At 66.6% G+C, this 56,442-nt stretch carries 54 protein-coding genes (1 of these 54 only partly in view); 17 read left to right on the top strand and 37 right to left on the bottom strand.

The window, feature by feature from the left end:
* The 19 genes from BST28156_RS22575 to BST28156_RS22485 all read right to left on the bottom strand — a co-directional run.
* Window positions 1-553 carry the beginning of an AMP-binding protein gene (locus BST28156_RS22575; RefSeq protein ID WP_174903403.1) on the bottom strand. 1,175 nt of this gene lie to the left of the window's left edge, so 553 of the gene's 1,728 nt are visible here — the first part of the coding sequence; the start codon lies at window positions 551-553; its stop codon lies beyond the left edge, outside the window.
* 225 nt (window positions 554-778) lie between these two features.
* A complete protein-coding gene (locus BST28156_RS22570; RefSeq protein ID WP_040128667.1) occupies window positions 779-1,204 on the bottom strand; it encodes a F0F1 ATP synthase subunit epsilon in 426 nt (141 codons plus the stop codon).
* A 156-nt stretch (window positions 1,205-1,360) separates the two neighbouring features.
* Window positions 1,361-2,755 (bottom strand): F0F1 ATP synthase subunit beta, encoded by a 1,395-nt coding sequence (gene atpD / locus BST28156_RS22565; RefSeq protein ID WP_006762966.1) that lies wholly within the window; start codon window positions 2,753-2,755, stop codon window positions 1,361-1,363.
* A 66-nt stretch (window positions 2,756-2,821) separates the two neighbouring features.
* Window positions 2,822-3,697: a F0F1 ATP synthase subunit gamma gene (gene atpG / locus BST28156_RS22560; protein ID WP_060240267.1), complete on the bottom strand. Its 876-nt coding sequence runs from the start codon at window positions 3,695-3,697 to the stop codon at window positions 2,822-2,824.
* Between the two features lie 116 nt (window positions 3,698-3,813).
* Complete coding sequence (gene atpA, locus BST28156_RS22555; protein ID WP_060240264.1) at window positions 3,814-5,355, bottom strand: F0F1 ATP synthase subunit alpha; 1,542 nt, start codon at window positions 5,353-5,355, stop codon at window positions 3,814-3,816.
* 44 nt (window positions 5,356-5,399) lie between these two features.
* A complete protein-coding gene (locus BST28156_RS22550) occupies window positions 5,400-5,939 on the bottom strand; it encodes a F0F1 ATP synthase subunit delta (RefSeq protein ID WP_009690281.1) in 540 nt (179 codons plus the stop codon).
* A 2-nt stretch (window positions 5,940-5,941) separates the two neighbouring features.
* Window positions 5,942-6,412, bottom strand: coding sequence for a F0F1 ATP synthase subunit B (locus tag BST28156_RS22545; protein ID WP_060240262.1), 471 nt, complete (start codon window positions 6,410-6,412; stop codon window positions 5,942-5,944).
* Between the two features lie 130 nt (window positions 6,413-6,542).
* A complete protein-coding gene (atpE, locus tag BST28156_RS22540) occupies window positions 6,543-6,812 on the bottom strand; it encodes a F0F1 ATP synthase subunit C (protein ID WP_006482730.1) in 270 nt (89 codons plus the stop codon).
* A 75-nt stretch (window positions 6,813-6,887) separates the two neighbouring features.
* Window positions 6,888-7,739 carry a F0F1 ATP synthase subunit A gene (gene atpB, locus BST28156_RS22535; protein ID WP_060240259.1) on the bottom strand — a complete coding sequence of 284 codons (852 nt, stop codon included), beginning with the start codon at window positions 7,737-7,739 and terminating at the stop codon, window positions 6,888-6,890.
* Between the two features lie 108 nt (window positions 7,740-7,847).
* On the bottom strand, window positions 7,848-8,375 hold the full coding sequence (locus BST28156_RS22530) for an ATP synthase subunit I (protein WP_060240257.1): 528 nt from the start codon (window positions 8,373-8,375) through the stop codon (window positions 7,848-7,850).
* A 555-nt stretch (window positions 8,376-8,930) separates the two neighbouring features.
* Window positions 8,931-10,058: an SLC13 family permease gene (locus BST28156_RS22525; protein WP_174903402.1), complete on the bottom strand. Its 1,128-nt coding sequence runs from the start codon at window positions 10,056-10,058 to the stop codon at window positions 8,931-8,933.
* A 13-nt stretch (window positions 10,059-10,071) separates the two neighbouring features.
* On the bottom strand, window positions 10,072-10,965 hold the full coding sequence (locus BST28156_RS22520; protein WP_009690285.1) for a ParB/RepB/Spo0J family partition protein: 894 nt from the start codon (window positions 10,963-10,965) through the stop codon (window positions 10,072-10,074).
* Between the two features lie 31 nt (window positions 10,966-10,996).
* Window positions 10,997-11,776: a ParA family protein gene (locus tag BST28156_RS22515; protein WP_060240254.1), complete on the bottom strand. Its 780-nt coding sequence runs from the start codon at window positions 11,774-11,776 to the stop codon at window positions 10,997-10,999.
* 51 nt (window positions 11,777-11,827) lie between these two features.
* Window positions 11,828-12,514, bottom strand: a complete 687-nt coding sequence (gene rsmG / locus BST28156_RS22510; protein WP_174903401.1) for a 16S rRNA (guanine(527)-N(7))-methyltransferase RsmG — start codon at window positions 12,512-12,514, stop codon at window positions 11,828-11,830.
* The gene (gene mnmG, locus BST28156_RS22505) at window positions 12,511-14,481 is read right to left on the bottom strand and encodes a tRNA uridine-5-carboxymethylaminomethyl(34) synthesis enzyme MnmG (protein ID WP_174903400.1); all 1,971 of its coding nucleotides are present in this window, start codon (window positions 14,479-14,481) and stop codon (window positions 12,511-12,513) included. The genes rsmG and mnmG overlap by 4 nt, the downstream gene beginning before the upstream one ends.
* 545 nt (window positions 14,482-15,026) lie before the next feature.
* The gene (locus BST28156_RS22500) at window positions 15,027-15,782 is read right to left on the bottom strand and encodes an ABC transporter ATP-binding protein (RefSeq protein ID WP_174903399.1); all 756 of its coding nucleotides are present in this window, start codon (window positions 15,780-15,782) and stop codon (window positions 15,027-15,029) included.
* Complete coding sequence (locus BST28156_RS22495) at window positions 15,782-17,569, bottom strand: branched-chain amino acid ABC transporter ATP-binding protein/permease (RefSeq protein ID WP_174903398.1); 1,788 nt, start codon at window positions 17,567-17,569, stop codon at window positions 15,782-15,784. Before BST28156_RS22495 ends, BST28156_RS22500 begins: the two co-directional genes overlap by 1 nt.
* 4 nt (window positions 17,570-17,573) lie before the next feature.
* Window positions 17,574-18,629, bottom strand: a complete 1,056-nt coding sequence (locus BST28156_RS22490; protein ID WP_040128657.1) for a branched-chain amino acid ABC transporter permease — start codon at window positions 18,627-18,629, stop codon at window positions 17,574-17,576.
* 179 nt (window positions 18,630-18,808) lie between these two features.
* A complete protein-coding gene (locus tag BST28156_RS22485) occupies window positions 18,809-19,966 on the bottom strand; it encodes an ABC transporter substrate-binding protein (RefSeq protein ID WP_060240241.1) in 1,158 nt (385 codons plus the stop codon).
* 115 nt (window positions 19,967-20,081) lie between these two features.
* On the opposite strand from BST28156_RS22485, the gene BST28156_RS22480 reads away from it, so the two are divergent.
* Window positions 20,082-20,321, top strand: a complete 240-nt coding sequence (locus BST28156_RS22480; RefSeq protein WP_174903397.1) for a hypothetical protein — start codon at window positions 20,082-20,084, stop codon at window positions 20,319-20,321.
* A gap of 781 nt (window positions 20,322-21,102) precedes the next feature.
* Here the strand turns inward: BST28156_RS22480 and BST28156_RS22475 are convergent.
* The 6 genes from BST28156_RS22475 to BST28156_RS22450 all read right to left on the bottom strand — a co-directional run bounded on the left by BST28156_RS22475 (window position 21,103) and on the right by BST28156_RS22450 (window position 28,009).
* Window positions 21,103-22,077: a branched-chain amino acid ABC transporter permease gene (locus BST28156_RS22475; RefSeq protein ID WP_040129056.1), complete on the bottom strand. Its 975-nt coding sequence runs from the start codon at window positions 22,075-22,077 to the stop codon at window positions 21,103-21,105.
* Window positions 22,077-22,961: a branched-chain amino acid ABC transporter permease gene (locus BST28156_RS22470; protein ID WP_059516065.1), complete on the bottom strand. Its 885-nt coding sequence runs from the start codon at window positions 22,959-22,961 to the stop codon at window positions 22,077-22,079. Before BST28156_RS22470 ends, BST28156_RS22475 begins: the two co-directional genes overlap by 1 nt.
* 130 nt (window positions 22,962-23,091) lie before the next feature.
* Window positions 23,092-24,291: an ABC transporter substrate-binding protein gene (locus BST28156_RS22465; RefSeq protein ID WP_059605079.1), complete on the bottom strand. Its 1,200-nt coding sequence runs from the start codon at window positions 24,289-24,291 to the stop codon at window positions 23,092-23,094.
* A gap of 77 nt (window positions 24,292-24,368) precedes the next feature.
* Window positions 24,369-25,124, bottom strand: a complete 756-nt coding sequence (locus tag BST28156_RS22460; RefSeq protein WP_060240239.1) for an ABC transporter ATP-binding protein — start codon at window positions 25,122-25,124, stop codon at window positions 24,369-24,371.
* Window positions 25,121-25,900 carry an ABC transporter ATP-binding protein gene (locus BST28156_RS22455; protein ID WP_060240237.1) on the bottom strand — a complete coding sequence of 260 codons (780 nt, stop codon included), beginning with the start codon at window positions 25,898-25,900 and terminating at the stop codon, window positions 25,121-25,123. Before BST28156_RS22455 ends, BST28156_RS22460 begins: the two co-directional genes overlap by 4 nt.
* A gap of 423 nt (window positions 25,901-26,323) precedes the next feature.
* A complete protein-coding gene (locus BST28156_RS22450; RefSeq protein ID WP_174903396.1) occupies window positions 26,324-28,009 on the bottom strand; it encodes a GMC family oxidoreductase in 1,686 nt (561 codons plus the stop codon).
* Between the two features lie 238 nt (window positions 28,010-28,247).
* Here BST28156_RS22450 and BST28156_RS22445 point away from each other — a divergent pair, with 238 nt between their 5' ends.
* Window positions 28,248-29,147 (top strand): LysR family transcriptional regulator, encoded by a 900-nt coding sequence (locus BST28156_RS22445; RefSeq protein WP_060240233.1) that lies wholly within the window; start codon window positions 28,248-28,250, stop codon window positions 29,145-29,147.
* 181 nt (window positions 29,148-29,328) lie between these two features.
* Window positions 29,329-29,862 (top strand): class IV adenylate cyclase, encoded by a 534-nt coding sequence (locus BST28156_RS22440; RefSeq protein WP_174903395.1) that lies wholly within the window; start codon window positions 29,329-29,331, stop codon window positions 29,860-29,862.
* 40 nt (window positions 29,863-29,902) lie between these two features.
* On the opposite strand, the gene BST28156_RS22435 is transcribed toward BST28156_RS22440, so the two are convergent.
* Entirely contained in the window at window positions 29,903-30,388 is a 486-nt protein-coding gene (locus tag BST28156_RS22435) for an Lrp/AsnC family transcriptional regulator (RefSeq protein WP_006408082.1), read from the bottom strand.
* A gap of 140 nt (window positions 30,389-30,528) precedes the next feature.
* Between BST28156_RS22435 and phhA the strand changes: the two genes are divergently transcribed.
* On the top strand, window positions 30,529-31,422 hold the full coding sequence (phhA, locus tag BST28156_RS22430; RefSeq protein ID WP_217451818.1) for a phenylalanine 4-monooxygenase: 894 nt from the start codon (window positions 30,529-30,531) through the stop codon (window positions 31,420-31,422).
* 107 nt (window positions 31,423-31,529) lie between these two features.
* Window positions 31,530-31,838: a 4a-hydroxytetrahydrobiopterin dehydratase gene (locus BST28156_RS22425; RefSeq protein WP_060240229.1), complete on the top strand. Its 309-nt coding sequence runs from the start codon at window positions 31,530-31,532 to the stop codon at window positions 31,836-31,838.
* Between the two features lie 148 nt (window positions 31,839-31,986).
* Here BST28156_RS22425 and BST28156_RS22420 read toward each other — a convergent pair whose 3' ends face one another.
* A complete protein-coding gene (locus BST28156_RS22420) occupies window positions 31,987-32,217 on the bottom strand; it encodes a DUF3717 domain-containing protein (RefSeq protein WP_009691787.1) in 231 nt (76 codons plus the stop codon).
* A 122-nt stretch (window positions 32,218-32,339) separates the two neighbouring features.
* Between BST28156_RS22420 and BST28156_RS22415 the strand changes: the two genes are divergently transcribed.
* Complete coding sequence (locus tag BST28156_RS22415) at window positions 32,340-33,032, top strand: response regulator (RefSeq protein ID WP_006401494.1); 693 nt, start codon at window positions 32,340-32,342, stop codon at window positions 33,030-33,032.
* A 108-nt stretch (window positions 33,033-33,140) separates the two neighbouring features.
* Entirely contained in the window at window positions 33,141-34,622 is a 1,482-nt protein-coding gene (locus BST28156_RS22410) for a sensor histidine kinase (RefSeq protein ID WP_060240227.1), read from the top strand.
* Between the two features lie 35 nt (window positions 34,623-34,657).
* Here BST28156_RS22410 and BST28156_RS22405 read toward each other — a convergent pair whose 3' ends face one another.
* From BST28156_RS22405 to mnmC, 7 genes are all read right to left on the bottom strand, one after another.
* Window positions 34,658-35,170: an SET domain-containing protein gene (locus tag BST28156_RS22405; protein WP_060240225.1), complete on the bottom strand. Its 513-nt coding sequence runs from the start codon at window positions 35,168-35,170 to the stop codon at window positions 34,658-34,660.
* A 232-nt stretch (window positions 35,171-35,402) separates the two neighbouring features.
* Window positions 35,403-36,515: an NADH:flavin oxidoreductase/NADH oxidase gene (locus BST28156_RS22400; protein WP_060240223.1), complete on the bottom strand. Its 1,113-nt coding sequence runs from the start codon at window positions 36,513-36,515 to the stop codon at window positions 35,403-35,405.
* A 241-nt stretch (window positions 36,516-36,756) separates the two neighbouring features.
* Complete coding sequence (locus BST28156_RS22395) at window positions 36,757-37,467, bottom strand: glutamine amidotransferase (RefSeq protein WP_060240221.1); 711 nt, start codon at window positions 37,465-37,467, stop codon at window positions 36,757-36,759.
* Between the two features lie 28 nt (window positions 37,468-37,495).
* Entirely contained in the window at window positions 37,496-38,134 is a 639-nt protein-coding gene (locus BST28156_RS22390) for a MarR family winged helix-turn-helix transcriptional regulator (protein ID WP_060240219.1), read from the bottom strand.
* A gap of 504 nt (window positions 38,135-38,638) precedes the next feature.
* Window positions 38,639-39,754, bottom strand: coding sequence for a YbdK family carboxylate-amine ligase (locus BST28156_RS22385; RefSeq protein WP_009691778.1), 1,116 nt, complete (start codon window positions 39,752-39,754; stop codon window positions 38,639-38,641).
* Between the two features lie 14 nt (window positions 39,755-39,768).
* Window positions 39,769-40,983 carry a cation:proton antiporter gene (locus tag BST28156_RS22380; protein WP_174903393.1) on the bottom strand — a complete coding sequence of 405 codons (1,215 nt, stop codon included), beginning with the start codon at window positions 40,981-40,983 and terminating at the stop codon, window positions 39,769-39,771.
* 678 nt (window positions 40,984-41,661) lie between these two features.
* Window positions 41,662-43,632: a bifunctional tRNA (5-methylaminomethyl-2-thiouridine)(34)-methyltransferase MnmC2/FAD-dependent 5-carboxymethylaminomethyl-2-thiouridine(34) oxidoreductase MnmC1 gene (mnmC, locus tag BST28156_RS22375; RefSeq protein ID WP_174903392.1), complete on the bottom strand. Its 1,971-nt coding sequence runs from the start codon at window positions 43,630-43,632 to the stop codon at window positions 41,662-41,664.
* Between the two features lie 390 nt (window positions 43,633-44,022).
* Here mnmC and BST28156_RS22370 point away from each other — a divergent pair, with 390 nt between their 5' ends.
* Window positions 44,023-44,301 carry an HU family DNA-binding protein gene (locus BST28156_RS22370; protein WP_006401505.1) on the top strand — a complete coding sequence of 93 codons (279 nt, stop codon included), beginning with the start codon at window positions 44,023-44,025 and terminating at the stop codon, window positions 44,299-44,301.
* Window positions 44,302-44,417: 116 nt separating this feature from the next.
* Here BST28156_RS22370 and BST28156_RS22365 read toward each other — a convergent pair whose 3' ends face one another.
* Entirely contained in the window at window positions 44,418-45,725 is a 1,308-nt protein-coding gene (locus BST28156_RS22365) for a GTP-binding protein (protein ID WP_174903391.1), read from the bottom strand.
* Between the two features lie 148 nt (window positions 45,726-45,873).
* Window positions 45,874-46,320, bottom strand: coding sequence for a lytic transglycosylase domain-containing protein (locus BST28156_RS22360; RefSeq protein ID WP_060240214.1), 447 nt, complete (start codon window positions 46,318-46,320; stop codon window positions 45,874-45,876).
* Window positions 46,321-46,694: 374 nt separating this feature from the next.
* Between BST28156_RS22360 and gspD the strand changes: the two genes are divergently transcribed.
* The 3 genes from gspD to gspF are packed head-to-tail and all read left to right on the top strand — an operon-like array spanning window position 46,695 to window position 51,722.
* Window positions 46,695-49,007 (top strand): type II secretion system secretin GspD, encoded by a 2,313-nt coding sequence (gene gspD, locus BST28156_RS22355; RefSeq protein WP_174903390.1) that lies wholly within the window; start codon window positions 46,695-46,697, stop codon window positions 49,005-49,007.
* Window positions 49,004-50,500, top strand: coding sequence for a type II secretion system ATPase GspE (gspE, locus tag BST28156_RS22350; RefSeq protein WP_254596414.1), 1,497 nt, complete (start codon window positions 49,004-49,006; stop codon window positions 50,498-50,500). The genes gspD and gspE overlap by 4 nt, the downstream gene beginning before the upstream one ends.
* Before the next feature lie 4 nt (window positions 50,501-50,504).
* The gene (gene gspF, locus BST28156_RS22345) at window positions 50,505-51,722 is read left to right on the top strand and encodes a type II secretion system inner membrane protein GspF (protein WP_174903389.1); all 1,218 of its coding nucleotides are present in this window, start codon (window positions 50,505-50,507) and stop codon (window positions 51,720-51,722) included.
* A gap of 28 nt (window positions 51,723-51,750) precedes the next feature.
* On the opposite strand, the gene BST28156_RS22340 is transcribed toward gspF, so the two are convergent.
* On the bottom strand, window positions 51,751-52,161 hold the full coding sequence (locus BST28156_RS22340; protein WP_009693223.1) for a type II secretion system protein N: 411 nt from the start codon (window positions 52,159-52,161) through the stop codon (window positions 51,751-51,753).
* Between the two features lie 177 nt (window positions 52,162-52,338).
* On the opposite strand from BST28156_RS22340, the gene gspG reads away from it, so the two are divergent.
* The 6 genes from gspG to gspL form a co-directional block, all read left to right on the top strand.
* The gene (gene gspG, locus BST28156_RS22335) at window positions 52,339-52,791 is read left to right on the top strand and encodes a type II secretion system major pseudopilin GspG (protein ID WP_009693222.1); all 453 of its coding nucleotides are present in this window, start codon (window positions 52,339-52,341) and stop codon (window positions 52,789-52,791) included.
* A 39-nt stretch (window positions 52,792-52,830) separates the two neighbouring features.
* Window positions 52,831-53,463, top strand: coding sequence for a GspH/FimT family pseudopilin (locus BST28156_RS22330; protein ID WP_174903388.1), 633 nt, complete (start codon window positions 52,831-52,833; stop codon window positions 53,461-53,463).
* Between the two features lie 2 nt (window positions 53,464-53,465).
* Entirely contained in the window at window positions 53,466-53,888 is a 423-nt protein-coding gene (gene gspI / locus BST28156_RS22325) for a type II secretion system minor pseudopilin GspI (RefSeq protein WP_174903410.1), read from the top strand.
* Window positions 53,866-54,573, top strand: a complete 708-nt coding sequence (locus tag BST28156_RS22320) for a PulJ/GspJ family protein (protein ID WP_081077067.1) — start codon at window positions 53,866-53,868, stop codon at window positions 54,571-54,573. Before gspI ends, BST28156_RS22320 begins: the two co-directional genes overlap by 23 nt.
* 2 nt (window positions 54,574-54,575) lie before the next feature.
* Complete coding sequence (gene gspK / locus BST28156_RS22315) at window positions 54,576-55,736, top strand: type II secretion system minor pseudopilin GspK (protein WP_174903387.1); 1,161 nt, start codon at window positions 54,576-54,578, stop codon at window positions 55,734-55,736.
* A gap of 24 nt (window positions 55,737-55,760) precedes the next feature.
* Window positions 55,761-56,442 (top strand): type II secretion system protein GspL (gspL, locus tag BST28156_RS22310; protein ID WP_254596413.1); only part of this gene is annotated, 682 nt, incomplete at its 3' end.

The raw sequence follows: 56,442 nt of genomic DNA, 5'->3' as shown, positions 1-56,442 counted from the left end.
CGGCTGGCGCGACGTCGCCCATCGACACGACCATGCGCAGGCTCGGCACGCGCGCCGCGTGCAGGTCGCCCGGCGTCGCGGTCGCGAGTTCCGGCGCGAGGGTCTGCAGCATCTCGACATACGCGGACGTCTTGAAGCGCTCGGCGGCGATCATCGCCTTGCAGCCGACCTTGTTCAGCGCGTATTCGAGTTCCGCGAGCCGGTAGGCGGGATTGATGTTGACGAGGATCGCGCCGATCCGCGCGGTCGCGAACTGCGTGAGCAGCCATTCGCTGCGGTTCGGCGACCAGATGCCGACGCGGTCGCCCTTCGCGATGCCGAGCGCGGCGAGCCCCGCTGCAAGCACGTCGACCTCGTGCGCGAACTCGCGCCAGGTCCAGCGCACCTGCTGCTCGCGAAACACGACGGCCGGCCGGTCGGGAAAGCGCGCCGCCGTATCGAGCAGGAATCGGCCGATCGTCGCCTCCGACAGCGGCACGTCGGTCGCGCCGCGCACGTACGACAGTCCGTTCTCGGGCGCGATCAGCGCCCCCACGCCAAGGTCTGCTGCCATGAGTGTCTCCGTCCGTTTTGTCTGATCAGGCCTCGCCTGCGCCGTCGCGCGGCGCGGCCTCATCGCGGATGATGCCGCGCTCCGCTGACGATACTCTGACAGCAAATCGCGGCGCGCGGATGAAATAGCACGACCGGACGGAACGATGCGTCGCGCGGCGGCAAACCGCAGACGAAAAAAAAGCAGCCCGAGGGCTGCTTTCTTTCGCGGGATGCGCGACGCGGCTCAGTGCCGGCTGCGAATCTTCGCCAGACGCTGGATCGCCTCGAGCTGCGCCATCGCGGTCGCGAGCTCGGATTGCGCCTTCGCGAGGTCGATGTCCGACTTCGCGTTCTGCAGCGTCTCCTCGGCGCGCTTGCGCGCTTCCTCGGCCTTCGCCGAGTCGAGGTCCTTGCCGCGGATCGCGGTGTCGGCGAGCACCGTCACGGCGCCCGGCTGCACTTCGAGAATGCCGCCCGCGACGAACACGAATTCGTCGTTGCCGCCCTCGACTTCGATGCGCACCGCACCCGGACGAATCCGCGTGATCAGCGGCGTGTGACCCGGCAGAATACCCAGCTCACCCGTTTCGCCCGGCAGCGCGACGAATTTCGCCTCGCCCGAGAAGATCTGCTCTTCCGCGCTGACGACGTCTACTTTGATGGTTGCCATATCGACTCCTGTCGATCGGAGTATGCGCTTTGGCGCGTACTCCGATCCCATGCACGGCGGGTTGAGCGTGTTGCTGCGGCGCGAGCGGCCGGGGGATAAGTCACTGGTGACTTATTCCCCAGCCGGCACGCGCCGGCGTGCTACTCACTCGAACCCTTACTGGATCTTCTTGGCCTTCTCGAAGGCTTCGTCGATCGTGCCGACCATGTAGAACGCCTGTTCCGGCAGGTGGTCGCACTCGCCGTCGACGATCATCTTGAAGCCGCGGATCGTTTCCTTCAGCGGCACGTACTTGCCCGGCGAGCCCGTGAACACTTCAGCGACGTGGAACGGCTGCGACAGGAAACGCTGGATCTTACGCGCACGGGCGACCGACAGCTTGTCTTCCGGCGACAGTTCGTCCATGCCCAGAATCGCGATGATGTCGCGCAGTTCCTTGTAGCGCTGCAGCGTCTGCTGAACGCGGCGGGTGATCGAGTAGTGCTCTTCACCGATCACGTTCGGGTCGATCTGGCGCGACGTCGAGTCGAGCGGGTCGACCGCCGGGTAGATACCCAGCGAAGCGATGTCACGCGACAGCACGACGGTTGCGTCGAGGTGGCCGAAGGTGGTTGCCGGCGACGGGTCGGTCAAGTCATCCGCAGGGACGTACACGGCCTGAACCGACGTAATCGAGCCCTTCTTGGTCGACGTGATGCGTTCCTGCAGCTTGCCCATTTCTTCAGCCAGCGTCGGCTGATAGCCCACGGCCGACGGCATACGGCCGAGCAGTGCCGACACTTCGGTACCGGCCAGCGTGAAACGGTAGATGTTGTCGACGAAGAACAGCACGTCGAGGCCTTCGTCGCGGAAGAACTCGGCCATCGTCAGGCCGGTCAGCGCGACGCGCAGACGGTTGCCCGGCGGCTCGTTCATCTGGCCGTACACCAGCGCGACCTTGTCGAGAACGTTCGAGTCCTTCATTTCGTGGTAGAAGTCGTTCCCTTCACGGGTACGCTCGCCCACGCCCGCGAACACGGAGTAACCGCCGTGCTCCTTCGCGATGTTGTTGATGAGCTCCATCATGTTGACGGTCTTGCCCACGCCTGCACCGCCGAACAGACCGACCTTGCCGCCCTTTGCGAACGGGCAGATCAGGTCGATGACCTTGATGCCCGTTTCGAGCAGCTCGGTCGACGGCGACAGTTCGTCGAACGCCGGCGCCTTCTGGTGGATCGAACGCTTCGTTTCGCTTTCGATCGGGCCCGCTTCGTCGATCGGACGGCCGAGCACGTCCATGATCCGGCCGAGGGTCGGCTTGCCGACCGGCACCGAGATCGGGTTGCCCGTGTTCTTCACGGTCAGGCCGCGGCGCAGGCCGTCGGATGCACCCAGACAGATGGTACGGACCACGCCGTCGCCCAGCTGCTGCTGGACTTCGAGCGTCAGTTCCGAGCCATCGAGAATGAGCGCGTCGTAGATCTTCGGCATGCTTTCGCGCGGGAATTCCACGTCGATAACGGCGCCGATGCACTGTACGATCTTGCCTTCTACCAAAGCAGCAGTACTCATCGCTTTTCCTTTAAATACCTGATTCTTTACTCGCGCAAAGGCGCAGTTGTCGTCCCGGACGCGCGCTTAAACAGCGGCTGCGCCGCCGACGATCTCCGACAGTTCCTTCGTGATCGCGGCCTGACGGCTCTTGTTGTACACGAGCTGCAGTTCGCTGATCACCGTCTTCGCGTTGTCGGACGCGGCCTTCATCGCGACCATGCGCGCCGATTGCTCGGACGCCATGTTCTCCGCGACGGCCTGGTACACCAGCGCCTCGACGTAACGCACGAGCAGTTCGTCGACGACTGCCTGCGCGTCCGGCTCGTAGATGTAGTCCCACGACGTGGCCGGCGTACCGTCGTCGGCCTCGAAGTGCTCCGACGACAGCGGCAGCAGCTGCTCGATCACCGCTTCCTGCTTCATCGTGTTGATGAAGCGCGTGTACGCGAGATAGACCGCCGACAGCTTGCCTTCCGAGTACAGATCGAGCTGCGTCTTCACGGCGCCGATCAGCTTGTCGAGATGCGGGGTGTCGCCGAGGTGCACGACCTGCGACATCACCTTCGCGCCGAAACGGTTCAGGAACCCGAGGCCCTTGCCGCCGATCGCGGTGGCTTCGACCTTCTGGCCCTTCTCTTCCAGCTCCTTGAACTTCTGCACCGTCGCACGCAGCACGTTGGTGTTCAGACCGCCGCACAGACCCTTGTCCGTCGTGACGAGGATGATGCCGGCCGTCTTCGCGCCGTCGTTTGCCACCATGAACGGGTGGCGGTACTCCGGGTTCGCGCGGCTCATGTGCGCGGCGATGGCACGGACCTTGTCCGCGTACGGACGAGCGGCGCGCATGCGTTCCTGCGCGCGGCGCATCTTCGATGCGGCCACCATCTCCATCGCCTTCGTGATCTTGCGCGTGTTCTGCACGCTCTTGATCTTGCCGCGAATTTCCTTCATTCCAGCCATAGCTTGCTCCTTTGCGCCCCGAGTTAGCGCTTCAGCGCTTTACTCGGGGCTCATGCACCGCTCACCGAAGCGGCGCGGGCGCATCACCCGCGCGGCCTCAGTGTGTCACTCGCGGATCAATAGGCACCCGACTTCTTGAAGGATTCGATCGCCGCGCGCAGCGCGCCTTCGTCGTCCTTCGAGAGATCCTTGGTGTCTTCGATGCGCTTGATGAGGTCAGCGTGGCTGGTCTTCAGGTTTTCGCGCAGGCCCTTCTCGAACGACAGCACCTGCTTCACGTCGAGATCGTCGAGGTAGCCGTTGTTCGCGGCGTACAGCGACACGGCCAGCTCCCACACCTGCAGCGGCTGGTACTGCGGCTGCTTCAGCAGTTCCGTCACGCGGCGGCCGCGCTCGAGCTGCTTGCGGGTCGCTTCGTCGAGGTCCGATGCGAACTGCGCGAATGCGGCGAGTTCACGGTACTGTGCGAGGTCGGTACGGATACCGCCCGACAGCTTCTTCACGACCTTCGTCTGCGCGGCGCCACCGACGCGCGACACCGACACGCCGGCGTTGATTGCCGGGCGGATGCCTGCGTTGAACAGGTCGGTTTCCAGGAAGATCTGGCCGTCGGTAATCGAGATCACGTTCGTCGGAACGAACGCGGTCACGTCGCCAGCCTGCGTTTCGATGACCGGCAGGGCCGTCAGCGAGCCGCTCTTGCCCTTCACTTCGCCGTTCGTGAACTTCTCGACATACTCTTCCGACACGCGAGCCGCGCGCTCGAGCAGACGCGAGTGCAGATAGAACACGTCGCCCGGGTACGCTTCACGGCCCGGCGGGCGGCGCAGCAGCAGCGAGATCTGACGGTATGCCCATGCCTGCTTGGTCAAGTCGTCATAGATGATCAGCGCGTCCTGGCCGCGATCGCGGAAGTACTCGCCCATCGTGCAGCCCGCGTACGGCGCGAGGTACTGCATCGCGGCGGAATCCGATGCCGAAGCGGCGACGACGATGGTGTACTCCATCGCGCCCGTTTCTTCGAGCTTGCGCACCACGTTCATGATCGACGAAGCCTTCTGGCCGATCGCGACGTAGATACAGATCAGGTCCTTGCCCTTCTGGTTGATGATCGCGTCGAGCGCCACCGCGGTCTTGCCGCACTGACGGTCGCCGATGATCAGCTCACGCTGGCCGCGGCCGATCGGCACCATCGCGTCGATCGACTTGATGCCCGTCTGCACCGGCTGCGACACCGACTTGCGCCAGATCACGCCCGGGGCGATCTTTTCGATCGCGTCGGTCAGCTTCGCGTTGACCGGGCCCTTGCCGTCGATCGGGTTGCCGAGCGCGTCGACCACGCGGCCGACGAGTTCCGGACCGACCGGGACTTCCAGAATGCGGCCCGTCGTCTTGACGATGTCGCCTTCCGAGATGTGTTCGTATTCGCCGAGAATCACCGCGCCGACCGAGTCGCGCTCGAGGTTCAGCGCGAGGCCGAACGTGTTGCCCGGAAACTCGAGCATTTCGCCCTGCATCACGTCGGACAGGCCGTGGATGCGCACGATACCGTCGGTCACGGAGATCACGGTGCCCTGGTTGCGAACGTCTGCGCTCGCTTCAAGGCCCTGGATCCGGCTCTTGATCAGCTCGCTGATCTCAGAGGGATTGAGTTGCATTATTCGCTCCTGATAGTCAATTCTGTTGCGTGCCGGCGTGGCGCTCAGGCGGTCAACGCAGCCTGCATCGATGCGAGGCGCGCACGAACCGAGGTGTCGAGCACTTCGTCGCCGACCGTCACGCGCACGCCGCCGATCAGCGACGAATCGACTTCGACCGTCGGTTTCAGCTTGCGCTTGAACTTGCGTTCGAGGCTCGCGACAAGCGTGTCGAGATCCGCGCCGTTCAGCGGGAACGCGCTCACGATCTCGGCGTCGGCTGCACCTTCGCGTTCGTTCTTGAGCGCCTCGAACTGCTCGGCGATTTCCGGCAGCAGCGCGATGCGATGATTGTCGACCAGCATCTGCACGAAGTTCTTCGCTTCCGCACCGGTCGCGAGCGGCGACTTCACCGCGGCAAGCAGCAGCTCGGCCACTTGCGCGCGCGTCACCTTCGGATTCGACGCGATGGACAGCACTTCCGGCAGACGCGCAACCTGGGCCAGCTCTTGCACGAGCGTGGACCAGGCGGCGATGTCACCTCCCTCGGCCACGCGGAACAGCGCTTCTGCGTAAGGGCGGGCGATGGTTGCAAGTTCGGCCATGATCAGAGCTCGGCTTTCAGTTGATTCAGCAGTTGGGCGTGGGCCGTTTGATCGACTTCGCGCTTCAGGATCTGCTCGGCGCCCTTCACGGCCAGCGCGGCGACTTCACCACGCAGCGCTTCGCGCGCCTTCACGATTTGCTGTTCTGCTTCCGCCTTCGCCTGGGCGACGATGCGGGCGGCTTCAGCCTGGGCGTTGGCCTTGATTTCCTCGGCGACCGCCTGGGCACGCTTTTCAGCGTCGGCGATGCGCTGCTGGCCGTCGTTGCGGGCCTGCGCGAGTTCCTGGTCCACGCGCTTGTGCGCTGCTTCGAGTTCCAACTTGCCCTTTTCGGCGGCGGCCAGGCCGTCGGCGATCTTCTTCGAACGTTCGTCGAGGGCGTTGATCAACGGCGGCCACACGAACTTCATCGTGAACCACGCGAGGACCAGGAACACGACCATTTGCGCAAACAGAGTTGCGTTGAGATTCACGGTGTTTCCTTATCTGCTATTCCGGAAAAATGAAACGGTAAGGCGCTCATCGAGTTGCATTCGATCAGCGCCCCAAGTCTCCGTTCCGCCCTGCGCCGGCGTTACACCGGGCGCATATTTCCGAGGAACCTTAGCCTGCGAGCTTCGACAGGAGCGGGTTCGCGAACGCGAACAGCATTGCAACACCCACGCCGATCAGGAATGCCGCGTCGATCAGGCCAGCCAGCAGGAACATCTTCGTTTGCAGCGGGTTGATGAGTTCCGGCTGACGTGCGCAGGCTTCGATGTACTTACCACCCATCAGCGCGATACCGATACAGGCGCCGATTGCACCCAGGCCGATGATGATGCCGATACCGATGGCGGTCAGACCCTGGATGTTGGCGATGTAAGCTTGCATGATCACTCCTTTGAGAAAAGACTTGGAACTGAGATTTAAAAAACTAAAACGAAGACTCTTGTTTGCACGCCGTGCTTAATGCTTGTCGTGCGCCTGGCCGAGATACACCAGCGTCAGCATCATGAAAATGAATGCCTGCAACAGAACAATCAGGATGTGGAAGATTGCCCAGACGCTGCCTGCGATCACATGACCAACGAAGCCGAGGAACGTTGCATCGCCACCGAAGCTCCACATGCTGCCGAGCAGGGCGATCAACAGGAACAACAGCTCACCCGCGTACATGTTGCCGAACAGCCGCATGCCGAGCGAGACGGTTTTCGCGACGTATTCGACGATGTTCAGCGCGAGGTTCGGGATCCAGAGCAGCGGGTGGCCGCCGAACGGCGCCGACAGCAGCTCATGCACAAACCCGCCCGCGCCCTTGATCTTGATGCTGTAGTAGATCATCAGGACGAACACGCCAAGCGCGATGCCGAGCGTGCCGTTCAGGTCGGCCGTCGGAACGATGCGATGGTGGGAGATCACGTCCGACAGACCGAGCCAGCCGATGATGCGGCCCGGCAGGTCGACGGGAAGGAAGTCGAGGGAGTTCATCAGCGCGACCCACACGAACACCGTGAGGGCGAGCGGGGCGATGAAGGTGCGATTGCCGTGGACGATGGCCTTCGACTGGTCTTCGACCATTTCGACGAGCATCTCGATCGCGCACTGGAAGCGGCCCGGCACGCCCGGCGTCGCCTTGCGGGCAGCCAGGCGCAGCACGACGATCGTCACGATGCCGCAGACGATCGACCAGAACAGCGTGTCGAGATTCCAGACGTGGATGTCGAAAATCGACGTCTGATGCGAGGTGGAGAAATTCTGCAAGTGGTGCGCAATGTACTCGGACGGATCCGGACCGCGCGTGCCTTCGCTAGCTGCCATATCGTTAATGCCACCCAAATTGTCGAAAATCGTTTTGCCTGTTCCGCAACACGCTATTGCGGGAACGGGCCGGTGCGATTCGTTGTCGAAACCGCACGCTGCTGTTTTTTACCGCCAGGCCAGCGCGATCCAGTACGTCTTCAGCACGACGAGGTACGTGACGAGGAGCGGCACCCAGTGCACGCCGGCCCAGCCGAACGCCACTGCTGCAAACATCCCGATCGTCAGGCCGAGCTTCAGGGCTTCGCCCATCACCCAGCTCATCACGGTGGCCGAGCCACCGGCCTTCAGTCGTGCCACGAACAACGCGCTGGGCACCCAGCCGATCGCTCCGCCCAGAAACGCGGATTGCGCAGCGGCGCCCGGCGACTTCGAAAACAGCCACCACGCCAGCGTTGCAACCAGGGACAGGGCCACCTGCACGATCACCACCTTCGAGGGGGTCACGCGCGACGGCTTGCTCACGTTCGGGCCGAACAGCCTCTCGGCCTCCTCCCGCGTGAGCGGAACGATGTTGTTATCCTGCTGCTCGGCATCCCAGTCGTCGGCATCGGATTCGCGCCGCTCGCCGGCCGCTGAAGCGGTGCGTTGCGCGCGGTGATCATCGTGCCCGTTGTTCGGCGCCTGACCCGCCATCGCAGTATTCCGCAAAATCCTGAAACCAGCCCCAAGCTTTCCGAAAGCTTTCAGGGGTGCCTAGCTAACAAATCCGGGCGATTGTAAGCGATAGTTGCAACTGATTCAAGGCTTTAGACGCGACAAAAACCAGCGTAAAACGACCACTCATCATGTGAAAAACGCGCGAATCGACGACGTACGATGACAGTTGTAAGGTCAACTTTCCGCACCGGTATTTGTTGCAGGGAAAAGTCGGCCGGCATCGGATAGCGGCGGAAACGACGCCCGATTGGAGCAGCCTCGGCGCAACGGGATCGGGACAGGAAAGTCGCCGTGAAGCAGCGACTTGAAACGGCGCGCAGGCGGACACCGGAAGCAAGCGAAACGCTGTGCGCCGCCGCACGCGATCGACGCGCACCGCACAACGACCGTGAATCGAATAATCCGCGCGATAGTTGCAATGCCGCCACAGGCGATCGACTGTGGATTACGCCACCCCCACGCCACACCCGATCACAGCGAATGCTGTGCGACCACCCTCGCCGCACCGCCTCTTGAAACTGTGCGCGCCGCTCAACCGTGCAGCAGCCACGCTCCCAGCGCCGCACTGGCCAGCGCGAACGGGATCGATAGGAGATGAAACGGCAGCCACATGCGCGGCTCCTTCGCGAGGCGCACCGCGATCAGGTTCGCGAGCGAGCCGATCGCGAAGCCGAAGCCGCCGACCGACACACCGAACGCCAGTGCGCGCCAGTCATGCGTGAACTCCGACAACAGGATCGCGGCCGGCACGTTGCTGATTCCCTGCGACAGCACGGCGCCCGCCGCGAAGACGCGCAGCGGCGAATCGAGCTGCGCCCGCGCGATCGCGTCGTGCACGACCGGCAGCGCCGCCGCGCTGCGCAGCACGACGAACATCAGCACGAAAATCAGCAGCAGCAGCCAGTCGATCTTCAGGACTGCCTGACGCTGGACGACGAGCAGCACGATCGCGACGGCGATCAGGCCCGGCAGCGGATGGTGCGCGTCGGCAAGCAGCACGAATGCGGCGAACATCACCGCAGCGATCAGCGCGTGCATGCGCTGCACCGGCCGCGCCGCGACGTCGCCCGACAGGTCGAGCGGCTTCGCGCGAAACATGCACGCGGTCAGCACCAGCAGCAGCGCCATCAGCGCGGCGGCCAGCGGCCCGAGCGTCACGACGAAGCGGCCGAACGACACGCCGCTCAATTGCCACAGGAAAAGATTCTGCGGATTGCCGAGCGGCGTCGCGACCGACCCCGCATTGACGGCCAGCGCGACGACGATCACAAGCCGGCGAAACGGCAGCGGCGTCAGCGCGCGCAGCGACACCATCAGCGGCACGACGACGAACAGCGCGACGTCGTTGGTCAGCCACATCGACAGCGCGGCTGCGAATACGACCAGCAGCATCGCAAGGCCGCGCTCGGAATGCACGTGATGAACGATGCGGTGTGCGAGCCACATCAGGCAGCCGGACAGCTCGAGCGCCTTGGTCAGCATCAGCAGCCCCGCGAGCGTCGCGACCGTCTGCCAGTCGACGCGACCGGCCAGTACACCGAATGGTTGCGGACGCATCCATTGCAGCGCGATCAGACCCAGCACCAGCACCGACAGCACGGGCTCCTGCGCGAGCCATCCGAGCCACCGGCGCGGCGCCGGTGCGCCCGTGTCATCCATCGATGCCGCCTCGTTATTCTTCGGTTGCGACGTTGCCGCGCAGGCGCGCGAGAATGCCTTCGAGCGCATCGAGGTTGCCGAAGTCGATCATCACCTGCCCTCGCCCGCGCCGGCCGAGCTTGATCTTCACCGTCGACGCCAGCAGGTCGGACAACTCCTCCTCGAGACGACGCGTGTCGCGCCCGCCGTCGTCCTTCGCGCGCGCCTTCACGGCCGGCGCTTCCTTCGTCGTCTGCGCGACGAGTTTCTCGGTCTCGCGCACCGACATGCGCTTGTTGACGACCTGGTGCGCGAGCGTGATCTGCGTCGCCGCATCGACCGCGAGCAGCGCGCGCGCATGCCCCATGTCGAGATCGCCCGCGAGCAGCATCGTCTGTACCGGCGAGGCGAGGTTCAGCAGGCGCAGCAGGTTCGACACCGCGCTGCGCGAACGGCCAACCGACTCGGCCGCCTGTTCGTGCGTGAAACCGAACTCGTCGAGCAGGCGCTGGATGCCGTGCGCCTCTTCCAGCGGATTCAAATCCTCGCGCTGGATGTTCTCGATCAGCGCCATCGCGGCAGCGGCCTGATCGGATACATCCTTCACCAGTACCGGCACCTCGTCGAGCCCGGCGAGACGCGCCGCGCGGAAACGCCGCTCGCCCGCGATGATCTCGTATTTGTCTGATGAAATGGGCCGCACCAGGATCGGCTGCATCACGCCCTGTGCGCGAATGCTGGCCGCCAGCTCCTGCAGGCTACCTTCGTCCATCCGCGTGCGCGGCTGGTACTTGCCGGCCTGCAGCTTGCCGAGCGCGAGCGTGTTCGGCGCCCCTTCGATCTTCACCGCTTCGGTGATGTCGGCGCTGCCGCCGAGCAGCGCTTCGAGGCCACGTCCCAAGCCCTTCTTCTTTGGTACGGCGTTCATGTCTTTCTTCCTCGCTTCGCTCATGTCCGGCTCACGATGCCTCGAACGCGCGGACGCGCTCGATCATCTCTGCACCGAACTGGAGATAGGCCTGCGCACCGCGCGAGCTGCGATCGAACACGACGCCCGGCAGCCCGTAGCTCGGCGCTTCCGCCAGCCGCACGTTCCGCGGAATCACCGCGTCGAACACCTTGTCGCCGAAGTGCGCTTTCAGTTGATCGGAGACCTGCTGCTGCAGCGTGATGCGCGGATCGAACATCACGCGCAGCAAGCCGATGATCTTCAGGTCGCGGTTCATGTTCGCGTGAACCTGCTTGATCGTGTTGACCAGATCGGACAGCCCTTCCAGCGCGAAATACTCGCACTGCATCGGAATCACGACGCCATGCGCCGCGCACAGTCCGTTCAGCGTCAGCAACGACAGCGTCGGCGGGCAGTCGATCAGCACGAAATCGTAGTCGTCGGCGACGCGGTCGAGCGCGGCCTTCAACTGACGCTCGCGGTTGTCGATGCCGATCAGCTCGATCTCCGCACCGGACAGCTCGCGGTTCGCGGGCAGCACGTCGTACTTGACCGCCTCCGGCCGGATACGCGCATCGGCAACCGACACGCCGTCGACCAGCACTTCGTACACGGTCGATTCGCATGCGGCCTTGTCGATCCCGCTGCCCATCGTCGCGTTGCCCTGCGGGTCGAGATCGATCAGCAGGACTCGTTGCTCCTGCGCTGCAAGGCTTGCGGCGAGATTGACCGATGTCGTCGTCTTGCCGACGCCCCCCTTCTGGTTCGCAACGCAGAAGATCTTTGCCATCGTTGGTGTGTTCCTCTTACCTTCAAACAATCGGCGCGCCAGCGCGCGCCGTCAAATCGCTTCGTCGACGGTCACTTCGATCAGATGCCGTTCGGCATCGAGCATCGGAACCGTCAGCCGCATCGTTTGCTTCACGTGGCTGCCTTCCGGCAGTCGTGCAATCTCGTCGTCCGGATGCACGCCCTTCATTGCCCAGATCGATCCGCCCGGCGCGACCAGATGTCGAGCAAGTTTAACGAAGTCGGACAGGTCAGCGAAAGCGCGCGATACGATCATGTCGAATTTTTCCGGCACTTCGACACCCGGCTGCAGCGATTCGACACGTCCGGTGACCACCGACAGATTGGCGAGCTTCAACTCCGCACGCGTCTGCGTCTGGAACGCGGACTTCTTTTGCACGATGTCGTTCAACGTAATCTGCCAGTCGGGTTCGACGATCGCCAGCACGATGCCCGGCAATCCGCCGCCCGAGCCGACGTCGAGCACGCGGGCCGACGCGCGGCCGCGCAGGTGCGGAACGATGGAGAGCGAATCGAGGATGTGCTGGATCAGCATCTGCTTCGGGTCGCGGATCGCGGTCAGGTTGTAGACCGCGTTCCACTTGCCGAGCAAAGCCACATAGTCGAGCAGCTGGTCGCGTTGCGCATCCGTCAGTGCAAGGTCGAGCGCGGCCGCGCCTTCGACGAGCATCTGTTCAAGTACGTCCCGATTAACCGCCGGCGCGCGACGCGCCGTCATTGGCGCGTCGGGACGACATCGTCCCCCTGCTCTGTTGCCGATGCGGCGGCGCCGTTGCGGCGGCCGAGGCCGCGCCGCTTCAGGTGCACCATCAGCAGCGAAATCGCCGCCGGCGTGACGCCCGAAATGCGCGACGCCTGCCCGATCGTTTCCGGCCGGAACTGATTGAGCTTCTGGCTCACCTCGAACGACAGGCCGCGCACTTCGCGGTAGTCGATGCCGTCCGGCAGACGCGTATTCTCGTTCGCATCGTTGCGCTCGATCTCGGTTGCCTGACGCTCGATGTAGCCCTGATATTTGATGCCGATCTCGACCTGCTCCTTGATCTGCGCAAGCAGCACCGGATCGTCGGCCAGCGGTTCAGCCGGGCCGCATTCGCCGCCCTTCAGCCCGCACACGCCGTCGTAGGTAATGCCCGGACGGCGAAGCAGCTCGGCGAGGCTGTATTCGTGATCGATCGCCTTGCCGAGCAAGGCGGTCGCTTCTTCCGCCGGCAGCGTCTTCGGCGTCACCCAGGTCGTCTTCAGGCGTTCTGTTTCACGTGAAACAGCATCGCGCTTGCGGCAGAACGCATCCCAGCGCACGTCATCGACGAGCCCCAGTTCACGGCCGATCTCGGTCAGACGCATGTCCGCATTGTCTTCGCGCAGGCTCAGCCGGTACTCGGCCCGGCTCGTGAACATCCGGTACGGCTCTGCGACACCACGCGTCACGAGATCGTCGACCAGCACGCCGAGATAGGCCTGATCACGGCGCGGGCACCATGCATCCTTTTCCTGCACATAGCGGCCGGCGTTCAGCCCAGCCAGCAGGCCCTGTGCCGCTGCTTCTTCGTAACCGGTCGTGCCGTTGATCTGGCCCGCAAAGAACAGCCCGTTGATCGCCTTCGTCTCGAGCGACGCCTTCAACGCGCGCGGATCGAAATAGTCGTACTCGATCGCATAGCCGGGGCGCAGGATATGGGCGTTCTCGAGGCCGCGCATCGAATGCACGAGCTCGAGCTGCACGTCGAACGGCAGGCTCGTCGAGATGCCGTTCGGGTAGAACTCGTTGGTCGTCAGCCCTTCCGGCTCGAGGAATATCTGGTGCGATTCCTTCGACGCGAACCGGTGAATCTTGTCCTCGATCGACGGGCAGTAGCGCGGGCCGACGCCCTCGATCACGCCTGTATACATAGGCGAACGGTCGAGGCCGCCGCGAATGATGTCGTGCGTGCGCTCGTTCGTATGCGTGACCCAGCACGGCAGCTGCTGCGGATGCTGTTCGGCACGGCCCAGGAACGAGAACACCGGGATCGGATCGAGATCGCCGGGCTGCTCTTCCAGCTTCGAGAAATCGATCGTGCGGCCGTCGATACGCGGCGGTGTCCCGGTCTTCAGGCGGCCCTGCGGCAGCTTCAGTTCCTTCAGGCGCGCCGACAGCGACACGGCCGCCGGATCGCCCGCACGACCGCCCGTATAGTTGTTCAGGCCGACATGAATCTTGCCGTCGAGGAACGTGCCGGCCGTCAGCACTACCGCACGCGCGCGGAAGCGAATGCCGATCTGCGTGACGGCACCGACCACGCGGTCGCCTTCGACCATCAGGTCGTCGACGGCCTGCTGGAACAGCCACAAATTCGGCTGATTCTCGAGCCGGCGGCGGATCGCGGCCTTGTACAGGATGCGGTCGGCCTGCGCGCGTGTGGCACGCACGGCCGGCCCCTTCGACGAATTGAGGATCCGGAACTGAATACCGCCCTCGTCCGTCGCAGCGGCCATCGCACCGCCCAGCGCGTCGACTTCCTTGACCAGATGGCCTTTGCCGATACCGCCGATCGACGGATTGCAGCTCATCTGCCCAAGCGTTTCGATGTTATGGGTCAGCAGCAGCGTCTTCGCGCCCATTCGGGCGGACGCCAACGCGGCTTCCGTGCCGGCATGACCGCCGCCGACGACGATGACGTCAAATTCTGTGGGATAAAGCATGGTGGATTCCGTACGCAGGTCTGCGCACGAACCTATCTGAGAAATGTATGGGGCGAATTATAGCGGGTTCGCTTTTCGCCCGAAGGCCGTCCGAATGGTAGGGTCCGTTCATTTCGACGATTCCCTCGACCGACCGGCGAATCTGTGTGAATTCGCGCCATCCCGGCCGAGAAACTGTGGGACCGGCGCCGACAGATCGTCGGCCCGCTGTGCTCGGCGCAGCGGGCCGGACAAGCAAGCCTGTGGACCGGGTGGGCAAAGATGTTGGGAGCATGCATCCGATCCCCTTCTCACAGAACTTTCGATTGATCGCCGGAGACTTATCCACCGGCACAATCCATGTTCCGCCAACATCAAGGCCGGGCGGTGACAGCGCACGCTCCCGGTCGGCGCTTTTTCACAGCAATTCCGACTATTCCTTCCGCACTTATCCACTCGTCTCGACCACCGGAATAACCGCGCATCCCTGTTCCACGCATTTACGCCAAACAAAAACGGCGTGTTTCACGTGAAACACGCCGTCCGTTTCCCGCCGAATCGTTCGCTCAAGCCGGCTTCTTCGCCAACCCGAGGTAGGTTTCGATCACGCGAGGATTCTGTGCAAGTTCGGCAGCCGGGCCCTCCAGCGCAAACTCGCCGGTCTCCAGCACATAACCGTAATCCGAGATCTGCAACGCAGCGCGGGCATTCTGTTCGATCAACAGCGTCGCGACACCCGTGCCGCGCAGCGCGCTGATGATATGAAAGATCTCCTTCACGATCAGCGGCGCGAGCCCGAGGCTGGGTTCGTCGAGCATCAGCAGGTCGGGCTTGCCCATCAGCGCGCGCCCGACCGCCAGCATCTGCCGCTCGCCGCCCGACAACGTACCGGCCGCCTGCTTGCGTCGCTCCATCAAGCGCGGAAACAGCGCGAACACGTGATCGAGCTGATCGAGGAAGTTCGCCTCCCCGGCCTGCTTGCGGCGATACGCGCCCAGCACGAGGTTATCCTCGACCGTCATCGTGCTGAACAGCTCGCGCTTCTCCGGCACCAGGCACATCCCGCGCGCGACGCGCTGCTCGATCGGCAAAGCGCCGACGTCGTCGCCGCGGTACACGACCGCGCCGGACGCATGCCCGGTGACCGGCAGCGCGCCCATGATCGCGTTCAGCAATGTCGACTTGCCGGCGCCGTTCGGGCCGATCACGCTGACGATCTGGCCCGCGCCAACCTTGATTGCCGCGCCGTGCAGCGCCTCGACCTTCCCGTAGCGAACCGCCAGCCCGCGCACTTCGAGAATCGGCATCGTCGTGTCCGCCATCACTCCACCCCGCCCAGATACGCTTCAAGCACCGCCGGATCCTGCTGCACGTCCTGCGGCAGCCCTTCGGCGATCCGCGTGCCGAATTCCATCACCACCAGCCGGTCGGTGAGGTTCATCACGAAATCCATGTCGTGTTCCACGAGCAACACGCTCATCCCTTCCGATTTCAGCCGTCGCAGCAGGTCCGCAAGCTGCTGTTTTTCCTTGTAGCGCAGCCCTGCCGCCGGCTCGTCGAGCAGCAGCAGCGTCGGGTCGCAGCACAGCGCGCGGGCGATTTCGAGGATCCGCTGCTGGCCGAGCGCAAGGCTGCCCGCTTCGTCGTACATATGCTGCTCGAGGCCGACACGGCGGATCTGGCGCGCGGCTTCCGCCAGCAACTGCGCCTCCTCATGCGCGTTGAGCCGCGCGACGCTGCGCCACACGCCGGTATGGCCGCGCAGGTGCGCGCCAATCGCGACGTTCTCGAGCACCGTCATCCCCGGCAGCAGCTTCACGTGCTGGAACGTGCGGCCGATCCCGCGCCGCACGATCTGGCGCGACGTCAGCCCGTCGATCCGCTCGCCACGGAACGTAATCGCGCCGGCCGTCGGCTGCAGCACGCCCGTCACGAGGTTGAAGGTGGTCGACTTGCCCGCGCCGTTCGGGCCGATCAGCCCGATGATCTGCCCCGCTTTCACATCGAAGCTGACGTCGTTGACGGCCACCAGGCCGCCGAACTGCTTGCGAGCCTTGTCGACGACCAGCAGCGGCTCGCCGGCCGCGGGCCGCTCGCGCTGCGGCAGCGGATCCGCGTGCTCGGGCACATGCGCGCCGGGCCCGCGCGGAAACAGCTTCGCGACGAACGGCCAGACGCCCTGCCGCGCGTACTGCAGCAGCAGTACCATCAGCACGCCGAACACGATGATCTCGAAGTTGCCTTCGGAGCCGAGCAGCTTCGGCAGCAGCGTCTGCAGATAGTCCTGCAGCACGGTCAGGATCGCTGCGCCGAGCACCGCGCCCCACACATGCGACACGCCGCCCACCACCGCCATGAACAGGAATTCGATCCCGTGGTTCAGGCCGAACGGGGTCGGGTTCACCGCGCGCTGCAGGTGCGCGTACAGGAAGCCCGACACCGCCGCCAGCACGGCCGCATAGACGAAGATCACGACGCGCATCCACGCGGTGTTCACGCCCATCGCCTCGGCCATCACGCCGCCGCCGCGCAGCGCGCGGATCGCGCGGCCGGGCCGGCTGTTCAGCAGGTTCTGCACCGACACGATCGCGGCCAGCACGACGGCCCAGATCAGGAAATACAGGCTGCGGCCGGTGTCGAGCGCGACGCCGAACAGGCTCAGCGCCGGAATCCCGTTGATCCCGTCGTACTTGCCGAGCATCTCGAGGTTGCCGAACAGATAGAACAGCGCGAGGCCCCACGCGATCGTGCCGAGCGGCAGGAAGTGCCCGGACAGCCGCATCGTGACCGCACCGAGCACCAGCGCGACGAGCGCCGTCAGCACGACGCCGACGATCAGCGCGAGCCATGGCGACACGCCGTATTGGGTCGTCAGGAACGCCGTCGCATACGCGCCGATGCCGACGAACGCCGCCTGCCCGAAGCTCGTCATCCCGCCGACGCCGGTCAGCAGCACGAGCCCGATTGCGACGATCGCGTACAGGCCGATGTAGTTCAGCAGCGTGATCCAGTACTCGGGCACCTGCAGCGCGCCGGGCAGCACCGGCAGCGCGAACAGCACCACGAGAAACAGCCAGAAGGTCTTGTTGCGCACCATCGTCGTCTTCATCGCGTCACTCCTCGTCCTCTTCCGCGTGCGGCGTCGCGAAGCTGCGCCACAGCAGCACCGGAATGATCAGCGTGAACACGATCACCTCCTTGTACGAACTCGCCCAGAACGACGAATACGATTCGAGCACGCCGACCAGCAGCGAACCGGCCGCCGCGAGCGGATAGCTGACGAGCCCGCCGATGATCGCGCCGACGAAGCCCTTCAGCCCGATCAGGAAACCGGAGTCGTAGTAGATCGTCGTCAACGGGCCGACCAGGATCCCGGACAGCACGCCGAGCGCCGCCGCCAGCGTGAACGCGAGCCGCCCTGCTTCCGTCGTGCCGATGCCGACGAGCCGCGCGCCGAGCCGGTTCACCGACGTCGCGCGCAGCGCCTTGCCGGCGATCGTGCGGCCGAAGTACACATAGAGCGCAGCGATCAGCACCAGCGCCGTGACGACCACCACGATGCTCTGCGCGGACACCGCGAGGCTGCCGATCGACAGCGATGCATCCGAGAACGCGTTGGTGCGCGACCCTTCGGCGCCGAACATCACGAGCCCGAGGCCGACCATCGCGAAGTGCACGGCGACCGAGACGATCAGCAGCAGCAGCGTCGTGCCCTCGGCGATCGGCTGGTACACGAGCCGGTAGACGAACGGCCCCATCGGCACGACGATCGCGAGCGTCAGCGCGATCTGCGCCAGCATCGGCAGCGGCTGCGCGGCGAAGCTGCGGGTCAGCGCGAACACCGCGAGCGGCAGCAGCACGTAGCGGCTGCCGAGCGTCGCCAGCGTGCGGCCGAGCTGGCGGCGGCGCTCGCGATGCCGGATCAGGCCGCCGACTTCGAGCAGGAAGCACGCGATGCCCATCACGAACAGCAGCCAGCAGGTGGCGGGGAATTTTTGCGCCTGCAACGCGGCCAGCGTCAGCGCGCCGTAGGCGACGAACTCGCCCTGGGGAATGAAGATCACCCGCGTGACGGAAAACACCAGCACGAGCGCCAGCGACAGCAATGCGTAAATGGCGCCGGTCGTGATGCCGTCTTGAGCGAGGATCGCCGCAATCGAGAGATCCATACGTTTCGTGTATCGAGAAGGCTGCGGAAAACTGCGAACCGGAACCGCGCGGGCGCGCGCAACGCAGGCGCATGCGGCGGCCGGGGTTCCACTCGGCGCGGCCGCGGCGCTCGGGCGCGCGTCCGGCCGACGGCGTGCGCGGCAGCATCCGCACCGCGCACGCCGGTTTCACGTGACACTCATTCGGCCTGCAACTTCCACTTGCCGTCGACGATCTGCACCATCACACGCGCACGCGTGTCAAAGCCGTTGTGATCGGTCGGCGTCATGTTGATCACGCCGTGCGACACAGGCAGATCCTTCACGTTCTCGATTGCCGCACGCAGCGCCTCGCGGAACGCCTCGGTGCCCGGCTGGCCCTTCTTCAGCGCTTCCGGAATCGCACGCTGCAGCAGCAGCCCCGCGTCCCACGCATGGCCGCCGAAGGTCGCGAGCGAGCCGGCGCCATAGGCCTTCTCGTACGCGGCCTTGTACGCGAGCGCGGGCTTCTTCACCGGATTCGAATCGGGCAGCTGGTCTGTGACGAGCACCGGGCCGGCCGGCAGGATCTCGCCTTCGCAATCCTTGCCGCACACGCGCAGGAAGTCGTTGTTCGCGACGCCGTGCGTCTGGTAGACCTTGCCTTTGTAGCCGCGCTCCTTCAGCGTCTTCGCCGGCAGCGCCGCCGGCGTGCCGGAACCGGCGATCAGCACCGCATCGGGGTTCGAGCCGATCAGCTTCAGTACCTGCCCCATCACCGACGCATCGGTGCGCGCGTAGCGCTCGTTCGAGACGATCTTGATGCCGTTCTTCGCGGCGGCCGCGCTGAACGTGTTGTACCAGCTGTCGCCGTACGCGTCGGCGAAGCCGATGAAGCCGACCGTCTTCACGCCGTGCTTGGCCATATAGCCGGCGATCGCATCCGCCATCAGCTGGTCGTTCTGCGGCACCTTGAAGCTCCAGGCGCGCTTCGCGTCCATCGGCGCGATGATCTGCGCGCTCGCCGCGAGCGAGATCGTCGGCGTCTTGCCCTGCGATACCGGATCGAGCATCGCGAGCGAGTTCGGCGTGACGGACGAACCGATGATCGCGTCGACGTGATCCTCGTCGATCAGCTTGCGCACGTTCTGCACCGCGCGGCTCGTGTCGGACGCGTCGTCGAGCACGATGTACTGCACGCTCTTGCCGGCGATTTCCTTCGGCAGCAGCGCGATCGTGTTCTTTTCCGGAATGCCGAGCGAGGCGGCCGGCCCGGTGGCCGACAGCGTCACGCCGATCTTCACCTGCGCCGCCGCGGTTGTCGCCGCGCACGCGAAGCCCACCGCCAGCACGGCCTCCATCCATCGATTCATCTTCATTTAGCTTGTCTCCAAACGCTGCTCGAAAAATCCGCGGGTCGCTCGGCGGCGCCCGGTCCTCAAACAAGTTAATAATTTAACTATCTCGCATTGTCCCGCCTACGCTCGTTTTCCCGTGAAACGCCGCGACCGCTGCACGGGCCAGGACGACGGCAACGCACGCGCAGCGCGCGAACGTTCTCCCGTCACGATGCGCAGCGGCAGTGTCGTCAGGATGAAGCGACGTGAAATTCTGGAAACGATCGTTGCGAGCGCAACGATCGTCGACATGCGCGCCGATGCGGCGCGGCATGGCCCTCGGCGGGACGGCGGGAAAACGGGAAAGCGGCAGCTCATGCGGCTCGAAAACCCGTGAAACCGGCGCGATGCACCAGCCGCGTGCAGATGGATGCAGGAGCAACGACCCGCAACGGCGGCGTCACGCAGGCGACGCGCAGACAGGCCGCAGGACGGCCCGCAAATGCCGCGACGCCCCTACCCGTGCGCGACGCCGCGCGAGCGGCGCCAGCCGCCCTTTCTGCCCCGATCCATCGTCCTGCGCTTGTCATTCAACCGCACTCCCTGTTCTGCATTCTGCTTGTAGGGGGAACTGCCGACCGAGTTTCCCGACCGCCCGGTCGGCGAAAGGCGAGTGTAACGGACGCATTTTGCGCACGCCAACCGGGTAAGCCCGAACGGCCGGCATATGGCGGCTGCACGGCGCGACGACCGATTGGCGAAAAGGAAAAACGCGGGGACGGGAGAGGACGCGCGACGATGCGTGCGCACGAAACGATACACGGCGCAAACGCGCATCGCGCCGATCGATGCATGCACGTGCAACGGAAATCCGGCGCACAAATGAAAAAGCGCTGTTGGATTCCGTCCAACAGCGCTTTGGGGTCCGGGCACTTTGTGCCTCGATTGTCTCCTCGTTCTCCACCTGCAAAATTCGTTTCGCGGTGCATCAGAACTGAAACGAATATTAAAGATGCTGACCGGGCACGGCAACTTAGCATTTACCCCTATGGTGCATCGCCGCACGAAATTGGGGCACCAGCTTGCCGCGCGGCACCGGCCCGGGCCTGCCGCCGGGGCCGCGCCGACGATGCCGGATGGTGCTTCGCATCAACGCCGGCCACCGCGCTGCCGCGCCGCTACGATGCCCGGAGCGGCTTGACCCGCGCGATCATCTCGCCGACGATCCCGCGCCGGAACGCGAGCACGCACGCAATGAAGATCAGCCCGGTGACGATCGTCGCCGATTCGCCGAGCGAATGAAACCAGCCGATGCCGGTGGTCGACGCGAGCCATTCGCCGATATCGCCGAGACGATCCTCGAGCGCGACGATCAGCGCCGCGCCGAGCAGCGGCCCGAACAGCGTGCCCATCCCGCCGACGAGCGTCATCAGCACGACGAGGCCCGACATCGTCCAGTACGCGTCGGACAGCGTCTCGAAGCCGAGCACCAGCACCTTCAGCGAGCCGGCCAGCCCCGCAAGCCCCGCCGACAACACGAAGGCGAGCAGCTTGAAGCGGTCGGTGTCGTAGCCGAGCGAGATCGCGCGCGCCTCATTCTCCTTGATCGCGATCAGCACCTGGCCGAACGGCGAATGGACGACGCGCACGATGAACGCGCACGCGGCGACGATCACGGCCAGCACCACGTAGTACAGCGCGACGTCGTTCGACAGGTCGAGCAGCCCGAACAGCCGGCCGCGCGGCACGCCCTGCAGCCCGTCCTCGCCGTGCGTGAACGGCGCCTGCAGGTAGATGAAGTAGACCATCTGCGCGAACGCGAGCGTGATCATCGCGAAGTAGATCCCCTGCCGGCGGATCGCGAACAGGCCCACCGCGAGCCCGAGCAGCGTCGCGGCCACGGTGCCCGCGAGCACGCCGAGCTCGGGCGTGAAACCGAGCGTCTGCATCGAATAGCCGGTCGCATAGCCGGCCGTCGCGAGGAACATCGCATGGCCGAACGACAGCAGCCCCGTATAGCCGATCAGCAGGTTGAACGCGGCCGCGAACAGGGCGAACGCGAGCACCTTCATCACGAACACCGGATACGCGCCGATGAACGGCGCGACGAGCAGTGCGGCGAGCAGCACACCGTAGAGCACTTTTCTCTGCATCATTTTTCCTTGCCGAACAGGCCCGCCGGGCGAATCAGCAGCACGATCGCCATGATCACGAACACGACCGTCGCCGACGCTTCGGGGTAGAACACGCGCGTGAAGCCCTCGATCACGCCGAGCAGCAGGCCCGTGACGATCGAGCCGAGGATCGATCCCATCCCGCCGATCACGACCACCGCGAACACGGTGATGATCATCGGCTGGCCCATCAGCGGCGACACCTGGATCACCGGCGCGGCCAGCACGCCGGCGAACGCGGCGAGCGCGACGCCGAACCCGTAGGTGAGCGTGATCATCATCGGTACGTTCACGCCGAACGCCTCGACCAGCTTCGGGTTCTCGGTGCCCGCGCGCAGGTAGGCGCCCAGGCGCGTCTTCTCGATCACGAACCAGGTCGCGAGGCACACCGCGAGCGACGCGACGACGACCCACGCGCGGTAGTTCGGCAGGAACATGAAGCCGAGGTTGGTCGCGCCGGACAGCTGCGACGGCACGTCGTACGGCTGCCCCGACGAGCCGTAGATCGAGCGGAACACGCCTTCGACGACCAGCGTCAGGCCGAACGTCAGCAGCAGCCCGTACAGGTGATCGAGCTTGTACAGCCAGCGCAGCATCGAGCGCTCGATCAGGATCCCGAACGCACCGACGATCAGCGGCGCGAGCACCAGCATCGCCCAGTACGGCAGCCCGAAATACGACAGCCCCATCCACGCGAGCATCGCGCCCAGCATGAACAGCGCGCCGTGCGCGAAGTTGATCACGTTGAGCAGCCCGAAAATTACCGCGAGCCCGAGGCTCAGGATCGCGTAGAACGAGCCGTTGACGAGCCCGAGCAGCAACTGGCTCAGCATCGCCGGCAACGGAATGCCAAAGATTTCCATCGACTTTGCCGTCAGAATGAGTTTCGTTGCGCGCGCAACCTGTCACGCATCGCGCGTGCGGGCGGCGCCGCGGGCACGTCGCGGCGGCCGCAGGCCCGCGGCACGCGCGATGCGCGCCGCGGCGTCATGCCTACTTCCACAGCGCGCAGCGCGATTCCTGCTTGGTCGCGAATGCCTGTTCGCCCGGAATCGTCGCGAGCACCTTGTAGTAGTCCCACGGCTCCTTCGACTCGGACGGCTTCTTCACCTCCATCAGATACATGTCGTGGATCATGCTGCCGTCCTGGCGGATGTAGCCCTTCGCGTAGAAGTCGTTGATCTTCATCTTCTTCAGCTCGGCCATCACCTTGTCGGAGTCGGTCGTGCCGGCCGCCTGCACCGCCTTCAGGTAGGTCGTCACCGACGAATAGTCGGCCGCCTGCAGGCTCGACGGCATCTTCTTCATCTTGCCGAAGTAGCGCTGCGCCCACTGGCGCGATGCCGCGTCGCGGTTCCAGTACCAGCTGTCGGTCAGCACGAGGCCCTGCGTCGTCTCGAGGCCGAGGCTGTGCACGTCGTCGATGAACATCAGCAGCGCGGCGATCTTCATCGTCTTGGTGATGCCGAACTCCTTCGCGGCCTTGATCGAATTGATCGTGTCGCCGCCGGCGTTCGCGAGGCCGAGGATCTGCGCCTTCGACGACTGCGCCTGCAGCAGAAACGACGAGAAGTCCGACGCGGACAGCGGATGGCGCACCGAGCCGAGCACCTGCCCGCCATTCGCCTTCACGACGTCCGACGTGTTCTTCTCGAGCGCCTTGCCGAACGCGTAGTCGGCGGTCAGGAAGAACCACGTCTTGCCGCCCTGCTTCACCACCGCCGAGCCGGTGCCCTTCGCGAGCGCCATCGTGTCGTACGCGTAGTGGACCGTATACGGCGTGCACTGCTCGTTGGTCAGCGTGTCGGCGCCCGCGCCGATGTTGATGTAGACCTTCTTCTTCTCGGCCGCGACCTGGTTCATCGACAGCGCGGTGGCCGAATTCGTGCCGCCGACCAGCAGGTCGAGCCCGCCGCGGTCCATCCATTCGCGCGCCTTCGACGCGGCGATGTCGGCCTTGTTCTGGTGATCGGCGTAGACGACCTCGATCGGCTTGCCGAGCACCTTGCCGCCGAAATCGGCGACCGCCATCCGGATCGCCTCGAGGCCGCCCTGCCCGTCGATGTCCGCGTAAAGCCCCGACATGTCGGTGATGAAACCGATCTTCACGCTATCCGCGGCATGCGCGGCGCCGGCGGTGAATGCGGCGCTCGCGAGCGCAAGGCACGCGTGTGCGAGGGTCTTCATTTTCATTGACGTCTCCTGTTGTTCTGATGCGTTGTGGTTATTCGACGGCCGCCACGGCTAGCGGCAACGGAAACGGGGCGGCGTCACACCCCGAGCAGGTCGTGAAGGATCGGCATCTTGCCTTCCAGTTCGGTGGCGCGGAAATGCTCGACGATGCGGCCGTGCTCCATCACGTAGAAGCGATCGGCGAGCGGCGCGGCGAAGCGGAAATTCTGCTCGACCATCACGATCGTGTAGCCGCGCGACTTCAGCGCGACGATCATGCGCGCGAGCGCCTGCACGATCACCGGCGCGAGGCCCTCGGAAATCTCGTCGAGCAGCAGCAGGTTCGCGCCCGTGCGCAGGATCCGCGCGACCGCGAGCATCTGCTGCTCGCCGCCGGACAGCCGCGTGCCCTGGCTCTGCCGGCGCGACGCGAGGTTCGGGAACATCGCGTAGATCTCGTCGAGCGGCATTGCGTGCTCGCGCGGCCCGATCGGCGGCGGCAGCAGCAGGTTCTCCTCGCACGACAGGCTCGAGAAGATCCCGCGCTCCTCAGGGCAGTAGCCGACGCCGAAATGCGCGATGCGATGCGTGGCGAGGCCGATCGTCTCGTTGCCCGCGACCTTGATCGAGCCGCTGCGGCGGCCGGTGAGGCCCATGATCGCGCGCAGCGTCGTCGTGCGGCCCGCGCCGTTGCGGCCGAGCAGCGTGACGACCTCGCCGCGGTGCACGCTCAGGTCGACACCGTGCAATATGTGGGATTCCCCGTACCAGGCTTCGAGCCCCGTGATCTCCAGCGCGGGCGTACCGCTTTCGACGCCGCTCAATTCGCGTTCCTCCCGTTCGCTGTGCTTCATGCGTGGGCTCCCGCGAGCGCCGCATCGGCGCTGCCCATGTAGGCCTCGATCACGAGCGGATTCTTCGACACCTCCGCGTACGAGCCTTCGGCGAGCACCTCGCCGCGCTGCAGGACGGTAATCGTGTCGGAGATGCCGGCGATCACGTTCATGTTGTGCTCGACCATCAGGATCGTGCGGCCGCTCGCGACCTTCTTGATCAGCGCGGTCACGCGGTCGACGTCCTCGTGGCCCATCCCTTGCGTGGGCTCGTCGAGCAGCATCAGTTCGGGCTCCATCGCGAGCGTCGTCGCGATCTCGAGCGCGCGCTTGCGACCATATGCGAGCTCGACGGTCCGCACGTTCGCGAAATCGGTCAGGCCGACCTGCGTGAGCAGGTCCATCGCGCGATCGTCGAGGCGCCGGAGCGTGCGTTCGCTGCGCCAGAAGTGGAATTCGGTGCCGAGCGCGCGCTGCAGGCCGATGCGCACGTTCTGCAATGCGGTGAGATGCGGGAATACGGCCGAGATCTGGAACGAGCGGATGATGCCGCGCCGCGCGACCTGCGCGGGCCGCTCGTCGGTGATGTCGATCCCGTTGAAGACGATCTGGCCGGCCGTCGGCGTCAGGAACTTGGTCAGCAGGTTGAAGCAGGTGGTCTTGCCCGCGCCGTTCGGACCGATCAGCGCATGGATCGCGCCGCGGCGCACACGCAGGTTGACGCCGTTCACGGCGGTGAAGCCCCTGAATTCCTTCGTCAGTCCGCGTGTTTCCAGAATCGTGTCGCCGAGAATCATGTTCCCTTCCGTACGAAGTCAGGCGAAGCACCGGGAAGATTCGCGCAAGCGGCCGCGAACAGGTCAGCGGATCGGCGGGCTGCCCCCGGACGCCGTTTACGCCTCGAGGGTGGTCTCCCGCGCCGACGCGTATGCACACTGCGCGTCATTGTCGCGCCGTTGGTGCAGTGCAATCATCGGGATTTGCACTTATAGGGCTGGCCGCGATGCCGGGTGCGCCGGCGCACGGTTTTCGGCGTGTTTTTTCGTGGCTGCGCGCGCACTCGATACGTGCACGAACGGCATCGCATCGACAAAAAAACCGCGCAAGCGCGCGGCGTGCACGAATCGTGCAGGGCCGATCGCCGTCGCCGCGCGCGATTCTTCGCTATGCGAATCAGCGGACCATCCCGATCACGGGATGGCCGCCCGCGGGGTGTTTCGTCACGCAACCGTCACGGCCGCATCGGTTTGCACCGGCGTCGCGTCGCGCGCCGCGCGGCGATCGGCGCGGATCATGTCGCTCGCGCGTTCCGCGATCATCAGCGTCGGCGAATTGGTGTTGCCGGACGTGATGAACGGCATCACCGACGCATCGACGATCCGCAGCCCCGCGATGCCGCGCACGCGCAGCCGGCTGTCGACGACCGCGCGTTCGTCGTCCGCGCGGCCCATCCGGCAGGTGCCGACCGGGTGGAAGATCGTCGTGCCGACCGCCCCTGCCGCCTCCTGCAATTCCGCTTCGGTCCGGTAGCGCGGACCGGGCAGGATTTCCTCGGGACGATAGCGCGCGAGCGCCGGCGCGGACGCGATGCGGCGCGTCAGCCGCAGCGCGTTCGCGGCGACGCGGCGATCGTGGTCGGTCGTCAGGTAGTTCGGCGCGATCACGGGCGCCGCGTGCGGATCGGTGCTCGCGATGTGCACGCTGCCACGCGAGGTCGGCCGCAGATGGCACACCGACGCGGTAAATGCATTGAAGCGGTGCAGCGGCTCGCCGAAGCGCTCGAGCGACAGCGGCTGCACGTGGTACTCGAGATCGGGGCTCGTCAGCGCCGGATCGTCCGGATCGGATTTCGCGAACGCGCCGAGCTGCGACGGCGCCATCGACATCGGCCCGCGCTGCAGCAGCGCATATTGGGCGCCGATCATCAGCTTGCCCCACCAGTTCGCGGCGAGCGTGTTCAGCGTGCGCACGCCTTCGACGCGAAACGCCATGCGCAGCTGCAGGTGATCCTGCAGGTTCTCGCCGACGCCCGGCAGGTCCTGCACGACGTCGATGCCGAGCGCCTGCAGCCGGCGGCCGTCGCCGATGCCCGACAGTTCGAGCAGCTGCGGCGAATTCACCGCGCCCGACGTGAGCAGCACTTCGACGCGTGCGCGCGCGACGTAGTCGGTGCCGCCGCCGCGGTATTCGACGCCGACCGCGCGCCGCCCGTCGAAGATCACGCGCTGCGCATGCGCGCCGGTGATCACGGTCAGGTTCGGGCGCGCCATCGCGGGCCGCAGGAACGCCTTCGACGTATTCCAGCGCACGCCGCGCTTCTGGTTGACCTCGAAATAGCCGACCCCCGAATTGTCGCCGCGGTTGAAATCGTCGGTGGCGGGTATGCCCGTCTGTTGCGCGGCCTGCGCGAACGATTCGAGGATCTCCCAGCGCAGCCGCTGCTTTTCGACGCGCCAGTAGCCGCCCGCGCCGTGCGCGTCGCTCGCGCCCGCATGGTGATCCTCGCTGCGCTTGAAGACCGGCAGCACGCTGTCCCACGACCAGCCCGCATCGCCGGTCTCGCGCGCCCAGCGGTCGTAATCGTCGCGCTGGCCGCGCATGTAGATCATTCCGTTGATCGACGAGCAGCCGCCGAGCACGCGCCCGCGCGGATACGACAGCGCGCGGCCGTTGAGCCCCGCTTCGGGCTGCGTCTTGTACAGCCAGTCGGTGCGCGGATTGCCGATGCAGTACAGATAGCCGACCGGGATATGGATCCAGTGATAGTCGTCCTTGCCGCCCGCTTCGAGCAGCAGCACGCGGATATCCGGATCCTCGGTCAGGCGGTTCGCGAGCACGCAGCCCGCGGTGCCCGCGCCGACGATCACGTAATCGAATTCGCCCTCGAGCGTGCGTTGAGCATTCACGGCGTGTCCCCTTCCTTGTTGTGCGCCGCGCGGCGCGATGCCGCCCGGCATTTCCAGCATAGTGCGCCATGCGTCGCATGCGCGGCGTTCGTCATGTCGCGGCCGGCGCGCCTCTCCTGCAGATCGCCGAACCGCCGGATCACCGGCCGATCCGGTCGATGAAGCGTACTCCCGCTGCCGGCCGCCGATCCAATGAGTTATGCTGAACCGCGTTATAAGCCGCGCTCATATCACGACGATGGATCTCACCCTGCTCCGCGCGTTCGCGACGGTCGCCCGCGAAGGCAACCTGACGCGCGCCGCCGCGCAACTGCACCTGACGCAGCCGGCCGTCAGCCTGCGGATCAAGCATCTGCAGGAAACGCTGGGCGTCGCGCTGTTTACGCGCACGTCGCACGGGCTGCTGCTCACGCGCGACGGCCAGACGCTGCTGCCGCATGCGGAGCGCGCGCTCGCCGCGGCCGCCGACGTCGAACGCGCGGCTGCCGCGCTGCGTCACGAGGTGCGCGGCCGGCTGCGGATCGGCACGATCCTCGATCCCGGCTTCCTGCGCCTCGGCGGCTTCCTGCGCGCGCTCGTCGAGACCCATCCGCAGATCGAGACCGCGCTGCGCCACGGCATGTCGGGCTGGGTGCTCGAACAGGTGCGCACGCAGGCGCTCGACGCCGGCTACTACATCGGCCGGCCCGGCGACGACGATCCGCGCGACGGCGCGCTGTTCCACACGGTCACGCTCACGCGTTTCCAGTACCGCGTGCTCGCACCGGCCGGCTGGAAGGAGCGCGTGCAGCGCGCGCACGACTGGCGCGCGCTCGCCGCGCTGCCGTGGATCTGGACGCCGCCCGCGTCCGCGCACAACCGGCTGCTGTCGCGGCGCTTCGCGCAAGCCGGTGCGCAGCCGGTGAAGGTCGCCGAAGTCGACCAGGAACAGTCGATGCTCGACCTCGTGAAATCAGGGATCGGTCTGACGCTCGCGCGCGATTCGACCGCGCTGGCCGAGGCGCACGCCCACGCGCTGACGATCGTCGAGCGCGTGACGGTGCCGACCGAGCTGAGCTTCGTGACGCTCGCCGCGCGGCGCGACGAGCCCGCGATCGCGGCCGCGCTTACGCTGATCGAGACGCAGTGGGCGATATGAGCGGCGCTGATGAAACGGCGTGGCGTGCTGCACGGAGCGCAGCGCTGCCGCTGCGGCAGGCCGCGCGTCGCTTCGCCGCGAGGCGCCCACGCCATGTCGCCGTCACGCCGCCGTCGCGGCCTTTTTGCTAGATTGTGCATTCGCACACTCGCGAGACCCTTGTCGATTGAAGGAGACCCGCATGGCCCGCAACATCGAGATCAAAGCCCGCGCCCGTGAGTTCGAGCGGCTGCGCGAACAGGCGGCTACGCTTGCGACCGAAGCGCCGCTGTTCTATCGCCAGCAGGATTTCTTCTACGACGTGCCGCGCGGCCGGCTGAAGCTGCGCCGCTTCGAGGACGGCACGCCGGCCGAGCTGATCTTCTACCAGCGCGACGATCGCGACGGCCCGAAGGCGTCGTACTACACGCGCAGCCCGGTGACGAACCCCGACGCGATGCACGCGCTGCTCGCCACCGCGCTGACCACACGCGGCATCGTCACGAAGGAGCGCCACGTCTATCTCGCGGGACGCACGCGCATCCACCTCGACCGCGTCGACGGCCTCGGCGACTTCATCGAACTGGAAGTCGTGCTCGGCCCCGACGACGACGAAGCGGGCGGCGAAGCCGAGGCGCACGACGTGTTTACGAAGCTCGGCGTGTCGCCGGACGATCTGGTCGCGGTCGCCTACGTCGACCTGCTGAACGCCGACGCGCAGGAAAAGGCAGCCTGATCCGGCCCCGCAGGCGACGGTGCGCCGCGCCGCCGCGGCCTCAGGCGGCGCCGGGCGCCAGATGCGCGAGCGGCAGCGCGCCGTTGCGCTTGAAGGTCGTCAGCACGATGTTCGAGCGCACGCTGTCGACGCCCGGCACGCGCATCAGCTTCTTCATCACGAACTGCGACAGCGCGTTCAGGTCGGGCGCGACGATCCGCAGCAGATAGTCGGCGTCGCCGACCACCGCATGACACTCGAGCACTTCGGGCAGCACATCGATCTGCTGCTGGAACTGCTCGATGATCGAATCGCCGTGGTGCTTCAGCTTCAGGCTCGTGAACGCGGTCACGCCGAGCCCGAGCTTTTCGGGCCGCAGCATCACGCGATAGCCTTCGATCACGCCCGCGGCCTCGAGCCGCTGCAGCCGCCGGCCGATCTGCGACGGCGACAGCGGCACCTCCTCGCCGAGCTGCTGGTGCGTCGCGCGGCCGAAGCGCTGCAGCACGTCCAGCAGCGCGAGATCGAAGTGATCGAGTTCCAGCATGTTTATTCTCCGCATGATTCGATGATTTGATGCGCGATTATCGCATCATCATGCAAATCAGCGCCAATTTTGCGCCCAATCCGCGCGTACCCCGCTCTACACTTGCATGTCTCTCAACTCCAGCCGTGCAGAGCCTGATCATGTCCACCGTCGTCACCGCGAAACTGCAGGAGCAGTTCGATGCGGGCCTCGAAACCCGCGCCGATTTCACCATCGACCAGCCGCTCGCGCGTTACGGCCGGGTCGACCACGCGGTGTGGCAGCAGCTCTATGCACGCCAGTCGGCGCTGCTGCGCGGACGCGCGTGCGACGCGTTCGTCGCGGGGCTCGGCAAGATCGCGCTGCCCGCCGATCGCGTGCCGTCGTTTGCCGACGTGAACCGCCAGCTGAAGCCCGCGACGGGCTGGGAAATCGTCGCGGTGCCGGGCCTCGTGCCCGACCGCGTGTTCTTCGAGCATCTCGCGAACCGGCGCTTTCCGGTCACCTGGTGGATGCGCCGCCCGGACCAGCTCGACTACCTGCAGGAACCCGACTGCTTCCACGACCTGTTCGGCCATGTCCCGCTGCTGATCGAGCCGGTGTTCGCCGACTACATGCAGGCATACGGCCGCGCCGCGCTCGCGGTCGCCGACGACGCGGCGGCGCTCGCGCGGCTCGCGCGCCTGTACTGGTACACGGTGGAATTCGGGCTGATCCGCGATCCGCGCGGCACCAACGGATTGTCGATCTACGGCGCCGGCATCGTGTCGAGCAAGGGCGAGAGCCTGTACAGCGTCGAGAGCGCGGCGCCGAACCGGCTCGGCTTCGACCTCGAGCGCGTGATGCGCACGCAGTACCGGATCGACACGTTCCAGAAGACCTACTTCGTGATCGACGACTTCGCGCAGCTGTTCGCGCTCGCCGACATCGACGGGCGCGCGCTCGCGGCACGGCTCGCGGCGTTGCCGGAAATCGCGGCCGGCGCGGTGCTCGACACCGATCGCGTGCTGCAGCGCGGCAGCGGCGAAGGCTGGCCGGACAATGCCGACGCGTGAGCACGGGCCGGCCGACGCGCGTCTGCCAACTATGAAAGAATGACCGGTGCCGGCTTCGCCGCGCGGTGCGTGCCGCGCGCGAGCGCCGTTACCGAACGAGGTGCAACATGATCCACAAGCTCACATCAGAAGAACGCAAGACCCAGCTCGAACGCGTGCCGCAGTGGTCGGCCGTGCCGGGCCGCGATGCGATCCAGCGCAGCCTGCGCTTCGCCGATTTCAACGAGGCGTTCGGCTTCATGACGCGCGTCGCGATCAAGGCGCAGGAAATGAACCATCATCCGGAATGGTTCAACGTGTACAACCGGGTCGACGTGACGCTGTCGACGCACGACGCCGACGGCCTGACGCAGCGCGACATCGACCTCGCGCTGTTCATCGACGCGGCCGGCGCGCACGCGCACCCGGGCGCCTGATTGCCGGCGCGCATGCGCTCGCGCGTCCGCCTCGCGAGCGGACGTAACGTCCGGTTACACAATTCGGACGCGCGGCGCATTTTCCGCGCCTGACACGTCAACTTTTCATTTCGATGAACGTTTTCTACGATGTACTCAGCGAAAGCCTTCAGCTTTCCAAGCCATCCTTAAGGCGCACGTAAGTCTCGTACGCTTTCCGTGCCTTGGGGTCCAAACCTTCCAGTTGCAGCGCGCTTCCGCGCTGTACAATCAGCAGCGCATACGGCTTGGAGAGCGCGCTGGCCTCTTCGCAGAGTTTGAGTTCGTCGCCGCTCGACGGCGAGCGGGCGCGCCAGAAATTGATCGCGGCTTCGAGGTCGTGGATCGAAATATCGGACATGATTGGATGTAATCGTTCGCTGGCCGCCATGCTTGATGTCAGGCGATGCGGCGCCCCTGTGGAAACGGCGTCGTGCTGTCCGCGTGCCTGAACCGCCAACCCATTGTACTTGAGCGAACTTCATGCGACTCCTTCTGATCGAAGACGACCGCCCCATCGCACGCGGTATCCAGAGCAGCCTCGAACAGGCTGGCTTCACCGTCGACATGGTGCATGACGGCATCTTTGCCGAACAGGCGCTGGCACAAAACCGCCACGAACTCGTGATCCTCGACCTCGGCCTGCCGGGCATCGACGGGATGACGCTGCTCACGCGCTTCCGCCAGACCAACCGCCATACGCCGGTGATCGTGCTGACCGCACGCGACGAGCTGAACGACCGGATCCAGGGCCTGAACTCGGGCGCCGACGACTACATGCTCAAGCCGTTCGAGCCGGCCGAGCTCGAAGCGCGGATCCGCGCGGTGATGCGCCGCAGCGGCCCGCACAGCGACATGCCGCGTCCGGAAGTGTCGCTCGGCGGCGTCCGCCTGTCGGGCGTCGACCGCCGCATCTTCAACGACGACAAGCCGCTCGAACTGTCGCCGCGCGAATTCGCGGTGCTCGAAATGCTGCTGCTGCGTCACGGCCGCGTGGTCAGCAAGGCGCAGTTGCAGGATCATCTCACGCACTTCGGCGGCGATCTCGGCGACACCGCGATCGAAGTCTACGTGCACCGCGTGCGCAAGAAGCTCGAGCAGTGCCGCGTCGAAATCGTCACGGTGCGCGGCTTCGGCTACCTGCTGCAGGAAATCCGCCAGACGGCAAGCGTCTGAGCGGCGGCGCCCGGCGCTGGCTGCCGGCGGCGCTGCCCCCAAACGTCGCCGTCCGGCGTACGACCGCGCCGCTCCCCGTGAGCGGCGCTTATCCATTTGCCTGTCGAAATGTCTCCTGATCCGGCTGTGACCAGCCTGCGCCGCTCGCTGCTCCGGCGCCTCGCCGCGCCGCTGTCGATGCTCGCGCTGATGAGCGGCCTGATTGCCTACTGGCTCGCGTGGCAATACACGCAACACGTGATCGACCGCTCGCTCGCCGATCTCGCGACCGCCATCTCGAAGCAGATCCAGATCGCCGGCCCCGACGCGCCGTTCACGGTGCCGCCGCTCGCGCAGGCGATGTTCTCCGATCCGGCCGAAGCGCTGATCTACCGGATCAGCGACGGCGAGCAGGAACTCGCCGGCGATCCGAAGCTGCCGCTGCGCGGCATCAACGTGCGCCGCATGCATCACGCATACGTGTTCGAAGCCGAATACGACAACCGCGCGGTGCGCGTCGCGCAGGTGCGCGTCGACAACGTCGAAGGCGGCCGGCCGATGGTCGTCGAGGTCGCGCAGCCGGTGCGGCACCGCTACCGGATCGCGGCCGAATTCCTCGTCGCGATCATGATGCCGCTGCTGCTGCTGCTGCTCGCCGGCTGGGGCATCGTGTGGCGCGTCGTGAACCAGCAGCTCGGCCCGCTCACGCATCTCGCCGATTCGCTGAACCGGCAGACCCATACGTCGCTGGAACCGGTCGACGAAACCGACGTGCCGCTCGAGATCCGCCCGCTGACGAGCGCGATGAATGCGCTGCTCGGCCGCCTGAAGACCGCGCTCGACGCGCAGCGCAAGTTCATCGCCGACGCCGCGCACCAGCTGCGCACGCCGCTCACGGCCGTGAAGCTGCACGCCGAGCAGGCTGCGACCGCACGCGATCCGCAGCAGACCTATACCGCAGTGCGCGAGCTGCGCGCGGCCGCCGATCGCGCGGTGCGGCTGTCGAACCAGCTGCTGTCGCTCGCGCGCGCGGAGCCGGGCGAGCAGGCCGCGCGCTTCGTCAGCGTCGACCTGGCGGCGATGGCGTTCGAGACGGGTGCCGAATGGGTGCCGCGCGCGCTCGCCGCGCACGTCGATCTCGGCTTCCAGCGCAGCGACGATCCCGGCGACGACGAGACGCTGATCGTGCGCGGCAACCCCGTGCTGCTGCGCGAGGTGATCGCAAACCTGCTCGACAATGCGCTGAAATACGTGCCGCTCGCGCGGCCGGACGGCGCGCGGATCACGGTGAACGTCGCGCGCGGTGCGCTCGACGGCGACCAGCCGGCCGCCGAGATCGTCGTCGAGGACAACGGCCCCGGCGTGCCCGCGAACCAGCAGGCCGACCTGTTCAAGCGCTTCTTCCGCGGCGACGCGCAGAACGGCAACGGCGTCGAGACCGGCGCGGGGCTCGGCCTCGCGATCGTCCACGACATCATTGCGATGCACGGCGGCACGGTGTCGTACGAAGACGCGCCGGAAGGCGGCTCGCGCTTCGTGGTGCGCGTGCCGCTCGCGGCACGCACGGCGAAGCCCGCCAGCGAGACGCCGGCCGCAGCGCCGACGCACTGACGCGCCAGCGGCGCGGGTGCCCCCCGCGCCGTCGCTTACTTCTTCTTTTTCTTGTCCTTCGACTTCGACTCGGACTTCTTCTTTTTCTTCTTCTCGCCGTCGTCCGACGTCGCGAGCAGCGTACCGCGGCACGCTTGCGCACCGCAGTGGCACGCGTATTCGCGCTTGAGCTTCTTGGTCAGCTTCGCGTCGATCACGAGGCCGTAGTCGTAGAACAATTCCTCTTCCGGCGCGATGTCGCGCAGCGCGTGGATGTACACGCGGCCTTCGATCTCTTCCGCCTCGCAGTTCGGCGCGCACGAGTGGTTGATCCAGCGCGCGCTGTTGCCGTCGACCTTGCCGTCGATCACGCCGCCCTCTTCCAGCGCGAAGTAGAACGTATGGTTCGGCTCGTTCGGATCGTGCGGATGGCGGCGCAGCGCTTCCTTCCACGAAATTCGCTCGCCCTTGTATTCCACTACGCGCTCGCCGGCCTTGATCGGCGACACGGCGAACACGCCCCTGCCGTGTACCCCCGAGCGGCGCACCGCGATCCTGCGTGAACTCATCGAACGAATCCTTGTGAAGACGACTTGAATGGAAGGCGGCCGCGATCACGGCCCCGCATCGCGCATGCGCGGCCGCCCGAATCGGCAGACCGGAAATGAAAACGCGGCACCGGTCGGTGCCGCGTCGGGCATGCGGCGAATCACCCGCATCCTACACGTTCGCGATTGCTTCGTTCAACATCGCGCGCACTTTCGCGTCGCGGGCGATCTCGCATCCAGCCGGACACGATGCTCAGCGCTGGCCGAACGCGATGTCGCCGAACAGCGTCTTGTGCTCGCGCGGCTGCGAACGCCAGTACTGCGGCGGCGCCGTCACCTGCGCGCCGAGTTCGGCGGCCGCGTGCCAGGGCCAGCGCGGGTCGTACAGCATCGCGCGCGCCATCGCGACGAAGTCGGCATCGCCGGCCTCGACGAGCCGGTTCGCGTGCGCGGGTTCGTTGATCAGGCCGACCGCGATCGTCGGCATGTCGACCGCGCGCTTCACGGCCTGCGCGAACGGCACCTGGTAGCCGGGCGACAGCGGAATCTTCTGCAGCGGCGACACGCCGCCTGACGACACGTCGATCCAGTCGCAGCCACGCCGCTTCAGCTCGTGCGCGAACGCGATCGTATCGTCGAGCTCCCAGCCGCCCTCGACCCAGTCGGTCGCGGAGACGCGCACGCCGACCGGCCGGTCGTCGGGAAACGCCGCGCGCACGGTCTCGAAGATCTCCAGCGGGAAGCGCATCCGGTTCTCGCGCGAACCGCCGTACGCATCGGTGCGCTGGTTCGCGAGCGGCGACAGGAACTGGTGCAGCAGGTAGCCGTGCGCCGCATGCACCTCGACCGCGTCGATGCCGAGCCGCGCCGCGCGTTTGGCCGCCGCCGCGAATGCGTCGCGGATCCGGTTCAGCCCGGCCGTATCGAGCGCAAGCGGCGGCGTCTCGCCGTCCTTGTGCGGCACCGCCGACGGCGCGTGCGGCAGCCAGCCGCCGTCCGCGACGGAGATGAGCTGACCGCCCTGCCACGGCACCGCGCTCGACGCCTTGCGCCCCGCGTGCGACAGCTGCATCGCGACGGGAATCGGCGCATGTTTGCGAATCGCCGCCAGCACCGGCTTCAGCGCGGCCTCGGTCACGTCGTCCCACAGGCCCAGGTCGCCGGCCGTGATGCGTCCGTCGGGCTCGACCGCGGTCGCCTCGATGCACAGCAGGCCCGCGCCCGACAGCGCCAGATGGCCGAGATGAATCATGTGCCAGTCGGTCGCTTCGCCGCGCTCGGCGGAGTACTGGCACATCGGGGAAATCACGATCCGGTTCGGAAGGGTCACGCCGCGCAGCGTGAACGGTGAAAACAGCGCAGTCATGGTGGCCGCTCGCGAGAAAAAGGAAAAGAGCGGACGAGCGTAGCACGCGGGCCGGAAGCCTGCAGAAGGCCGGCCCGGCAGTAAGCGGGCGGTCAGGAATGCGTGAGGATGGCGAAGCAAGACCGGCATCGCGCGATTGCGATTCCGCTGCGGATGACGGCCGGCCCGCGCACGCGCGACCGCGCGCACCGGCGTCCGGCACACGGACGGGCGCACCTCGCGGCATCGACCGCCGCGCGCGTCAGAGCCCGACGCTATCGAGCCATTCGCCGAACATCGTTCGCGCCGCCGCTTCCAGCGCCGGGCCATACTGCGCGGTATCCGCGCGCAGCCGGCACGCGTCGATGCCGGGCGTCGACGCGATCTCGCCGGCATTCCCGATCAGCCAGGGTTCGAAACGGTCCGCGCGGATCTCCGGATGGCACTGCAGCGCCAGCACATGCTGGCCCCACGCGAACGCCTGGTGGCGACAGGCGGGCGTCGATGCGAGATGGATCGCGCCGCCCGGCAGGTCGAACGTGTCGCCATGCCAGTGCAGCATCGACGTCGCCGCACCGTCGAGATGACGCAGCGGCGACGCGCGGCCCGCGTCGGTGAGCGACAGCGGCGCCCAGCCGAGTTCCTTCTGCGCGGCCGGGTAGACGTGCGCGCCGAGCGCGCGGGCGATGAACTGGGCGCCGAGGCAGATGCCGAGAATCGGCAGCCCGGCGTCGATGCGCTGCTTCACGAGCGCCGCGAGCGGCGCGATCGTCGGGTACTGCGCATCGTCGACCACGCTGACGGGACCGCCGAGCACGACGAGCAGCGAAGGCTTGAGCACGTCGAGCACCTCGACCCGCGACGATCCGACGTCGACATAGCGCACCCGCCGGCCCCGCTCGCCGAGTACCTGCTCGAAACTGCCGAGGTCCTCGAAATGCACGTGGCGGATCGCCACGACTTCAGCGTTCATCACCGGCCTCCCGGTCGATCGACGGACGTCAGCCGGCGAAAATCTTCCAGGTCTTCTTCTGCGTCGCCACGTCGGCCTCTTCGTGCACCGAACAGTCGAGACGCAGATCGCTGTCGGCGAGCGTCAGGCCGAGCGCCGCGCAGTGGTGCGCCGGCTTCTTCGACGGCTTGGCCGGCTGGAAGTGCGTGCACGTCAGGCACATGCGCTGCGGCGGCGTCACGCCGGCTACCTGCAGCTCGCGCAGCGTCTTCAGCAGCGTGCGATAGAGCGCGCTCTGCTCGTCCGCGCCGAGCTTGCCGACCGATTTGGTCAGGAATTCCGGCCATTGCAGCGCCTTCTTCGCCGCGGTGCGACCGCGCGCCGACAGGCGCACGGCGAGCGCGCGACCGTCGTCGAGCGCACGGCGCTTCTCGACGAGCCCCTTCGTCTCGAGCGTGCTGACCGCATCGCTCGTGGTCGCTGCGGTGAGCTGCGTCTCGCGCGCGATCTCGCCGAGCCGCATCGGGCCCTTGCGCTGCAGCAGCAGCACGAGGATTTCGCCCTGCGTCGGCGTGAGGCCCGCGCCTTCCGCCCAATCCCATGCCTGGCTTCGCATGGCCGTACTCAATCGCAGCAAGCTGTGGGTCACACGACCGGCAGCCTGATTCCCGTAAACGCCTTCGCTCATAGTCTTTTCGCTTTGCCGCCGCCCGGTTTGCCGAGCGGCCGTAGTGTGGAGATCGAATATCTCAAACCGGAAGGGCTCTTTCGAACCCGTCCGACACGGCCGTCGCGAGGCACACGCGGCGGTCGCGTTCGCGGCGACCGGTAAGACACAGGTCGTTCCGGTGTCCGCAAAGCCGACATTCTAAGCGAGAGCGGAAAATCGCACAGCTAAGTTATCCCCTGCATGCTGTGGAAAATGACTGGATAACCGAAATTTTTCGTTGTGCGGCCAATATCGCGCGCTTGCAGGACGGGGCGCGCCGCCATTTTCCGGTTCGAATCGGCCACCCTGTGCCGGGCGGCCGTCCACCGGGTTGTCCCGTTCGCAGGCCGTTGACTTTGCAGTGGAATATCCGGTTATCCACAGATTTTCGGAAGGACTGGCAACGGTTTCGGACGGCATCGGCCTCGACCGGCGTTCAGCGAATCGCGACGCGGTCGAGCCCGTAATCTGCAAAACATTTTTTCACTCGCGCCAACGCAGGCACTGTTGTCGAACCGTCTCGTTCAGCGATTTTTCCTGCTTGAAAACGGTTCGCAGCCACGACGCGTCGTTCACGCGCGCCTTCGCGAGCGCGCCGATCTCGTCGAGCGCCGCGCGCGAACCGAGCGCGGCCGCATGCGGCGCGATCCGATCGAGCGTGTCGAGGATGTCCTCGGCGATCGTGCGGCGCTCACCCGTCTGAGGATTCACGCAGGTGCCCTCGAGCCCGAAGCGGCACGCTTCGAAACGGTTGAACGTGTAGACCAGGTAGTCGTCCTCGGACAGCTTCAGCGGCCGGTCGGTCAGCAGGTAGCGCGCAAGCGTCTGGATGTAGCAGGCAATCGCGGCCGCACGGTCGACCGACAGCGGCGTGTCCATCACGCGCACCTCGATCGTCCCGTAGCCGGGCTTCGGCCGGATGTCCCAGTAGAAGTCCTTCATCGAGTTGACCACGCCGGTGTTGACCATCTTCATGAAGTACTCCTCGAAGCCGCTCCAGGTCAGCGCGAACGGCGCGCGGCCCGACAGCGGAAACGCGAAGACCGAATTGAGCCGCGCCGAATGAAAGCCGGTGTCGACGTTCTGCACGAACGGCGACGACGCGGACAGCGCGATGAAATGCGGGATGAAGCGCGACATCGAGTGCAGCAGGAACAGCGCGCTGTCCGGATCGGGACAGCCGATGTGCACGTGCTGGCCGAACACGGTGAACTGTTTCGCGAGATAGCCGTACAGCTCGGACAGGTACTGGAAGCGCGGCGCGTCGTAGATCTGCCGGTCGCTCCATTGCTGGAACGCGTGCGTGCCGCCGCCGGCCAGCCCGACGTTGAGCTGGTCGGCCGCCTTCACGAGCACGTCGCGGATCGCATGCAGTTCGCCGAGCGCCTGCTCGTGCGAATGGCAGATGCCGGTCGACAGCTCGATCATGCTCTCGGTGATTTCCGGCGTAATGTTGCCGGGGAATTTCTCGCCCTGGATCAGCCGCATCAGGTCGGATGCGGCCTTGGTCAGGTCGTAGTTGTGCGTGTTGACGACCTGGATTTCCAGTTCGACGCCGAACGTGAACGGCTCGGAATTGACGAAGGTTTCGAGTGCCATGGCAGGTTCCGGAATCAGTTGCTGTCGCTGCGTTCACCGACCGCCGACAGGCATCGGTAGACGAGGAACGGGCCGACGAGCTGCAGGATCACGATCGTGCACATCACGATCGCGCGCAGGTGCGGATCGAAATTCGGATAGAGCTGGTAGGTGTCGTCGACGAGCAGATAGGACAGCGCGGACATCGGCGTGAGCGCGATGCCGAGCGCGACGCCCTGCTTCATCCCGATGCCGCTCGGCTTCGCGAACGCGACCACGCCCGCGAGCTTCGCGACGACCCGCGTGACGATCAGCGCGATCGCGAACAGCCCGCCGATCGCGATGTCGCCCCACGTAAACGACGTAAGCGTCAGCACGAACAGGATCACCGTCAGCAGCCAGCCGGCCGTGCCGAAATGCTCGGGCCACAGCTGCGGACGCGCCTCGAGGTTCTTCACGATGATGCCGGCGAGCAGCAGCGTGAGCAGCGTCGACAGCTTCAGCGCCTGCGCGACCGCGATCGCGAGCATCACCAGACCGAACAGTGCGACGAACGAATGCTCGTCGCGCATCGTCGACGTCATGTGACGGAACAGGTAGTTGCACGAACGCGCGACGAGATACGCGACGATGAACGACCCGACGAGCAGGTAGACCGGCTGCAGGATCGTCGCGAACACGTTGCCGTACGCTTCCTGATGCAGCCAGCTCGTCACGAGCTTGGTCAGCACGACCGCGTACACGCTGTTCAGCGCGGTCAGCGTGATCAGGCGCTGCGAGACCTGCCCTTCCGCGCGCAGTTCGGTCTTGAGCTGGATCACCATCGACGGCGACGTCGCGATCGCGATCGCCGCCAGCACCAGCGCGACCATTCCCGACACGCCGAGCGCGAGCATCGCGAACAGCACGAGCACGAAGGTCAGCGTCGCTTCCGCGAGACTCGACGCGATCAGCCAGGGATTGCGGCGTATCCAGCGCAGGTCCAGACGGCTGCCCAGTTCGAACAGCAGCAGGCCGAGCGCGACGTTGATCAGCAGCCGCGAGGTTTCGTCGGTGCTCGCGTCGATCACGCCGAAACCGAACGAACCGGCGATCAGGCCGATCACCGCGTAGCCGGTAATGCGCGGCAGCCGCCACGCGCGATAGCACAGCTCGCCACACAGACCGGCCGCGAACAACGCGAGCCCGGCCCAGAACACGGCATCCGGCGAGAGCGGCCAGTTGGGCAGGAATGAGAACGCCGACTTCATCGTGGTGACTTCTCCTTTGGAAGCAACCGCCAGCGACGCGGGGTCAAGCGTCAGGAATGAGATGCGCGCCGGCTGGGTATCGCCCCGAATGTGATTGTTGTGGTTGACGACGGCGGGACATGGGATCCGCCTGTTCCGCCCATCGGCAGATATGCCACTCGGATCGGCCGATCTGGATTGTCGGCCTGGTGTATGAACGGACTGCGCTGTCTCGAAAGATTCAGATTCGAAAACGCGCGGACCGTTCCGTTGAAGCATGTCCGGCGCCTGGCCGGACGAACGCGAAGGAAACCGATTGTGCCACAGCTTTTTCGTTCCGGAACCGATTGAATCGAGTCGATGGCCTGTGCATCGCACAGGTCTTTGGTTTAAAAGGATTATCTGTATATATACGTAGTAGAAGTTAACAAGGCACGCACAGTTCTGTGGATAACTTCCGTTTACGCTGAAAGATCAAGGCATTGGCGAAACCATAACCCGTTGCACAGGCTGTTTGTGCACAGTAGTCGGAGTTGAGCAACTTTCGGGCCGCTTCGGCGCTGTGCCGAGTTACCCCGTTTACGTCCACTGTGATTGCACACGAAGCGAGCATGGTTTTCGCGCGGTTATCCACAGTGTCGAGTGGATAACCTGGCGCGGGAAAAGCGAAAAACTGTGAGGACGGATCGGTGCCGGCGTTCAGTCGGCCGCGTTCACCTGGCGGGCGCGCAACGCGCGGATCAAAAAACGTGCCGGATCGACGGCATCGGCGAGTTCGCGTTCGAGCGGCCACGGTTCGCCTTCGAGTTGCGACGCGATCAGCTCGGCGCCGAGCGTGGCCCATACGAGGCCGCGCGACCCGTAGCCGAATGCGCCGTACAGCCCCGTCATGCGCGGCAGGTCGCGCGCCTTGGCGCCGCTCAGCGCGCGCGCGTTCGCGACCGCCTGCGCTTCGTCGGCGAGCGGGCCGATCAGCGGCAGCCGGTCGCCGGCGACCCAGCGGAACGCGACGCGGCCGCACAGCGCGTCGGATTGCGGCACCTCGCGAAGCAGGCCCGGCAGCAGGCGGCGCACGCGGTCGAGGTTTTCCGCATGGCCGGCCGCGCGCAGCGCGGGATCGGTGTCGTCGGGTTCGAACGTCGCGCCGATCAGCAGCGAGCCGTCGTCGAGCGGCACCGCGTAGCCGTCGCCGATCGCGGGGCACGGCAGCGGCGCCGCGCTGCCCGGCGGCAACAGCGTGAGCTGGCCGCGCACCGGCTGCAGCGCGACATGCCGCAGGCCTGCGAGACGCACCGCGTCGCCCGCATTCGCGAGCACGACGACGGGCGCGTGCGCGAGCGTATTGCCCGCCGCGTCGAGCGCATGCCACGCGTCGTCGCGGCGCTCGAGCCGCGCGACTTCGGTGCGCGTCAGCAGTTGCACGCGTTCGCCGGCCGCCGCGCATTGCGCATCGGACAGCGCGGCCGGCCATACGGCGCCGCCCTGCGGAAACAGCAGCCCGCCGTGCGCGACCGGCAGGTGCAGATACGCGCGCGCCGCGCTTTCGTCGAGCAGCGTCGCATAGTCGGGCGGTGCGCCGAGCGCATCGAACGCGTCGCGCATGCGTACGAAGTCGTCGGCCGATTCCGCGAGATGCACCATGCCGTGCGTGCTGCGCGCGAAGGCGTGACCGGCCTGCTCGAGCGCGCGCCAGCGGGCCAGCGCATGCAGGAAACCGCTGCGCGTGAGCCGGCTCGCGACGTTGTCGTCGCGCGTCATCAGCGGGTGGAACACGCCGGCCGGATTGCCGGACGCTTCGCTCGCGATTCGTTCGTGCCGCTCGATCAGCGTGATGTCCCAGCCGCGCGCGGCGAGACGTTCGACCACCGCGCAGCCGGCGAGACCGGCGCCGATCACGATCGCGCGGCGCGCGGCGACCGGCAGCGCACGCGGCGGTTCGTGCCGGCGCATCCGCCAGCGCGGCGCATATTCGCCGACCAGCATCGCGCGCTTGCCCGCGAAGCCGTCGACCTTGCGATACACGAAACCCGCTTCATCGAGTGCGTGCTTGACGACGCCCGAACTCGAATAAGTCGCGAAGCTCGCGCCTTCGCCGGCGAGGCGCGCGAGCGCGCGAAACACGTCGACCGACCACAGATCGGCATTCTTCGCCGGCGCAAAGCCGTCGAGATAGAACGCATCCGCGCGCGCGACGAGCTTCGGCAACAGCTCGAGCGCATCGCCGAACGCGAGCGTGAGCACCACGCGCCCTGCGTCGAATTCGAGCCGGTGCACGCCCGGCACGAGCGTCGGCCACGCATCCGCGAGCGCATCGGCGCTTGCCGAGATAGTTGTGTTGGCAACGATATGGGACGCGGCGCGGCGCAGGTCCTCGCGCGAGAACGGATGCTTTTCGACCGACACGAAATGCAGCCGCTCGCAGCGCGCAGGATCGTCGCGCCACGCGGCCCACGTCGCGAGGAAGTTGCAGCCGGTGCCGAAGCCGGTCTCCACGATCGTAAACGTGCGGCGTTGCTGCCAGCGTGCCGGCAACCCGTTGCCGGCGATGAACACATGGTTGGCCTGCGCGAGCGCGCCGGCGGCGCTGTGATAGATGTCGCCGTACGCGGGCGAGACGAGGGTGCCGTCGTCGCGAAACGCGAGCGTGGCGGGAACAAGTCGGTCTGGCATGCGAAACAAAAAACGTGGCAGCCAAGCCTGGCAAGGGATTGCGCGGGGCGTACCGAGCCGGCCGTTGGCAAAAACCAACGGCGCGGCGCACGGGCGGTGCGGGCTGCGTATCCTGTCCGGTTGGCGCAGGTCAAAAAACGGGCAATCGACGATTGATTCGGCGAAATACCGATGAAAATCTTTGAAACCCTTGTCGTTATTGGGTTTGCGCTGCGCTATCATAGCAACGCCGTACCGCGGGGTGGCCACCGGCGAAGCCGGAGGGCGCGTCGCGCGGGCCAGGATTCGGCGCTGTGTCGTCGGAGTCCGACTCTCGACGGCACGGTTCGCGCACGTATAATCGGCGCGTTCGCGCTGTTCGTGTCAACCTAACCTGATAAAGGAACCTTAATGAACAAACAGGAACTGATCGACGCCGTCGCCGCCCAAACGGGCGCCAGCAAGGCTCAAACCGGCGAAACGCTGGACACGCTGCTCGAAGTGATCAAGAAGGCCGTGTCGAAGGGTGATGCGGTTCAGCTGATCGGCTTCGGCAGCTTCGGTTCGGGCAAGCGCGCAGCACGTACGGGCCGTAACCCGAAGACGGGCGAAACCATCAAGATCCCGGCAGCCAAGACGGTCAAGTTCACGGCTGGCAAGGCGTTCAAGGACGCCGTCAACAAGCGTTAATCCCGCGCCTGTTCAAAAAAAACCCGCCGTTCGGCGGGTTTTTTGTTGGGTGCTCGCGACATTTTCGCCACAGTTCGACACCCTCTTGCAAGATTTAACGGTTGTTTTACGAGCCGTTACACATGCACGATCTGCGCGTCGCCCGGCTCGTCGTCGTGCCCGTCGACGTCCCACGCGGGGAACGGATCGTCGAACGCGGCCCATCCGGTCGCGCCGAGCGCGAATTCCGCATCGGTCAGCAGGCACGCGTCGAGCTTCGCGCGCCATGCGTCGGTGTCGAGCCCGATGCCGATCAGCACCAGTTCCTGCCGACGATCGCCGATCGATCGGTCGTCGAGGTCGCCTTCCCATTCCGCGCGAATTTCGGCAAGCAGCTCGTCGTCGTCCGGCCATTCCGCGCGATCCTGCGCCGCCCACCAGAGGCCTGCCGGGCCGTGCCGGCATACGCCGCCCGCCTGCGACAGCGAGCCCGCGATGTCGTTGCGCGTCGCCAGCCAAAAGAAGCCCTTGCTGCGCAGCACACCGGGCCATTCCTGGTGCAGCAGCGCCCACAGCCGGGCCGGATGGAACGGCCGGCGCGCGCGGTAAACGAAATTGCCGATGCCGAATTCGTCGGCTTCGCCGTGCACGTGCGCGTGATGATGCGCCTCGCCCGGCGCCCGGTCGTGGTCGTGGCCCTGCTCGAGCGACGCGAGCCAGCCCGGCGCATTCGCCGCCTCGTCGAAATCGAAGCGGCCGGTGTTCAGCACTTCGCCGAGCGGCACGTTGCCGAAGGTCGACACGACCTGGTGCGCACGCGGATTGAGCCGCGCGAGGATGCGCTGCAGGCGCGCGAGTTCGTCCGCGCCGACGAGATCGGCCTTGTTGATCACGAGCACGTCGCAGAATTCGATCTGCTCGATCAGCAGCTCGACGAGCGTGCGATCGTCCTCCTCCGACGCGGCGATGCCGCGCGTCGCGAGTGCGTCGTCGGAGCCGTAGTCGCGCAGGAAGTTGAACGCGTCGACCACCGTGACGAGCGTGTCGAGCCGCGCGGTTTCGCCGAGCGAGGTGCCGTCGTCGTCGACGAACGTGAAGGTCTCGGCGATCGGCATCGGTTCCGCGATACCGGTCGATTCGATCAGGATCGCGTCGAAGCGGCCTTCGGCCGCGAGCTGGCGGATCTCGACGAGCAGGTCGTCGCGCAGCGTGCAGCAGATGCAGCCGTTCGACATCTCGACGAGGCGCTCCTCGACATGCGACAGCGCCTGCGCGTCGCGCACGATCGACGCGTCGATGTTGACCGCCGCGAGATCGTTGACGATCACCGCGACTTTGAGGCCCGCGCGGTTCGCGAGGATGTGGTTGAGCAGCGTGGTCTTGCCGGCGCCGAGGAAGCCGGACAGCACAGTGACGGGCAACGGCTGGTTCATTGCCGGATTCATAGCGATTTGCACCAACTGAAAAGTGGAAAAGCGGCCGCGGCGTCGTTCCGGGGCGCGATCGGCGCGAGGCCGCCCGCGCGCGAAACCGCAGCGTGAGCCCGCATTGTGCATCAAACCCGTGCCGGTCGGCCGGCGCGGCGCCGCGCGGCTACTGCGGCGGCAGCAGCTTCCACTGCGACAGGATGCCGGCGATCTGCCGCGCGTACTTGTCGCGCAGCGACGGCGTTTCGGAATGGTAGGCGCCGACGGCCTGCCATGTGTTGCCGTACCGGTTCATCTTCTGGCGCAGATGCCACGCTGCAATATAGACGTTCTTGCACGGCTCCATCAGCGTATCGCGGTCGATTCCGTAGCGCGACAGCGTCGGCAGATGGATCGAATTGATCTGCATGAGGCCGTAGTCGACCGAGCCGTTCGTATTCTTGTTCAGCGCGGTGGGCCGGTTGCGCGACTCCTGCCACGCGATCGCGCGCAGGATCAGCGGATTGACCTTCTGGTATTTCGCGGCTTCGTCGAAACAATCGGCGTGCGCGTTCGCGCTGGCGAACCACGCGCCGGCGGCGATCCACACGATCGAAGCGAACCGTCTGTTCATGGTGCGAAAACCGGAGGGAGAAGGTGCAGGTTCGGGAAAACCCGTGCCTGTTATTCGTGCGACGAGAAACGCGCCGCCCGTATCATACCGGCAGTCCGTGACATTGCGACAAACTGGCGGCCGGCTGCGGGTATACCGCATTGCCGCGCCGGCGCGTCCCGAACGACGGCGCGGCGCGCGGCCGGCGCGCCTTACATGTCGCATACGGATCGCCGCATGCCTGTCGTATGTGAGACAGTCCTCGGATCAATGTGATATTTCGGACATGAAAAGCTGCTAATGTCGCCTTTTTCGGATTTGGATCCCAGCACTACCGCCGGAAGCGGCCTGAGCCGGCATCGCCCCATTCATCCATGACAAGAAATCGCTTCGTTATGCGGCGCGTCGCCACGACGCTGATCGTCGCCGGCATCGTCGCCTCGCAGGCCGCCTACGCTCAGGTCACGCTCAACTTCGTCAATGCGGATATCGACCAGGTCGCGAAAGCGATCGGTGCCGCCACCGGCAAGACCATCATCGTCGACCCGCGCGTGAAGGGGCAGCTCAATCTGGTCGCCGAACGCGCGGTGCCGGAAGACCAGGCGCTGAAGACGCTGCAGTCGGCGCTGCGCATGCAGGGTTTCGCGCTGGTGCAGGATCACGGTGTGCTGAAGGTCGTGCCGGAAGCCGACGCGAAGCTGCAGGGCGTGCCGACCTACGTCGGCAATGTGCCGCAGGCGCGCGGCGACCAGGTCATCACGCAGGTGTTCGAACTGCACAACGAGTCGGCGAACAACCTGCTGCCCGTGCTGCGGCCGCTGATCTCGCCGAACAACACGGTGACGGCGTACCCGGCGAACAACACGATCGTCGTGACCGACTACGCGGACAACGTGCGCCGCATCGCGCAGATCATCGCGGGCGTCGACAGCGCCGCGGGCGCGCAGGTGCAGGTCGTGCCGCTGCGCAACGCGAACGCGATCGACCTCGCCGCGCAGCTGCAGAAGATGCTCGACCCGGGCGCGATCGGCAACAGCGACGCGACGCTGAAGGTGTCGGTCACCGCCGACCCGCGCACCAACTCGCTGCTGCTGCGCGCGTCGAACGGCGCGCGCCTCGCGGCCGCGAAACGGCTCGTGCAGCAGCTCGACGCGCCGAGCGCGGTGCCCGGCAACATGCACGTCGTGTCGCTGCGCAACGCCGATGCGGTGAAGCTCGCGAAAACGCTGCGCGGGATGCTCGGCAAGGGCGGCAACGACAGCGGCTCGTCGGCGTCGTCGAACGATGCGAACAGCTTCAACCAGAACGGCTCGTCGTCGAGCGGCAACTTCTCGACCGGCACGGCCGGCACCCCGCCGCTGCCGTCGGGCGGCCTCGGCGGTTCTTCGTCGTCCTCGTCGTCGTACGGCGGCACGTCGTCGAGCGGCGGCCTCGGCAACGCCGGCCTGCTCGGCGGCGACAAGGACAAGAACGACGACAACCAGCCCGGCGGGATGATCCAGGCCGATGCAGCGACCAACTCGCTGATCATCACCGCGTCGGATCCCGTCTACCGGAACCTGCGCGCGGTGATCGACCAGCTCGACAAGCGTCGTGCGCAGGTCTACATCGAGGCGCTGATCGTCGAACTGAACTCGACGACGGCCGGCCAGCTCGGCATCCAGTGGCAGGTCGCGAGCGGCGCGCTGCTGGCCGGCACGAACCTCGCGGCGACCGCGGGCAGCGTGGCCGGCAACAGCATCATCAACCTGACGGCGGGCACGGTGAATTCCAGCACCGGCACGCTGACGGGGGTCGGCCTGCCGGCCAACCTGTCGAACCTGAACCAGGGCCTCAACATCGGCTGGCTGCACAACATGTTCGGCGTGCAGGGCCTCGGCGCGCTGCTGCAATACTTCGCGGGCGTGAGCGACGCGAACGTGCTGTCGACGCCGAACCTGATCACGCTCGACAACGAGGAAGCGAAGATCGTCGTCGGCGAGAACGTGCCGATTCCGACCGGTTCGTATTCGAACCTGACGAGCGGCACCACGAGCAACGCATTCAACACCTACGATCGCCGCGACGTCGGCCTGACGCTGCACGTGAAGCCGCAGATCACCGAAGGCGGGATCCTGAAGCTGCAGCTCTACACCGAGGATTCCGCGGTGGATACCGCGACGACGAACGCGCAGACGGGCCCGTCGTTCACGAAGCGTTCGATCCAGTCGACGATTCTCGCGGACAACGGCGAAGTGATCGTGCTCGGCGGCCTGATGCAGGACGCGTACAACGTGTCGAACAGCAAGGTGCCGCTGCTCGGCGACATCCCGTGGATCGGCCAGCTGTTCCGCTCGGAAAGCAAGCAGCGCAAGAAGACCAACCTGATGGTGTTCCTGCGCCCGGTGATCATCAGCGACCGCGATACCGCGCAGGCCGTCACCGCGAACCGCTACGACTACATCCAGGGCGTGACGGGCGCATACAAGTCGGACAACAACGTGATCCGCGACAAGGACGACCCGGTCGTGCCGCCGATGCCGCTCGGCCCGAGCCAGGGCGGCACGGCCGCGGGCAACCTGTTCGATCTCGACAAGATGCGCCGCCAGCAGATGCAGCGCCAGGCGGCGCCGCCCGCCGCACCCGAGCAGGCGCCCGCGCAGTCGCAGGGCGTGCCGGCGCAGACGGTGCCGCAGCAGCCGCTGACCGCGCCGGGAGCGTCGCAGTGAGCGACCTGCTGTCCTCCGCCCCCGACGGCGCGCCCGGTGAACGGCAGCCGCCCTCGCCGCTCGCCGCGCGGCTGCTGCCGTACGGCTTCGCGAAGAACGGCCAGGTGCTGATCGCGCACCAGCTCGACGACACGCTCGAGGTGTGGATCAGCGAACGCACGAACGACGCGGCGCTGGCCGAGATTGCACGCAACTTCGGCTCGATCGCCGTGCAACGCGTGCCGGCCGACGAGCTCGCGCAGGCGATCAACCACGCGTACGCGCGCCAGGACGGCAGCGCCGCGCAGATCGTCGGCGAAGTCGAGGGCGAAGTCGACCTGTCGCGGCTGATGCAGGACATCCCCGAAGTCGAGGACCTGCTCGAATCGGAAGACGACGCGCCGATCATCCGCATGATCAACGCGCTGCTCACGCAGGCCGCGCGCGAACAGGCGTCGGACATCCATATCGAGCCGTTCGAGAACGCGTCGGTCGTGCGCTTTCGCGTCGACGGCACGCTGCGCGACGTCGTGCGGCCGAAGAAGGCGCTGCATGGCGCGCTGATCTCGCGGATCAAGATCATGGCGCAGCTCGACATCGCGGAGAAGCGCCTGCCGCAGGACGGCCGCATCACGCTGCGCGTCGGCGGCCGGCCGGTCGACGTGCGCGTGTCGACGCTGCCGACCGGGCACGGCGAGCGTGCGGTGCTGCGTCTGCTGGAAAAGGATGCGCAGCGGCTGAATCTCGAAGCGCTCGGGATGGGCCGCGACACGCTCGGCCAGTTCGACAAGCTGATCTCGCGCCCGCACGGCATCGTGCTGGTGACGGGCCCGACCGGTTCGGGCAAGACGACGACGCTGTACGCGTCGATGTCGCGGCTCGAAACCGCGACGACCAACATCATGACCGTCGAGGACCCGATCGAATACGACCTGTCGGGCATCGGCCAGACGCAGGTGAACGAGCGGATCGGAATGACCTTCGCGCGCGCGCTGCGCTCGATCCTGCGTCAGGATCCGGACGTGATCATGATCGGCGAAATCCGCGACCTCGAAACCGCGCAGATCGCGGTACAGGCATCGCTGACGGGCCACCTGGTGCTCGCGACGCTGCATACGAACGATGCGGCGTCGGCCGTCACGCGGCTGACCGACATGGGCGTCGAGCCGTATCTGCTCGCGTCGTCGCTGCTCGGCGTGCTCGCGCAGCGTCTGGTGCGCCAGCTTTGCCCGGTTTGCAAGGAAGAACGGCAGGAAGAAGGCCGCACCGTATGGCATCCGGTCGGCTGCGACAAGTGCGGGCATTCGGGCTATGCGGGCCGGCGCGGCGTGTACGAACTGCTGGTGATCGACGATGCGATCCGTTCGCTGATCCATCGCAACGCGGCCGACGCGGAGATTCTCGCCGCGGGCCGCGCGGAAGGGATGCGCACGCTGCGCGACGACGCCGAGCGCTGGCTCGCGGCCGGCGCGACGTCGCTCGAGGAAGTGCTGCGCGTGACGGGAGGCGCATAGCGCGATGCCGGCATTCCGTTTCGAAGCGATCGATTCGGCGGGACGCGCGCAGAAAGGCGTGATCGACGCCGACAGCGCCCGCGCCGCGCGCGGCCAGCTGCGCACGCAAGGGCTGACGCCGCTGGCGGTCGAGCCGGCCGCGAGCGCGACCCGCGGCGCGCGTTCGCAACGGCTCGCGCTGGGCCGCAAGCTGTCGCAGCGCGAGCAGGCGATCCTCACGCGCCAGCTCGCGAGCCTGCTGATCGCCGGGCTGCCGCTCGACGAAGCGCTCGGCGTGCTGACCGAGCAGTCCGAGCGCGACTACATCCGCGAACTGATGGCCGCGATCCGCGCCGAGGTGCTCGGCGGTCATTCGCTTGCGAATGCGCTGAGCCAGCATCCGCGCGATTTCCCCGAGATCTATCGCGCGCTGGTGTCGGCCGGCGAACACACGGGCAAGCTCGGCATCGTGCTGTCGCGGCTCGCCGACTACATCGAACAGCGCAACGCGCTGAAGCAGAAGATCCTGCTCGCGTTCACCTACCCCGCGATCGTCACGCTGATCGCGTTCGGCATCGTCACGTTCCTGCTGAGCTATGTGGTGCCGCAGGTCGTCAACGTGTTCGCGAGCACGAAGCAGCAGCTGCCGATCCTGACGATCGTGATGATGGCGCTGTCGGAATTCGTGCGGCACTGGTGGTGGGCGATCCTGATCGCGATCGCGCTGGTCGTGTGGCTCGTGAAGGCGACGCTGTCGCGCGACGGCCCGCGCCTCGCGTTCGACCGCTGGCTGCTGACCGCGCCGCTCGCGGGCAAGCTGGTGCGCGGCTACAACACGGTGCGCTTCGCGAGCACGCTCGGCATCCTGACGGCCGCCGGCGTGCCGATCCTGCGCGCGCTGCAGGCGGCCGGGGAGACGCTCAGCAACCGCGCGATGCGCGCGAACATCGACGATGCGATCGTGCGCGTGCGCGAAGGCTCCGCGCTGTCGCGCGCGCTGAACAACGTGAAGACGTTTCCGCCGGTGCTGGTGCATCTGATCCGTTCGGGCGAGGCGACCGGCGACGTGACGACGATGCTCGACCGCGCGGCCGACGGCGAGGCGCGCGAGCTGGAGCGCCGCACGATGTTCCTGACGAGCCTGCTCGAGCCGCTGCTGATCCTGGCGATGGGCGGCATCGTGCTGGTGATCGTGCTGGCGGTGATGCTGCCGATCATCGAGCTGAACAACATGGTGCAGTGACGGCGCGAGCGGCCGTCACCGACGGGCTTCAGCGCATGTAGATCGCCGGCGACGGCGTGTTCGCGGGAAGCTGGATTTCGGCGCGGGCGCCGTTGCGGTCGATGACGATCGAGCGGGCGCGCACTTCGGCGAGTTTCGCGCCGGGCGTGAGCTCCGTGCCGAGCGACACCGCGCGCGGCGGTTCGCCGCCGACGCCGACGATCGCCGCGGCGCCGTGCTGCAGCGCGAGGATGCCGAACAGGTGGATGTCCTGCACGGGATTGCGTTCGAGCTGTCCGCCGAACAGCGCGGCGGCGTCCTCGGTGCGGATCGGCGGCCGCGCGGCGGCGGCAGGCAGCGGCGCTTCGCGGGCCGACAGCGTGACGACCCAGTAGGTGGCCGTCGCGCACAACGCTGCGAAGAGTGCGAGGGAAAGGATCCGGATCGAGAGCGCGTTCATGCGCGCTATTGTACGGATGTATGTGAAATTTGCGTTGAGTGAAAGCCCTTGGCGGTGCGCGCCTTACAATGCGTGCTCCGCGTTCCGGGATAACGGAAGCCTGGCGTCAGGCATTTGTCCGGATGTCACGGGCGCGTCATTCAATCGACGACATTTTTTGGAAAGAGGTAGTCAGTCATGCAAACGTGGATCACTCGCCGCAATGGAGCCGCCCGCCGTCAGCGCGGTTTCACGCTGATCGAGATCATGGTGGTGGTCGCGATCCTCGGGATCCTCGCCGCGTTGATCGTGCCGAAGATCATGAGCCGCCCGGACGAGGCGCGCCGCATCGCCGCCAAGCAGGACATCGGCACGATCATGCAGGCGCTGAAGCTGTACCGGCTCGACAACGGCCGCTATCCGACCCAGGAGCAGGGCCTGAACGCGCTGATCCAGAAGCCGTCCACCGATCCGATTCCGAACAACTGGAAGGACGGCGGTTATCTGGAGCGCCTGCCGAACGATCCGTGGGGCAACGCGTATAAATACCTGAATCCGGGCGTGCACGGCGAGATCGACGTGTTCAGCTACGGCGCCGACGGCAAGGAAGGCGGCGAAGGCAACGACACCGATATCGGCTCGTGGCAATAAGCCGTCGCTGACCGCTCCGATTTTTCTCCCCTGCACTTCATGCCCGCCCTTCGTACGACCCACCGCTCCGGCTGCGACGGCGGCATGCGTCGCACGGCGGCGCCGTCTGTCCGGGCGCGCGTGGCGGGCGGGCCGGAATCTCGCCGCAGGGCCGTGGAGACGGTCAGGCCGTCCGCCGCGCACGCTGCCTTCGGAGCGCAGCGTTCAACCCATCGCCGTCGCGCAGCCCGCGGCTTCACGCTGCTCGAAATGCTCGTCGTGCTGGTGATCGCGGGCTTGCTGGTGTCGCTCGCGTCGCTGTCGCTGACGCGCAATCCGCGCACCGACCTGCGCGAGGAAGCGCAGCGGCTCGCGCTGCTGTTCGAGACCGCCGGCGACGAGGCGCAGGTGCGCGCGCGCCCGATCGCGTGGCAGCCGACCGCGCACGGCTTCCAGTTCGACGTGAGCTCGCCCGACGGCTGGCGTACGCTGCGCGACGACCTGCTGCGCCCGCGCAACTGGGATGCCGGCGTGACGGGCGCCGATATCGACTACCCCGGTTCCGACACGCGCGCGAGCCGCGTCGTGTTCGGCACCGAGAGCATCGACACGCCGGTGCGCGTGACGCTGCATTCGGCCGCCGGCAGTGCGACGATCGTCGGCACCGGCAACGGCCGCTACGAGGTGCAGTGACGATGCGTCGCCGGATGCCCTGTTCCCCTGTTTCAGCACCCGCTCGCGGTCGGCCCGCGCGCGGCTTCACGATGATCGAAGTGCTGGTCGCGCTCGCGATCATCGCGATCGCGCTCGCCGCATCGATCCGTGCGGTCGGCACGATGGCGACCGGCGCGGCCGACCTGCATCGCCGGCTGCTGGCCGGCTGGAGCGCCGACAACGCGCTCGCGCAGCTGCGGCTCGCGCATGCGTGGCCGGCCGTCGGCGACCAGAGTTTCGACTGCTCGCAGGGCAACGTGCAGCTCGTGTGCTCGCAGCGCGTGAGCGCGACGCCGAATCCGGTGTTCCGGCGCGTCGAGATATCGGTGAGCATGCCGGGCCGCTCCGGCGTGCTCGCGCAGATGGTGACGGTGGTCGCGAATGAAACCAGCCGTTCGCTCTGACGCGCCGATGCCGCGCACGGCCGTCCGCCCTGCCCGCCTGCGTCGCCGCGCGCGCGGCTTCACGCTGATCGAGCTGATGATCGCGATCGCGATCCTGGCGGTGGTCGCGATCCTCGCGTGGCGCGGGCTCGACCAGATCATGCGCGGCCGCGACAAGGTGGCGTCCGCGATGGAGGACGAGCGCATCTTCGCGCAGATGTTCGACCAGATGCGCATCGACGCGCGCCTCGCAGCGACCGACGACGAAGCAGGCCAGCCCGCGATCGGCGTCGCCGGCAATACGCTGCAGATCGTCCGCGAGCTCGACGTGCCGGGCGCCGCGCCGCGGCTGCAGGTAGTCCGCTACCGGATCGCCGGCGGGCGCGTGGTGCGCTATGCGTCGCCGCCGCTCGACGACGCGAACCGGCTGCGCAGCCTGCTGAAGGACAGCAGCGTCGACGGCTGGAGCGCGGTCGCGCTGATGGGCGGCGTCGGCGCGATCGACGCGAAGCTGTACGTGCCGCGCGTCGGCTGGACCACCAGCGGGCAGGCGGCCAACGACACGCTCGCGCAGAACAACGACGCGCTGAAGGTGCCGCAGCTCGGCAATGCGCCGCCGCCGCGCGCGGTAACGGGGCTGCAGGTCAGCATCGGCGCGACGTCGCTGCGCGTGCCGGTCACGCGCGTGTTTCTCGTCGGGGAATGACGATGCACGCGCGCCCTCACCGTTCGATCCCGGCCGGCCATGCAGCCGCCTCGCGTTCGCCGTGCAACCCGGCCGCAGGGCGGGCGCGCGGCCGCGCACGGCGCGGGCAGCGCGGCGCGGCGATCATCACCGCGCTGCTGGTCGTCGCGCTGTCGGCGATCCTCGTCTCGGGGATGCTGTGGCGCCAGCAGGTGCAGGTGCGCCGCATCGAGAACCAGCGCGTGCTCGCGCAGGCGCAGTGGGTGGCGCGCGGCGCGCTCGACTGGACGCGGATGATCCTGCGCTCCGAAGGCGATACCGCGCCCGGCATCACCTATCTCGGCGGGATCTGGGCCGTGCCGATCGCGAAGACGAAGCTGTCGGATTTCCTCGGCCGGATCGGCGCGCCGAACGCCGACGGCGGCGACGACACCTATATCTCGGGCTCGATCGAAGATGCGCAGGCGAAGTTCAACCTGCGCAATCTCGTCGCGTCGCCGGCGCCCGGCGTGCTGCAGCTCAACGTCGCGCAACTGCAGGCGTTCCAGCGCCTGCTGACGACGCTCGGCTACGACGGCGCGTTCGCGAAGCGGATCGCGCTGCAGGTGCGCGCGGGCCTGATGCATTCGGCGACGCGCTTCCAGCTGCCGACGCTGCCCGGCGGCGGCATCGCGCCGACCGCACCGGCCGGCGGCGACATGCAGGGCGGCAGCGACTTCACCGACGATCCCGGTCTGGCCGGCGGCGAGCGCGGGCCCGCGCCGCTGATGATGACGGGCGTCGACAGCCTGCTCGACGTCGACGGCGTGACGCCCGAGATGGTCGAGCGGCTGCGCCCGTTCGTCACCGTGCTGCCGACCACGACGCCCGTGAACATGAACACCGCGCCGGCCGAGGTGATCGCGGCGCTGATGCCGGGGATGAGCGTGTCGTCCGCGCAGGCGCTGGTGTCGCGCCGCGAGACGGTGTTTTTCCGCAACGTCGGCGACGTGCAGCTCGCGCTGCGCGGCGCCGGCGCACCGAACGTGACGATCGACTCGAGCCTGGTCGACGTCAATTCGAGCTATTTCATCGTGCATGGCCGGATCCAGCACGACCGCGCGGAGGTCGATCGCACCTCGCTCGTGTATCGTGATCCGACCACGCACTCGACGCGGGTCGTGCGCATCCGCGATCAGCTATAACGACGCCATTCGGGAGAGGAGCTCTTGAGCACGTTGATTGTTTCATTGCCGCCGCGCGAGCCTGCCGTGCCGTTGCAGGAGTGGCAGTGGCCCGAGCTGCCGTTCATGCTCGTCGACAAGGGCGGCCACGTGCAGCGCGCGGGCCGCGCCGCGCTCGCGCTGCTGCCGCGCGCGGCCGCGACGGTGCTGATCGTCGCCGCGCGCGACGTGCTGCTGCTGGCCGCGACCGTGCCGCCGCTCAAGGGGCCGAAGCTGCGCCAGGCGCTGCCCAACATCGTCGAGGATCAGCTGATCCAGGATCCGCTCGGCTGCCATATCGCGCTCGATCCTGCCCCGCTGCCCGACGGGCGCCGCGTGCTGGCCGTCGTCGACCGCGCGTGGTTCCGCACGATCTGCGACGCGTTCGTCGCAGCCGGCCACCGGCATCTGCGCGCGGTGCCGGCGACGCGCTGCCTGCCCGCGCCGCTCGCGTCGGCCCGGCCGGCGGGTGAGGCGGCGGAATTGTCCAACACTCTGGCCGGTGGCGACGCGCCGGCCGTCGACGCCGACGTGGCGGCCGCCACGGCCGCGCCCGATGCGCGCCCGGCCGCGGTGGCCGCGGTGCTCGGCATCGCGACGTCGGTCGAGCCGGTGCTGGTCGAAGCCGGCGCGCCGTCCGTCGCAGCCGGTGCGCCGCGCCTCGAGCTCGCGATCGCGCGCGGCGCGC

Origin of the sequence: Burkholderia pseudomultivorans (genome assembly GCF_902499075.1) — a bacterium.
Classification (GTDB): domain Bacteria; phylum Pseudomonadota; class Gammaproteobacteria; order Burkholderiales; family Burkholderiaceae; genus Burkholderia; species Burkholderia pseudomultivorans.
This window is presented reverse-complemented; position numbering and strand designations above follow the sequence as displayed.

What these genes read in the sequence shown, in the direction of transcription:
- BST28156_RS22570 (WP_040128667.1), bottom strand. Translation starts at nt 1,204, where the DNA reads ATGGCAACCATCAAAGTAGACGTCGTCAGCGCGGAAGAGCAGATCTTC.
- atpD (WP_006762966.1), bottom strand. Translation starts at nt 2,755, where the DNA reads ATGAGTACTGCTGCTTTGGTAGAAGGCAAGATCGTACAGTGCATCGGC.
- atpG (WP_060240267.1), bottom strand. Translation starts at nt 3,697, where the DNA reads ATGGCTGGAATGAAGGAAATTCGCGGCAAGATCAAGAGCGTGCAGAAC.
- atpA (WP_060240264.1), bottom strand. Translation starts at nt 5,355, where the DNA reads ATGCAACTCAATCCCTCTGAGATCAGCGAGCTGATCAAGAGCCGGATC.
- BST28156_RS22550 (WP_009690281.1), bottom strand. Translation starts at nt 5,939, where the DNA reads ATGGCCGAACTTGCAACCATCGCCCGCCCTTACGCAGAAGCGCTGTTC.
- atpE (WP_006482730.1), bottom strand. Translation starts at nt 6,812, where the DNA reads ATGCAAGCTTACATCGCCAACATCCAGGGTCTGACCGCCATCGGTATC.
- atpB (WP_060240259.1), bottom strand. Translation starts at nt 7,739, where the DNA reads ATGGCAGCTAGCGAAGGCACGCGCGGTCCGGATCCGTCCGAGTACATT.
- BST28156_RS22530 (WP_060240257.1), bottom strand. Translation starts at nt 8,375, where the DNA reads ATGGCGGGTCAGGCGCCGAACAACGGGCACGATGATCACCGCGCGCAA.
- BST28156_RS22525 (WP_174903402.1), bottom strand. Translation starts at nt 10,058, where the DNA reads ATGGATGACACGGGCGCACCGGCGCCGCGCCGGTGGCTCGGATGGCTC.
- BST28156_RS22520 (WP_009690285.1), bottom strand. Translation starts at nt 10,965, where the DNA reads ATGAACGCCGTACCAAAGAAGAAGGGCTTGGGACGTGGCCTCGAAGCG.
- BST28156_RS22515 (WP_060240254.1), bottom strand. Translation starts at nt 11,776, where the DNA reads ATGGCAAAGATCTTCTGCGTTGCGAACCAGAAGGGGGGCGTCGGCAAG.
- rsmG (WP_174903401.1), bottom strand. Translation starts at nt 12,514, where the DNA reads ATGACGGCGCGTCGCGCGCCGGCGGTTAATCGGGACGTACTTGAACAG.
- mnmG (WP_174903400.1), bottom strand. Translation starts at nt 14,481, where the DNA reads ATGCTTTATCCCACAGAATTTGACGTCATCGTCGTCGGCGGCGGTCAT.
- BST28156_RS22500 (WP_174903399.1), bottom strand. Translation starts at nt 15,782, where the DNA reads ATGGCGGACACGACGATGCCGATTCTCGAAGTGCGCGGGCTGGCGGTT.
- BST28156_RS22495 (WP_174903398.1), bottom strand. Translation starts at nt 17,569, where the DNA reads ATGAAGACGACGATGGTGCGCAACAAGACCTTCTGGCTGTTTCTCGTG.
- BST28156_RS22490 (WP_040128657.1), bottom strand. Translation starts at nt 18,629, where the DNA reads ATGGATCTCTCGATTGCGGCGATCCTCGCTCAAGACGGCATCACGACC.
- BST28156_RS22485 (WP_060240241.1), bottom strand. Translation starts at nt 19,966, where the DNA reads ATGAAGATGAATCGATGGATGGAGGCCGTGCTGGCGGTGGGCTTCGCG.
- BST28156_RS22475 (WP_040129056.1), bottom strand. Translation starts at nt 22,077, where the DNA reads ATGCAGAGAAAAGTGCTCTACGGTGTGCTGCTCGCCGCACTGCTCGTC.
- BST28156_RS22470 (WP_059516065.1), bottom strand. Translation starts at nt 22,961, where the DNA reads ATGGAAATCTTTGGCATTCCGTTGCCGGCGATGCTGAGCCAGTTGCTG.
- BST28156_RS22465 (WP_059605079.1), bottom strand. Translation starts at nt 24,291, where the DNA reads ATGAAAATGAAGACCCTCGCACACGCGTGCCTTGCGCTCGCGAGCGCC.
- BST28156_RS22460 (WP_060240239.1), bottom strand. Translation starts at nt 25,124, where the DNA reads ATGAAGCACAGCGAACGGGAGGAACGCGAATTGAGCGGCGTCGAAAGC.
- BST28156_RS22455 (WP_060240237.1), bottom strand. Translation starts at nt 25,900, where the DNA reads ATGATTCTCGGCGACACGATTCTGGAAACACGCGGACTGACGAAGGAA.
- BST28156_RS22445 (WP_060240233.1), top strand. Translation starts at nt 28,248, where the DNA reads ATGGATCTCACCCTGCTCCGCGCGTTCGCGACGGTCGCCCGCGAAGGC.
- BST28156_RS22440 (WP_174903395.1), top strand. Translation starts at nt 29,329, where the DNA reads ATGGCCCGCAACATCGAGATCAAAGCCCGCGCCCGTGAGTTCGAGCGG.
- BST28156_RS22435 (WP_006408082.1), bottom strand. Translation starts at nt 30,388, where the DNA reads ATGCTGGAACTCGATCACTTCGATCTCGCGCTGCTGGACGTGCTGCAG.
- phhA (WP_217451818.1), top strand. Translation starts at nt 30,529, where the DNA reads ATGTCCACCGTCGTCACCGCGAAACTGCAGGAGCAGTTCGATGCGGGC.
- BST28156_RS22425 (WP_060240229.1), top strand. Translation starts at nt 31,530, where the DNA reads ATGATCCACAAGCTCACATCAGAAGAACGCAAGACCCAGCTCGAACGC.
- BST28156_RS22420 (WP_009691787.1), bottom strand. Translation starts at nt 32,217, where the DNA reads ATGTCCGATATTTCGATCCACGACCTCGAAGCCGCGATCAATTTCTGG.
- BST28156_RS22415 (WP_006401494.1), top strand. Translation starts at nt 32,340, where the DNA reads ATGCGACTCCTTCTGATCGAAGACGACCGCCCCATCGCACGCGGTATC.
- BST28156_RS22410 (WP_060240227.1), top strand. Translation starts at nt 33,141, where the DNA reads ATGTCTCCTGATCCGGCTGTGACCAGCCTGCGCCGCTCGCTGCTCCGG.
- BST28156_RS22405 (WP_060240225.1), bottom strand. Translation starts at nt 35,170, where the DNA reads ATGAGTTCACGCAGGATCGCGGTGCGCCGCTCGGGGGTACACGGCAGG.
- BST28156_RS22400 (WP_060240223.1), bottom strand. Translation starts at nt 36,515, where the DNA reads ATGACTGCGCTGTTTTCACCGTTCACGCTGCGCGGCGTGACCCTTCCG.
- BST28156_RS22395 (WP_060240221.1), bottom strand. Translation starts at nt 37,467, where the DNA reads ATGAACGCTGAAGTCGTGGCGATCCGCCACGTGCATTTCGAGGACCTC.
- BST28156_RS22390 (WP_060240219.1), bottom strand. Translation starts at nt 38,134, where the DNA reads ATGAGCGAAGGCGTTTACGGGAATCAGGCTGCCGGTCGTGTGACCCAC.
- BST28156_RS22385 (WP_009691778.1), bottom strand. Translation starts at nt 39,754, where the DNA reads ATGGCACTCGAAACCTTCGTCAATTCCGAGCCGTTCACGTTCGGCGTC.
- BST28156_RS22380 (WP_174903393.1), bottom strand. Translation starts at nt 40,983, where the DNA reads ATGAAGTCGGCGTTCTCATTCCTGCCCAACTGGCCGCTCTCGCCGGAT.
- mnmC (WP_174903392.1), bottom strand. Translation starts at nt 43,632, where the DNA reads ATGCCAGACCGACTTGTTCCCGCCACGCTCGCGTTTCGCGACGACGGC.
- BST28156_RS22370 (WP_006401505.1), top strand. Translation starts at nt 44,023, where the DNA reads ATGAACAAACAGGAACTGATCGACGCCGTCGCCGCCCAAACGGGCGCC.
- BST28156_RS22365 (WP_174903391.1), bottom strand. Translation starts at nt 45,725, where the DNA reads ATGAATCCGGCAATGAACCAGCCGTTGCCCGTCACTGTGCTGTCCGGC.
- BST28156_RS22360 (WP_060240214.1), bottom strand. Translation starts at nt 46,320, where the DNA reads ATGAACAGACGGTTCGCTTCGATCGTGTGGATCGCCGCCGGCGCGTGG.
- gspD (WP_174903390.1), top strand. Translation starts at nt 46,695, where the DNA reads ATGCGGCGCGTCGCCACGACGCTGATCGTCGCCGGCATCGTCGCCTCG.
- gspF (WP_174903389.1), top strand. Translation starts at nt 50,505, where the DNA reads ATGCCGGCATTCCGTTTCGAAGCGATCGATTCGGCGGGACGCGCGCAG.
- BST28156_RS22340 (WP_009693223.1), bottom strand. Translation starts at nt 52,161, where the DNA reads ATGAACGCGCTCTCGATCCGGATCCTTTCCCTCGCACTCTTCGCAGCG.
- gspG (WP_009693222.1), top strand. Translation starts at nt 52,339, where the DNA reads ATGCAAACGTGGATCACTCGCCGCAATGGAGCCGCCCGCCGTCAGCGC.
- BST28156_RS22330 (WP_174903388.1), top strand. Translation starts at nt 52,831, where the DNA reads ATGCCCGCCCTTCGTACGACCCACCGCTCCGGCTGCGACGGCGGCATG.
- gspI (WP_174903410.1), top strand. Translation starts at nt 53,466, where the DNA reads ATGCGTCGCCGGATGCCCTGTTCCCCTGTTTCAGCACCCGCTCGCGGT.
- BST28156_RS22320 (WP_081077067.1), top strand. Translation starts at nt 53,866, where the DNA reads ATGAAACCAGCCGTTCGCTCTGACGCGCCGATGCCGCGCACGGCCGTC.
- gspK (WP_174903387.1), top strand. Translation starts at nt 54,576, where the DNA reads ATGCACGCGCGCCCTCACCGTTCGATCCCGGCCGGCCATGCAGCCGCC.